General features: G+C 43.0%; 54 protein-coding genes, 1 pseudogene and 2 riboswitches (1 of these 57 cut by a window edge). Of the genes and pseudogenes, 51 read left to right on the top strand and 4 right to left on the bottom strand.

Annotated elements, in window-relative coordinates; all coding sequences use genetic code 11:
* From B9A22_RS04485 to B9A22_RS04390, 24 genes and pseudogenes are all read left to right on the top strand, one after another.
* On the top strand, positions 1 to 1009 hold the 3' portion of the coding sequence (locus B9A22_RS04485; RefSeq protein WP_084574514.1) for an NAD(P)/FAD-dependent oxidoreductase. The gene continues 62 nt to the left of window position 1, outside the view; 1009 of the gene's 1071 nt are visible here — the last part of the coding sequence; its start codon lies beyond the left edge, outside the window; the stop codon is at positions 1007 to 1009.
* Positions 1010 to 1023: 14 nt separating this feature from the next.
* The gene (locus tag B9A22_RS04480) at positions 1024 to 1506 is read left to right on the top strand and encodes a hypothetical protein (RefSeq protein WP_084574513.1); all 483 of its coding nucleotides are present in this window, start codon (positions 1024 to 1026) and stop codon (positions 1504 to 1506) included.
* An 11-nt stretch (positions 1507 to 1517) separates the two neighbouring features.
* Positions 1518 to 1793, top strand: a complete 276-nt coding sequence (locus B9A22_RS04475) for a (2Fe-2S)-binding protein (RefSeq protein ID WP_084574512.1) — start codon at positions 1518 to 1520, stop codon at positions 1791 to 1793.
* Positions 1790 to 2950, top strand: a complete 1161-nt coding sequence (locus tag B9A22_RS04470; RefSeq protein WP_084574511.1) for an NAD(P)/FAD-dependent oxidoreductase — start codon at positions 1790 to 1792, stop codon at positions 2948 to 2950. The genes B9A22_RS04475 and B9A22_RS04470 overlap by 4 nt, the downstream gene beginning before the upstream one ends.
* A 173-nt stretch (positions 2951 to 3123) precedes the next feature.
* Complete coding sequence (locus B9A22_RS04465) at positions 3124 to 4755, top strand: BCCT family transporter (protein ID WP_084574510.1); 1632 nt, start codon at positions 3124 to 3126, stop codon at positions 4753 to 4755.
* A gap of 109 nt (positions 4756 to 4864) precedes the next feature.
* Positions 4865 to 5659, top strand: a complete 795-nt coding sequence (locus B9A22_RS04460; protein ID WP_084574509.1) for a methyltetrahydrofolate cobalamin methyltransferase — start codon at positions 4865 to 4867, stop codon at positions 5657 to 5659.
* Positions 5652 to 5837, top strand: coding sequence for a hypothetical protein (locus B9A22_RS24940; RefSeq protein WP_176215396.1), 186 nt, complete (start codon positions 5652 to 5654; stop codon positions 5835 to 5837). Before B9A22_RS04460 ends, B9A22_RS24940 begins: the two co-directional genes overlap by 8 nt.
* Positions 5838 to 6173: 336 nt before the next feature.
* Positions 6174 to 6809: a corrinoid protein gene (locus B9A22_RS04455; protein ID WP_084574508.1), complete on the top strand. Its 636-nt coding sequence runs from the start codon at positions 6174 to 6176 to the stop codon at positions 6807 to 6809.
* A gap of 44 nt (positions 6810 to 6853) precedes the next feature.
* Positions 6854 to 8305, top strand: a complete 1452-nt coding sequence (locus tag B9A22_RS04450) for a trimethylamine methyltransferase family protein (protein WP_084574507.1) — start codon at positions 6854 to 6856, stop codon at positions 8303 to 8305.
* A gap of 102 nt (positions 8306 to 8407) precedes the next feature.
* Complete coding sequence (locus B9A22_RS04445) at positions 8408 to 10375, top strand: hydantoinase/oxoprolinase family protein (protein ID WP_084574506.1); 1968 nt, start codon at positions 8408 to 8410, stop codon at positions 10373 to 10375.
* Positions 10376 to 10630: 255 nt separating this feature from the next.
* A riboswitch (guanidine-I (ykkC/yxkD leader) is annotated at positions 10631 to 10726 on the top strand.
* 147 nt (positions 10727 to 10873) lie between these two features.
* Positions 10874 to 11359: a pyridoxamine 5'-phosphate oxidase family protein gene (locus tag B9A22_RS04440; protein ID WP_084574505.1), complete on the top strand. Its 486-nt coding sequence runs from the start codon at positions 10874 to 10876 to the stop codon at positions 11357 to 11359.
* Between the two features lie 332 nt (positions 11360 to 11691).
* Positions 11692 to 11895, top strand: a pseudogene (locus B9A22_RS04435) (DDE-type integrase/transposase/recombinase); the annotation flags it as partial.
* Positions 11896 to 12107: 212 nt separating this feature from the next.
* Positions 12108 to 14750 (top strand): glycine cleavage system aminomethyltransferase GcvT, encoded by a 2643-nt coding sequence (gene gcvT, locus B9A22_RS04430; protein WP_084574503.1) that lies wholly within the window; start codon positions 12108 to 12110, stop codon positions 14748 to 14750.
* Between the two features lie 57 nt (positions 14751 to 14807).
* Positions 14808 to 15059 carry a hypothetical protein gene (locus B9A22_RS24930; RefSeq protein WP_139796165.1) on the top strand — a complete coding sequence of 84 codons (252 nt, stop codon included), beginning with the start codon at positions 14808 to 14810 and terminating at the stop codon, positions 15057 to 15059.
* A gap of 24 nt (positions 15060 to 15083) precedes the next feature.
* Positions 15084 to 16061 carry a B12-binding domain-containing radical SAM protein gene (locus B9A22_RS04425; protein ID WP_217805878.1) on the top strand — a complete coding sequence of 326 codons (978 nt, stop codon included), beginning with the start codon at positions 15084 to 15086 and terminating at the stop codon, positions 16059 to 16061.
* Complete coding sequence (locus tag B9A22_RS25805) at positions 16037 to 16402, top strand: DUF4070 domain-containing protein (protein WP_217805877.1); 366 nt, start codon at positions 16037 to 16039, stop codon at positions 16400 to 16402. Before B9A22_RS04425 ends, B9A22_RS25805 begins: the two co-directional genes overlap by 25 nt.
* A gap of 50 nt (positions 16403 to 16452) precedes the next feature.
* A complete protein-coding gene (locus B9A22_RS04420) occupies positions 16453 to 16887 on the top strand; it encodes a VOC family protein (RefSeq protein WP_084574502.1) in 435 nt (144 codons plus the stop codon).
* A gap of 736 nt (positions 16888 to 17623) precedes the next feature.
* Positions 17624 to 18049: a twin-arginine translocation signal domain-containing protein gene (locus B9A22_RS25800; RefSeq protein ID WP_217805876.1), complete on the top strand. Its 426-nt coding sequence runs from the start codon at positions 17624 to 17626 to the stop codon at positions 18047 to 18049.
* A complete protein-coding gene (locus B9A22_RS25795) occupies positions 18018 to 18263 on the top strand; it encodes a hypothetical protein (protein WP_217805875.1) in 246 nt (81 codons plus the stop codon). The genes B9A22_RS25800 and B9A22_RS25795 overlap by 32 nt, the downstream gene beginning before the upstream one ends.
* Before the next feature lie 249 nt (positions 18264 to 18512).
* Positions 18513 to 19469, top strand: a complete 957-nt coding sequence (locus tag B9A22_RS04410; RefSeq protein ID WP_084574501.1) for a DUF362 domain-containing protein — start codon at positions 18513 to 18515, stop codon at positions 19467 to 19469.
* A gap of 4 nt (positions 19470 to 19473) precedes the next feature.
* Complete coding sequence (locus tag B9A22_RS04405) at positions 19474 to 20832, top strand: 4Fe-4S binding protein (RefSeq protein WP_084574500.1); 1359 nt, start codon at positions 19474 to 19476, stop codon at positions 20830 to 20832.
* 49 nt (positions 20833 to 20881) lie between these two features.
* Complete coding sequence (gene larC, locus B9A22_RS04400; RefSeq protein ID WP_084574499.1) at positions 20882 to 21736, top strand: nickel pincer cofactor biosynthesis protein LarC; 855 nt, start codon at positions 20882 to 20884, stop codon at positions 21734 to 21736.
* A gap of 58 nt (positions 21737 to 21794) precedes the next feature.
* The gene (gene larE / locus B9A22_RS04395) at positions 21795 to 22628 is read left to right on the top strand and encodes an ATP-dependent sacrificial sulfur transferase LarE (protein WP_084574498.1); all 834 of its coding nucleotides are present in this window, start codon (positions 21795 to 21797) and stop codon (positions 22626 to 22628) included.
* Positions 22629 to 22736: 108 nt separating this feature from the next.
* Positions 22737 to 23870: an MBL fold metallo-hydrolase gene (locus B9A22_RS04390; RefSeq protein WP_084574497.1), complete on the top strand. Its 1134-nt coding sequence runs from the start codon at positions 22737 to 22739 to the stop codon at positions 23868 to 23870.
* Positions 23871 to 23891: 21 nt separating this feature from the next.
* On the opposite strand, the gene B9A22_RS26235 is transcribed toward B9A22_RS04390, so the two are convergent.
* Together B9A22_RS26235 and B9A22_RS04385 are read right to left on the bottom strand one after the other, a co-directional pair.
* Positions 23892 to 24017 (bottom strand): hypothetical protein, encoded by a 126-nt coding sequence (locus B9A22_RS26235; RefSeq protein ID WP_281252348.1) that lies wholly within the window; start codon positions 24015 to 24017, stop codon positions 23892 to 23894.
* 24 nt (positions 24018 to 24041) lie between these two features.
* On the bottom strand, positions 24042 to 25280 hold the full coding sequence (locus B9A22_RS04385) for an aldo/keto reductase (RefSeq protein ID WP_139796164.1): 1239 nt from the start codon (positions 25278 to 25280) through the stop codon (positions 24042 to 24044).
* A 290-nt stretch (positions 25281 to 25570) separates the two neighbouring features.
* On the opposite strand from B9A22_RS04385, the gene B9A22_RS04380 reads away from it, so the two are divergent.
* From B9A22_RS04380 to B9A22_RS26535, 5 genes are all read left to right on the top strand, one after another.
* Positions 25571 to 26119: a cyclophilin-like fold protein gene (locus B9A22_RS04380; protein ID WP_217805874.1), complete on the top strand. Its 549-nt coding sequence runs from the start codon at positions 25571 to 25573 to the stop codon at positions 26117 to 26119.
* Between the two features lie 97 nt (positions 26120 to 26216).
* A complete protein-coding gene (locus B9A22_RS04375) occupies positions 26217 to 26861 on the top strand; it encodes a flavodoxin (RefSeq protein ID WP_084574496.1) in 645 nt (214 codons plus the stop codon).
* A 315-nt stretch (positions 26862 to 27176) separates the two neighbouring features.
* Positions 27177 to 27821: a DUF4405 domain-containing protein gene (locus tag B9A22_RS04370; protein ID WP_139796163.1), complete on the top strand. Its 645-nt coding sequence runs from the start codon at positions 27177 to 27179 to the stop codon at positions 27819 to 27821.
* Positions 27822 to 27944: 123 nt separating this feature from the next.
* Positions 27945 to 28325 carry a MerR family transcriptional regulator gene (locus B9A22_RS04365; protein WP_084574494.1) on the top strand — a complete coding sequence of 127 codons (381 nt, stop codon included), beginning with the start codon at positions 27945 to 27947 and terminating at the stop codon, positions 28323 to 28325.
* A gap of 439 nt (positions 28326 to 28764) precedes the next feature.
* Complete coding sequence (locus B9A22_RS26535) at positions 28765 to 28986, top strand: 4Fe-4S binding protein (protein ID WP_084574658.1); 222 nt, start codon at positions 28765 to 28767, stop codon at positions 28984 to 28986.
* Positions 28987 to 29043: 57 nt separating this feature from the next.
* On the opposite strand, the gene B9A22_RS04355 is transcribed toward B9A22_RS26535, so the two are convergent.
* Entirely contained in the window at positions 29044 to 30096 is a 1053-nt protein-coding gene (locus tag B9A22_RS04355; RefSeq protein ID WP_084574493.1) for an alpha/beta hydrolase, read from the bottom strand.
* A 591-nt stretch (positions 30097 to 30687) separates the two neighbouring features.
* Between B9A22_RS04355 and B9A22_RS04350 the strand changes: the two genes are divergently transcribed.
* The 22 genes from B9A22_RS04350 to B9A22_RS04250 all read left to right on the top strand — a co-directional run bounded on the left by B9A22_RS04350 (position 30688) and on the right by B9A22_RS04250 (position 56703).
* Positions 30688 to 31893, top strand: a complete 1206-nt coding sequence (locus tag B9A22_RS04350; protein ID WP_084574492.1) for an MFS transporter — start codon at positions 30688 to 30690, stop codon at positions 31891 to 31893.
* Positions 31894 to 31920: 27 nt separating this feature from the next.
* A complete protein-coding gene (locus tag B9A22_RS04345; protein ID WP_084574491.1) occupies positions 31921 to 32277 on the top strand; it encodes a MerR family transcriptional regulator in 357 nt (118 codons plus the stop codon).
* Positions 32278 to 32358: 81 nt separating this feature from the next.
* The gene (locus B9A22_RS04340; RefSeq protein WP_217805873.1) at positions 32359 to 32517 is read left to right on the top strand and encodes a hypothetical protein; all 159 of its coding nucleotides are present in this window, start codon (positions 32359 to 32361) and stop codon (positions 32515 to 32517) included.
* Positions 32518 to 32814: 297 nt separating this feature from the next.
* Entirely contained in the window at positions 32815 to 33921 is a 1107-nt protein-coding gene (locus B9A22_RS04335) for a DUF362 domain-containing protein (protein ID WP_084574490.1), read from the top strand.
* Between the two features lie 125 nt (positions 33922 to 34046).
* A complete protein-coding gene (locus tag B9A22_RS26670) occupies positions 34047 to 34115 on the top strand; it encodes a twin-arginine translocase TatA/TatE family subunit (RefSeq protein ID WP_483881479.1) in 69 nt (22 codons plus the stop codon).
* Positions 34113 to 34241: riboswitch (molybdenum cofactor riboswitch) on the top strand. It overlaps the preceding gene by 3 nt.
* Before the next feature lie 246 nt (positions 34242 to 34487).
* Positions 34488 to 35825, top strand: coding sequence for an FAD-binding oxidoreductase (locus B9A22_RS04330; RefSeq protein ID WP_342747808.1), 1338 nt, complete (start codon positions 34488 to 34490; stop codon positions 35823 to 35825).
* Between the two features lie 221 nt (positions 35826 to 36046).
* Positions 36047 to 37174 carry a metallophosphoesterase gene (locus tag B9A22_RS04325; RefSeq protein WP_139796162.1) on the top strand — a complete coding sequence of 376 codons (1128 nt, stop codon included), beginning with the start codon at positions 36047 to 36049 and terminating at the stop codon, positions 37172 to 37174.
* A gap of 364 nt (positions 37175 to 37538) precedes the next feature.
* On the top strand, positions 37539 to 37862 hold the full coding sequence (locus tag B9A22_RS04320; protein WP_084574488.1) for an ArsR/SmtB family transcription factor: 324 nt from the start codon (positions 37539 to 37541) through the stop codon (positions 37860 to 37862).
* Between the two features lie 309 nt (positions 37863 to 38171).
* On the top strand, positions 38172 to 38555 hold the full coding sequence (locus tag B9A22_RS04315) for a putative zinc-binding protein (RefSeq protein ID WP_084574487.1): 384 nt from the start codon (positions 38172 to 38174) through the stop codon (positions 38553 to 38555).
* Between the two features lie 79 nt (positions 38556 to 38634).
* Positions 38635 to 39582, top strand: a complete 948-nt coding sequence (locus B9A22_RS04310) for a permease (RefSeq protein ID WP_084574486.1) — start codon at positions 38635 to 38637, stop codon at positions 39580 to 39582.
* A gap of 35 nt (positions 39583 to 39617) precedes the next feature.
* A complete protein-coding gene (locus tag B9A22_RS04305; RefSeq protein WP_084574485.1) occupies positions 39618 to 39851 on the top strand; it encodes a thioredoxin family protein in 234 nt (77 codons plus the stop codon).
* Between the two features lie 167 nt (positions 39852 to 40018).
* On the top strand, positions 40019 to 40399 hold the full coding sequence (locus B9A22_RS04300) for a class I SAM-dependent methyltransferase (RefSeq protein WP_245823790.1): 381 nt from the start codon (positions 40019 to 40021) through the stop codon (positions 40397 to 40399).
* 27 nt (positions 40400 to 40426) lie between these two features.
* Entirely contained in the window at positions 40427 to 41515 is a 1089-nt protein-coding gene (locus B9A22_RS04295) for a tungsten cofactor oxidoreductase radical SAM maturase (protein ID WP_084574484.1), read from the top strand.
* A 244-nt stretch (positions 41516 to 41759) separates the two neighbouring features.
* Positions 41760 to 42953, top strand: a complete 1194-nt coding sequence (locus B9A22_RS04290; protein ID WP_084574483.1) for a pyridoxal phosphate-dependent aminotransferase — start codon at positions 41760 to 41762, stop codon at positions 42951 to 42953.
* 882 nt (positions 42954 to 43835) lie between these two features.
* A complete protein-coding gene (locus tag B9A22_RS04285; RefSeq protein ID WP_084574482.1) occupies positions 43836 to 44648 on the top strand; it encodes a nitroreductase family protein in 813 nt (270 codons plus the stop codon).
* Between the two features lie 207 nt (positions 44649 to 44855).
* Positions 44856 to 46706, top strand: coding sequence for a sigma 54-interacting transcriptional regulator (locus B9A22_RS04280; protein ID WP_245823811.1), 1851 nt, complete (start codon positions 44856 to 44858; stop codon positions 46704 to 46706).
* Between the two features lie 327 nt (positions 46707 to 47033).
* Entirely contained in the window at positions 47034 to 48962 is a 1929-nt protein-coding gene (locus B9A22_RS04275; protein WP_281252347.1) for an aconitate hydratase, read from the top strand.
* 44 nt (positions 48963 to 49006) lie between these two features.
* On the top strand, positions 49007 to 49969 hold the full coding sequence (locus B9A22_RS04270) for an NAD(P)-dependent oxidoreductase (RefSeq protein ID WP_084574479.1): 963 nt from the start codon (positions 49007 to 49009) through the stop codon (positions 49967 to 49969).
* Between the two features lie 96 nt (positions 49970 to 50065).
* Entirely contained in the window at positions 50066 to 50689 is a 624-nt protein-coding gene (locus B9A22_RS04265) for an RraA family protein (protein WP_217805872.1), read from the top strand.
* An 88-nt stretch (positions 50690 to 50777) separates the two neighbouring features.
* Positions 50778 to 53096, top strand: coding sequence for a hydratase (locus B9A22_RS04260; protein ID WP_084574477.1), 2319 nt, complete (start codon positions 50778 to 50780; stop codon positions 53094 to 53096).
* Between the two features lie 88 nt (positions 53097 to 53184).
* The gene (locus B9A22_RS04255) at positions 53185 to 54327 is read left to right on the top strand and encodes a PrpF domain-containing protein (RefSeq protein ID WP_084574476.1); all 1143 of its coding nucleotides are present in this window, start codon (positions 53185 to 53187) and stop codon (positions 54325 to 54327) included.
* Positions 54328 to 54360: 33 nt separating this feature from the next.
* Positions 54361 to 56703 carry a hydratase gene (locus B9A22_RS04250; protein ID WP_084574475.1) on the top strand — a complete coding sequence of 781 codons (2343 nt, stop codon included), beginning with the start codon at positions 54361 to 54363 and terminating at the stop codon, positions 56701 to 56703.
* Positions 56704 to 56786: 83 nt separating this feature from the next.
* Here B9A22_RS04250 and B9A22_RS04245 read toward each other — a convergent pair whose 3' ends face one another.
* Positions 56787 to 57434: a GntR family transcriptional regulator gene (locus B9A22_RS04245; RefSeq protein WP_084574474.1), complete on the bottom strand. Its 648-nt coding sequence runs from the start codon at positions 57432 to 57434 to the stop codon at positions 56787 to 56789.
* Positions 57435 to 57671: the final 237 nt, after the last annotated feature.

Genomic DNA, 57671 nt, shown 5'->3' with positions numbered 1-57671 from the left:
GGCGGCAAGCGAGGGTGTCCGCGTTACTCTCATGGACCGATCGGACGAACTGGGCGGCCAGCTGATTAAGCAGACTCACCGTTTTTTCGGATCGGAACGAGAACGTGCCGGTTCCAGGGGTATTGAGATCGTTAATATCCTGCGCGATGAAATAGCGAAGAATCCCTTAATTGAAGTCAAACGTAATACCGATGTTCTGGGCATTTACTCCGATCGTGTGATTGCTTATGAAGAAGACAAACTATACCGTCGGATGACGGCGGATAAGATCATTATCTGCACCGGAGCGGCCGAAAAGATGCTGCAGTTTGAAAATAACGACCTGCCCGGCGTGTATGGCGCGGGCGCCGTACAGACGCTGATGAACGTTTACGGCATCAAGCCCGGTCGGGAAGTACTGATGGTTGGCGCTGGCAATATCGGCCTGATCGTAACTTACCAACTGCTGCAGGCCGGTGTGAAGGTGGTCGCCATTGTGGAAGCAGCGCCGGTTATCGGCGGATACAAGGTCCATGCTTCCAAGGTTCGCCGTTTCGGCGTACCCATCTATACTAAGACCACAGTCAAGACCGCTCTGGGCGACAGATATGTAACCGGCGCCGTACTGGCGGATGTGGACGATAAATTCCAGATCATTCCCGGTACCGAGCGGGAAATCGCGGCAGATACCATCTGTCTGTCCGTCGGGCTTGCGCCGCTCTCCGAACTGATAATGCATACCGGCGCGGAAATACGGTATATCCCGCAGTTGGGAGGCTTTGTTCCCAAGCGCGACGAAAACATGGAAACCACGGCACCCGGCGTTTATGTGGCAGGAGACGTGTCCTGCATTGAAGAGGCCACTGCCGCCATGATTGAAGGCAGTATCGCCGGTATTTCGGCTGCGATTGCCACTGGCATGAACTGCTCCAAGGCGGTTGCCAAACGCGAAGAATATATTGATAACCTATGCGAGCTTCGTGCCGGCGACACCGGTAAGAAGATCCGCGATGGTTTGGCTATGTTGTAAAGGAGGGAATCACAGTGTTAGAAAGTACCGGAATTGCCAGTAAAGAAATGTTTGAACAGCTGCTTCCTTCCGCCGAGAGAAGGAAACACGGACCCTATGTGGTTATGGAATGCTATGAGCCAATCCCCTGTAATCCCTGTGTCACCAGTTGCACCGCGCATGCCGTTACAATGAAGGAAATCAACGAATTGCCCAAATGTAATCACGACATCTGTACCGGTTGCACTCTCTGTGTAGGCGTTTGCCCGGGCCTGGCTTGCTTCGTGATTGATGAAACCGTGGGCAACGGTAAAGTCAAGATCACGTTCCCCTATGAGATGTCTCCACTGCCTGAAAAAGGCGATGTTGTGGATGCGACCGGACGTGACGGCAGCGTTGTCGGCAAAGCGGAAGTAGTCCGCGTAAACAGCAGTAAGAAGTTGGACCGCACCAGTCTGATCACCATTTTGGTCGATAGCCTATTGATCTATGACGTACGCAGCATTGCTGTTCGTTAGGAGGTGAAGATATGGACAAAGAAAAGATTATTTTATGCCGCTGCGATAACTTCACTCTGGCCGATCTGCACCGGTTGCTGGACAGTGGGGTGACCTCAATGCAGGAAATAAAAAGGCATAAGCGGTGTACTATGGGACCGTGTCAAGGGAGAACCTGCAAAGAGATGATCGCACGCGAAATTGCTAATTATCTCCATAAGCGGATTGACGAGTTAGATGTTCCGGTTAGCCGCATACCAATTAAACCGATTACTCTTGGCCAGATCATAGGAGGTATCGAAAAATGAAGAAAACCGCAGATGTAGTGGTTATCGGCGGCGGCGCCGCCGGCACCTCCACAGCATATTATCTGGCTAAGCTGGGCGTGAAGAATGTTGTGCTGGTGGAGCAGGAGTACACGCCCTTTGGCGGCACCGGCCGCTGCGCCGCGCATTTCAGAGTGCAATTTGGCAGCGTCTCCAATTGCAAGCTGGGTCTGCTCAGCGTGCGGGAGTTCGACAAATTGGGAGAAGAGAGCGGCTATGGCGACCTGGAGATTGATAAGCACGGCTATCTGATTGCCGCCTACACAGAGGATGAACTTACCAAGCTGACGGCCCATGTCAAGCTGCAGAATTCCATGGGCATCCCTACGAAGATACTAGATCCTGCAGGCTGCAAGGAGGTGGCGCCCTATCTGGAAGTAGATGAGATCTTGGGCGGCTCCTACTGTGGGGGCCAGGGCGGTATAGCCGGGGGCGTGATCAACCCAATGAAAATGGCCTTGGCGTTCAAAAAAGGTGCTGCCGACCGGGGAGTAGAGTTTTATAACTACACAAAGGTTACCGGCATCCGGGTAGAATCCGGCAAAGTCAAAGGAGTTATAACCAATCAGGGCGAGATTGAAACTCCCTGCGTGGTCAATGCCGCCGGAGAATACGGTAAATTTATCGGACGTATGGCCGGCGTCAAGATTCCGGTGGAACCGGAAAAGCATCAGATCGCAATTACCGAGCCTTTGGATTATATGGGCGGGCCAATGGTCTATTCCTTTAAGTACCATACCTATATCGCTCAGGTTAAACATGGTGGATTCCTTTTTGGGTGGTCGGATCCGAACGTTGAAGCAGGCATTATCGATTTTAACCCGGAATGGCGCGTTCTGGAAGAATTAGCGGTACGGGTAGTTCGGCAGGTCCCGGCACTTAAAAACGTCCGCATCATTCGCCACTGGGCTGGTCAGTATGGCAACTGTCCGGATCATTCGGTTATTCTAGGACCGGTACCGGAGGTAGAAGGATTTATTTGCGCTCTTGGCTGCACCAAGGCGACGATGTTTGCGCCCGCTATGGGCATCTTGACCGCGGAAGCTGTGGCCGGCGTTGAACCCACTTTACCTATGGCTCCGTATCTGATTGAACGTTTTGCCAAGGGCGAACTGGTGATTGACCCTGCCTTATTGTAATCTGCCGACCCAAAGGACTTAACACCGGAACCTCTTGCGAGGACATAGTGGCTCCTCAAATGGCAAGTGACTATTTGCCACAATAGTAGCAATAATTAGTTTATTTTCGGTAATTAATTCCATAAACCTTGTACATATGGCCGGAATGCAGTCTGATAAAACAGGAGGTAATTATGAAAAATAAAAGAAATGATCTTGTTTTTACTGCTCGATCAATAGAGTCAGTAACCCAAAGCTGGGGGATTTTTGGACGGTTGGATTCTATGGTCTTTCTTGTTGCCGCAATTACTTGTTTTGGCTTTGTTATATGGGGCGCTATTGATGCAAAGTCGTTAGGTGCTACTATGAACTCGATTCTTGGAGTAATTTCGAAAGATTTTGGTTGGCTATATCTTCTTTCTGTTTTTGGATTTGTTGTTTTTCTATTCTGGTTGGCTTTTGGAAGATATGGAAGTACTGTTTTGGGGAAAGATGGCGACAAACCTGAATATTCCAATTTTTCATGGTTTGCAATGCTTTTTGGCGCTGGTATGGGAATCGGATTAGTTTTCTGGTCTATTGCTGAACCACTCTATCATTATACTGCAGGCCCTGCTTATGCTGGTGCACCTCTTAGTAGCTCTGCCGCTGAATGGGCTATGGCTATCTCATTCTTCCATTGGGGTATTAGTGCCTGGGCAGTTTATGTAGTTATTGGTATACCCATGGCTTTTCTGATTTGGCGAAAGGGACTACCTGCATTAATCAGCAGTATGTTCTATCCAATAATGGGTGATAAGATATATGGGCCAATTGGAAAAACTATTGACATTATTACTTTAGTGATAACTTTCTTTGGTCTATCCACTACTGTGGGTATGGGAACTATGCAGTTAGCATCTGGGATTTCCTTTAATTATGGAGTTGCTTTAGATAATTACTTGTATATGCCGATACTGGCCATCTGCTGTATCTGTTATTTGTGTTCTGCATGTCTCCCCATCGAAAAAGGAATTAAAGTTGGATCCGATATTAGTATGATTTGTACACTAGGCTTAATGTTATTTATTTTCATTGCTGGGCCTACAACATTTATTTTAGATAATACCGTAAATGCCACCGGGCTGTATTTACAAAATTTTATAAGGATGAGTCTTTGGACCGATCCGGTTGCTCATACTGGCTGGCCCGGAAGCTGGACGATCTTTTATTGGGCATGGTGGATTACATGGGCACCTTTTGTTGGAATGTTCATTGCCAAGATTTCTAAAGGGCGTACTATTCGTGAGTTTATAATTGCAGCCTTAATAGTTCCTTCAATTTTTGATGCTGTCTTTTTTAGCATTTTTGGATCAACTGCATTAAATTTCGAAATGACTCAGGCTACCAAAGGATTAATTATGAATGCAGTAAATACTGATGTATCAAGTGCTATTTATGTGATGATGGCACAGTTCCCTCTTGTCCAGCTTATTATTCCCATTTTGCTTTTTGTAGCATTTACCTTTTTTGTGGTTTCGATCGACTCAGGAACGATTGTATTAGGTATGCTTTCCAGTGGGGGAGATGAAAGTCCTAGAACCAGTTTAAAAATACTATGGGGGATCGCTCTAGCTGGAGCAGCGGCAATCGAGATTTTTTTAGGCGGAATTAAACCGGTACAAACCCTTTGTATAATAATGGTATTGCCCTTTGTATTTATCATGATTGCTCTTTGTTATTCAACTATTAAAATGCTGAGGCAAGATTGTGTTATTGATGCTAATGTTGTCCAACAGTCCCCGGCATTAGAAGAGAATACTGCCAAATTAACTAGCTCTACCTGAATCACCAAATTGACATTAACCTCTTAAGTATCGAATGATTCGCCAAAGGGCAATTGATCGTTGAGCCAGCAGTAGTATAGGCATTTTATATTATAGGGGAGTGGATGTTATGATTATTGTCGGAGAACTGATTAATGCCAGTCGCAAGCCGATCGCAGAAGCCATCAGGAATGAGGATGTCAGTTACATTCAACAAGTGGCTAAAGACGAGCATGCGGCCGGTGCCAATTATATTGATGTAAACGCGGGAGTTTTTGTCGGTAAAGAAGCTGACTATCTAAAATGGCTGGTTACCTTAGTCCAGGAGGCTGTTGACGGGCCTTGCTGTATCGATAGTCCTGACCCTAAAGCCATTGAGGCTGCCTTAGAGGTTCATAAAGGGCCGGCAATGCTCAATTCCATTTCACTGGAGAAAGAAAGATATGAGGCATTTATTCCGATGGTGGGCGGAACAGCGCATAAGGTTGTCGCCTTATGCATGAGTGATGAGGGGATGCCGGAAACGGCGGAGGCAAGGGTTAAGATTGCTGACGAGCTGATTAATCGCCTTGTTAAAAAAGGACTATCCCTGGATCAGATTTATGTCGATCCCCTGGTACAGCCGCTATCCACCAGTGACATTTATGGTCTTGAATTTTTGAAAGCTATTGAGATGATTATGCATGATTATCCTGGCATTCACACCATGTGCGGCTTATCCAACATATCCTTTGGCTTGCCTGTGCGCAAATTCCTAAATAGAACCTTCGGGATTATGGCTATAGACCGGGGCCTGGATGGTATGATTATGAATCCGCTTGATAAAGAGTTCATGGCCAGTATTATTGCCGCCGAAACTTTACGGGGGAGAGATGAATATTGTACGAATTATCTTAGGGCTTACCGCAATAAGCTGTTTGAATAAACTCCCTCGCTCCCGGCCGGATTATCTGACCGGGAGTTTTTTTATCCTGAAAATCGAGTGGACGGTATCCGGCCGGTTTCGGCATGCCGGTAATTATATTGTTGATATATTACTGAGACTTACTGCATGTCAAGGTGAGATGTTGGAGTACAAAGCGGCTATTGGGCTGAGTATATAGGGATTTTAGTGATGAGGATAAAGTCGCATTCTGCCAATCAGTATCAAAGTGAGATGTGATTGAACATAATTTTGTTGCCGCGTCGCTGTCGCTCAGTCGAACGGTTCGCCGTCCATGGCCCGTTCGACACTAGGCACGTCCTGTGCCGTCGTCGCAATGACGATAAAGACCTCGACAGCGGTTTTCATATTAGTATAGAACTTGTTAGTTGGAAAATATGTACTCCTGTCTGGGGTTGTGCGGCGCAATTAAGGGTAGCTTGGCACGCAACTTGCAGTAATAATGGGTGGAGCTAGCATAAAATCTAAAACAAAATTTTGAGAGGAGCGTACAAATGTGAGTGACTTATTTGAAAAAATTTCCGGGTGCTTACTTGAAAGAGAAGCAGGCAAAATTCAAGGGCTGGTGAAACAAGCACTTGATGCAGGCCTTGCGCCGAAGGATATCTTGAATAAAGGCCTGCTTGCAGGCATGAGTGAAGTCGGGGTATTGTTTAAAGAGGGCGAGTTATTCGTTCCGGAAGTCTTGCTTGCCGCCAAAACAATGGCCTTGGGAATGGAAACGCTGGGACCAGAATTAAAAGACGGTGAAGCGCCTAAGAAAGGGAAAGTAGTTTTGGCAACTGTTAAAGGAGACTTGCATGACATTGGCATTAAATTAGTTGGGCTTATGCTGGAAGGAGCCGGCTATGAGGTCATTAATATGGGCTTGGACGTTCCGCCTGAGACAATTGTTAAAGCTGTTGCTGGTCATCAGCCCAAGATTCTGGGGCTATGCGCACTATTGACAACCACACTTGGCGCCATGAAGGATTCCATGGAGGCATTAAGAGAAGCTGGTCTTTACAATAATGTTAAGGTTATTGTTGGCGGTGCGGTAGTAACTGATAACTATGCGAAGGATATTGGCGCTCATTATGCTGCCGATGCTGTACGGGCAGTAGATTTGGCTGATCAATTGGCCGGAGCTTAATTGTAAAGATAGCACAATAACATATTATATAAGGAGGATTACATATGTTTTCTGCACCCGACGGCGGGCTTCTGAAATTGTTAGGACCTGAAGATATTAAAAAAATTGATGAAACATCTATGAAGATACTCGAAGAAATCGGTATGATGGTAAAAAGTGAGGAAGCCCGCAAAATATTTGCGGAAAATGGGGCTATTGTCGATAATGAAACGGCAGTAGTTAAAATCCCCAGAAGCCTGGTTAAGCAGGCTATACAGTCAGCACCTTCCAAAGTAGTGCTTTACGCTCAGAATCCAGATAATGATTTGCATTTGGAAAAGGCCCGTACCCATTATGGGACAGGCGGCACGGTTTTATACGCACTTGACCGGGATACCGGAGAGAAGCGGACAACCACGACGAAAGATGTGCGGGATATAGCAAGAATGGTTGATTATTGCAATAACGTCGCTTTTTATGTGGTAAATACCTATCCGCAGGATGTTCCTGATTCTGCCTCAGATATCAACCGTTTTTATTGGGCAATCACCAACACTACCAAACACGTTCAGGGCGGCATGTATACCATGAAGGGTCTCAAAGACGTTATCGCCATGGCGGAGGAGATTGCTGGCGGTGCGGAAAAACTGCGGCAGCGCCCGATCATTTCGTTTATTGTTTTAATGATTAGCCCATTGATGATGGATGGGGAATATACTGACTATTTGATTGAAATTGCCAAGAAAGGCATTCCTGTTACTGTCGCTTCAGAGCCGTTGGCAGGTGCGACATCGCCGGTAACCATCGCTGCTACGCTGGCGATGAATAATGCCGAAGTCTTAGCAGGTATAACCTTGACTCAGCTGGTAAATCCGGGAGCGTCCATTCTTTATGGCTCTACTTCCAGTATTATGGATATGCGTGAAGGAACTTACATGGCAGGCTCCGTTGAGGGCGGCATGATTAGTGCCTGTCTTGCGCAGATGACTCAGTATTATGGATTGCCGATGTACGGAACTGCCGGCATGACAGATGCAAAGATTAACGATAGTCAAGCCGGTTACGAAAGTGCATTGTCGGCAATGACAGTCGGATTGGCCGGCTGTAATTTCATTCATGACTCTGTGGGTATTATGGAAATGTGCCAGGTATTTTCTTATGAAAAGATGGCAACAGATAATGAAATTCTGGGTAATGTCTTGAGAGTAATGAAGGGTGTCGAAGTTAATGAAGACACTTTGGCCTATGATTTGATAAAAACTGTGGGGCCGGGCGGTCATTTCTTAGATCAGGAGCATACCGGGAAGTATGTTCGAAAAGAATTTTTCTTCCCCAAGATAGCTGACAGGCAGACGCGCATTAGATGGGAGGAAGCAGGTTCGTTAACAGCCGAAGATCGCGCAAGGAAGCTTGTGGATAAAATCCTGGATAAACATATTCCGAAACCCGTAGATTCTAAAGTAAAAGCTGCAATCAGAGCAAAATTCCCTGAAATTAAAGGCGACGAGCTGTATTAATTCTTGTTGAAGGCTTAGGTTTAACCAAATAGAGATAAGGAAGAGCCTTCGCAATGTTGAAGGCTCTTCCTTATCTCTTAAGCGAGAAGGGAGATGCATTAAATGGCGTACAGACTTGGCATAGATACCGGCGGCACATATACTGACGGCGTAATATGGGATGATTCCGAACAAACAATAATTACCAAAGCCAAAGCGCTAACCACATATGGCAATTTGGTGGAAGGAATAACTAACTGCCTGCAAGCGTTGAACTTTGATGATTGGGCAAGGATTAAAGGGGTGGCACTGTCGACGACCCTGGCGACAAATGCTATCGTCGAGGGGCGGGGGTGTGAGGTTGGCCTCTTATTAATCGGTCATCCGCCGATAGATGTAATACCAACCCCCTATGTTGAGGTTGTTACAGGCGGACATGATGTTCAGGGAGATCAATTGGCTGAGCTTGATACTAATGGCATGAATTTGGCTCTGGACAGGTTTAACGGCAAAGTGGAGGCAGTGGCAATTTCCGGTTATTTCAGTGTCCGCAATCCTGAGCATGAAACAATCGCTCGCGATATCGTCATCAATAAGCTGGGAATTCCGGTGGTATGCGGCCATCAATTAACAACAGCACTGGGTTTCCACGAGCGGACAGTAACGGCGGTATTAAACGCAAAACTAATTCCGGTTATCGCGGAGTTAATCACTTCTGTAAAAACGGTTATGATCAGCATGGGTATCACAGCACCTTTAATGCTTGTAAAAGGTAATGGTACCTTGATGAACGAGGAAGCCGCCAGGAAGAAACCCATAGACACTATTCTTTCTGGACCGGCTGCCAGTGTTGTTGGCAGTACTACGCTTGCCGGATGTTCGGAAGCTATCGTCATGGATATGGGTGGAACAACCACCGATATCGCTATATTAAAGAATGGCAAGCCACGCATCAGTCCGGAAGGCGCCATGATCAGCAACTGGCTGACACGGGTTGAGGCAGCAGAAATATATACATATGGCATAGGCGGCGACAGCTATATTCATTTGAATGCCGACAAGGAGCTGGCGGTTGGCCCGCAAAAGGTATGGCCGTTATCCCTGGTAGTTAAGCAATACCCGTATCTTCAGGAAGAAATAAGCGAGCAGGCGGAAACAAAAAGCTGCCGGACTAACTTTCAGCCTACAGATGCTTTTATGTTAGTAAAAGACAATTATTCCAAATGCACGGCGGTGGAGGCAAACATCATAAAATTGCTGGCAGACGGCCCGCACACCTTTGTCTATTTGGCAAGGCAGCTGCAGGATGAAGGGCTGCAAGATTTTCAACTGTTAGCTACCCTGGGGCGCTTGGCAGGAAATGACGTTTTGGTTAAAATATCATTGACGCCAACCGATTTGCTGCATGTTATGGGACAGTATATTTCCTGGGATACTAATGCCGCAAAACTGGGTGTAGCCATTATGGCTAAAGAATTGGGCGTGGGTGCTAAACAATTCTTGAAACTGGCCTGGGATGCCATTATGGAAAATCTCTATTTTGCGGTTATTCAAAGCTTGCTCAACTATGAAGGCAGTTCGATTTTGCTTCATAAGAATAAAGACATTAAATATTTATTCCAAAAGGCGCTGCATGCAGGCGGAGACACCTTGGGATTAAGCGCTCGCGTTCATTATCCCATCATTGCCATCGGCGCACCGGCTCATGCCTATTTGTCGCAAATCGCCAAAAAGTTGGATTGTGAGTTAATTACACCCGAGGACGCTGATGTTGCCAATGCTGTTGGTGCGGTATCCGGGCAGGTGGTCGAGAAGCTGAAGATTATTGTTAAATCTATGCCTGGAAACGGAGCAACATTACATTTTCCCTGGGAAAGAAAAACGTTTTCAGACTATCAATTGGCAAAGCAATTAGGCATCGAACAAGGACGATTACATGCAAAAGAAATGGCTGAACAATCAGGAGCAACCGATATCGAGATTGTAATGGAAGTTGAAGATGTCTATGCCGACTCAAATAAAAGATTAGGAGACAAAATTCTTCTGGAAACTAGAATTACGATAATAGTGTTAGGCCGTCCAAAATGGTAATAAATAGGATTTTAATAGGGTGCTTTATCAAATAGTTAATATGAAGGTTTTTTAGCAACCCACAGACCAGATCATGCTTGGTCACTACAAAGTAGTGCCGAGAAAGATAAAGGATCTTGTACGTGGCAAATATGGGCGTACCCCCGCTCCGATTGATCCAGAGATAAAATGACATGATCACAAAAGTTAAACACACTGTTTCTGCAGGGATTCTTGACAACTCAAAGTAATTGTGTATAATATTATTCAATGTAATAAAAAGTTTTCTAGGGTTCCGCAGTTCGCTGGTCTGGTCCGAGAGAAAACGACAGTCTACGGACTGTAGCACGGAGGGATAAAAGCCCGGGAGAATAGCTGCAATATGGCAGTTTATTTCCCCGGGCTTTATTTCTTTTGTTGTTGTGCTTGGCTCTGCTGTTGATTTAAAGTTGATTGGATAAACAAAAATATAAGTAGATAAATTAGTAAGCACTAATAATGAAAGTGAGGAAATAACTAATGTTTAGAAAAATGAGAAGAGGTAAGCAATTATTATCAATGGAAGACACCGTAGCTGTAATGGACAGATGTACAAATGGTGTCCTGGCGTGCTTAGGTGATGAAGATTATCCCTACGCAGTTCCACTTAGCTATGTCTATTTCAATGACATAATCTATTTTCATTCAGCAAAAGCTGGACATAAAATCGATGCTATTACGAAGAACCCAAAGGTATCTTTTTCAGTAATAGATGAAGATACAATAGTAAGTGAAAAATATACTACTTATTTCCGTAGCGTTCTTGCTTTTGGTAAAGCAAGAATTGTAGAAGGTGATGAATGGCTAGAAGCTTTTGAGGCTTTAGTTGAAAAGTATTCAGGAGATCAACCTGAAGAAGCTAAACATAAGGAAATAACTGGATGTACGCAAGCTTATATTATTGCAATTGACGTCGAACACATAACTGGAAAGGAAGCCATTGAATACGTCAGAGCTAAAGGGTAATTCACTATTTTCCAGTATTTTCTCGACTTTTGAGCAGATTTTGATATGGTGTATTACGAGTTATAATTAACGAGGCAATAAGCGATAAAGCAAAGCGGATACCAAAAGGATACGAGGGGACGGTTCGTTTTGTTTCCTTGATATATTGAGAGTGATCGCATTGATGATAAGTGTCAGAAGTATTCTGGTTTTGGCAATGCGCTCAAAAGATCGAGGAGGAGTACCGAAAGAGGTTCCACAACAGACAAATATGCAGCAACCGAAGTTGCAATTTATGAATTAATTTATGATGGGAGCATGTCAGTAAAAACAACGCTGAGGAAAGTTAAGTTTTAAACAATATTATTGAGCAGGACCATCGGTTTATAAAACGAAAGGTTAAGCCAATGCTGGGATTTGACAGCTTTGGAACTGCTAAAAAAACAATTTGTGGTATTGAAATTATGCATATGATTAGAAAGGGACAGGTTGAAGAAATTCAATCTGTCCCTTCTGAGGCTAAATTTATAAACAAGGTTATGGGTATCACAGCTTGATATTCTAATGAAAGATGGAGGCTCTTTGTCTTTGTATAATTCTCGCACCAGAACCACAAATTTAGTTTATCTGGATAAAGGATTTTATTTATTGAAGGAGAATATTCCCATTGTAACTCCAATATTTACCAAGTTTATCGGTGTTTGAGTATCGAAAAAAACGCGGAGTGGATCGCCAGTTTTCTGCATGAAAATTATGGAGGTTTGATAACATGACAGCGTTAAAAAGAACAGTACTTTATGAGAATCACGTAAAATCAGGCGCAAAGATGGTGGATTTCGGCGGATGGGAAATGCCGATCAATTATAAATCAGGAATCATCGAGGAACATATTTATACCAGGAAAAATGCCGGCATATTTGATGTTTCGCACATGGGAAGATTCGTTATATCCGGCAGAGAAGCTGCGAAATTTCTACAATATGTTTTGACGAATAATGTTTTTGCCCTTGACCTTAAGCAGGCGCAATATACCATGATTCCGAATGAGAATGGCGGAGCGCTGGATGATGCTTATCTTTACCGCTTTTATGAAGATGAGTATTTGCTTGTTGTAAATGCTGCTAACGCCGAGAAGGATTGGGAACATTTACAACGAGAAATAGCGAATTTTGACGCAGGAATTACCAATAAGTCTAGCGAGATTGCTATGATTTCAGTACAGGGACCGGACTCGAAGAACGTGCTCAGTAAACTTACCGGCAGCGTTTATCTTACAGAACCGGTAAAGAACGCACTGGATATTCTAAAGTTTGACGGGAAAGAAGTGCTTGTTGCCAGGACGGGTTATACCGGAGAGCCGTTAGGATTTGAATTGTTTATTAAAGCTTCTGAGGCAGCCGTTATTTGGGAAAGGTTGCTTGAGTATGGGGCTATGGCTATCGGCCTTGGCGCCAGAGATACACTGAGGCTTGAAGCCGGACTGCCTCTTTATGGACATGAATTGGGCTTAGGTCCTGACGGCAGGGAAATCCCGATTTTCTCATGCCCTTTGGCTAAATTTGCCGTAAGCTTTGCTGAAGCCAAAGGCGCTTATATCGGCAAAGAATCTTTGGCAAAACAATATGAAGGGTTTAAAAAGATAACGGAAAGAGATTTTGCCGACTTGTCGGATTTGACCAGAATAATAAAACCGATCGCATTGATTGATAAAGGTGTTGCCAGGGCAGGCTGCAAGGTTTTCAAAGGTGATAAGGAAATAGGTTACATAACAAGCGCAACAATGGTGCCTTATTTAAAGACCGAAGGATATGGGCTTGAAAGCAAAATTACCGATGATAAAGCAATGAGAGCAATCGGTCTGGCCCTTCTTGATGGCGATGTAGAACTGAAAGACAATGTGGAGGTAGAAATCAGAGGAAACAAGGTAAAGGCTGTTATCCCTCCGTATCATCTGAAAAGCGATGCTCCTCCGTTCGCCAGACCGATTATTTATGGAGTTCTAATAGACTGTAAATTAGACAGTTCGGCAGATTACAAGACCAAAGCTTTGAATCTTATCGACAGAAGTTATCGGAACACCTTATGGAGACAGAAAAACACCATTAACCTTATCCCCTCTGAGCAGACCCATTCTGCCGCTGTCAGACTGTTGTCGGTGATGGATCCTTCTTTCCGGTATGCGGAGCACAAGAAAACGAAATCGTTCTATGACTACGATGTTTTTTACTATCAAGGTACCGGATTCATTGATGAGATTGAACATTTATTAATGGAAGAACTGAAAAAATACCTCAATTGTACTGAGGTAGAAACAAGAGTTGTCAGCGGTCAGATGGCAAACACTGCAGTTTTTAGTGCGATTATGGATTTCAAAAACAGGGTAAATAGAAAAAAGGACGCTTCGCGCTTGGGCTATGTATTAAACAATCACATCATCAGGGGGGGACACTTGAGTGCCCAGCCTATGGGCGCTTTGCATGACTATATAGCCATTGATCCTGTCACCGAAAAAAACGCAGTTGTCAATTTCCCGGTAGAAAAGGATAACAGTTTCAAAATCGATGTTGAGGAAACGAAAAAAGTCATAGAGAAATATAAACCAGAGCTTATCATTTTCGGTAAGAGCATGGTATTGCATAAAGAACCTGTGAGGGAAATCCGGCAGTTTATCGATGAACAGAAAATCAATGCGGTTATCATGTATGACATGGCTCACGTACTTGGACTGGTAGGGGATCACTTCCAGAATCCATTTGATGAAGGTGCTGAAATTGTCACAGGTTCAACACATAAGACCTACTTCGGCACTCAAAGAGGAATCATTGCAGGCAATTACGACAAGGATGATTATAAATTCGGATTATGGGAAAACATCGAAACAAGGGCTTTCCCGGGAAGCGTAAGCAACCACCACCTGGGTACTATGCTTGGGCTGTTGATGGCAGCATATGAAATGAACAGCTTCAAAGATGAATATCAGAAGAATATAATCCAAAATGCCAAGTATTTTGCAAAATGTCTTAAGAATGCCGGACTGGATGTTGCCGGCGATCCTTCCATATCTTACACGGAGACTCATCAAGTAATTGTGAGGGTGGGATATGGCACAGGGCCGGAAATAGCAAACAGGCTCGAAAACAACAATATCATCGTCAACTATCAGGCTACGCCCGAAGAAGAAGGCTTCACGGCTTCCGGCGCAATCAGGATTGGCGTTTCTGAAATGACGAGATTCGGCTTCGGACACAAAGAGTTTGAACAGACGGCAGAATATATAGCGGACATCGTTCTAAAGAATAAAAGCATCAAGGAAGAAGTGGAAAAATTTAGGGGTAATTTCACCGACCTGAAATACTGCTTTACTGATGAGGATATTACGGAAAGCCTTGGAAAATTGATGTCCACTTTCTGAGGGAGAATTAAAATCCGGAGATTACCCTGACAACTATTTAACAATCTTCTTCGGATAATGATGTTATCTGTCCCATCAGGTGTACCGTTCAATCCAAATATAAATGTACCGGACTTCGATGAATTTCATCAGCGCATTATTTCAGGTGAGGTCGATTTGGCGGACGCCGAGGCAAAGCGGCAGTATGCAAAGGTGCATCTGAAGCAGGTGATGCACAATATGAGGACACGGAAAGTAATTCCGGCAAAATTAGACACGTTGAATTGGGAAGCAAACGAAAACCTTTGTATTGTTTATATAGGGTTTTAAGATTGCGTAACGGATGACTAATTTATGAAAATAGAAATAATTATCGTGTATATGCAAAGATATAAAAATGGTCATGAGGCTAATTTTGTGCCACCGATTACAGGGATTTATTTAGCAGCATTGACTCCAGCCAAATATGAGGTAAAAGTATTACACCAACAGATTGAGGAAGTAGATATCGATACAACGGCTGATGTGATTGCGTTGTCGTTCTTTAGTGGTTTTGCACCTGAAGCATATTCTTTGGCTCGGAGATTTAAAGACAAAGGGAAAATAGTCATTGCTGGTGGACCGCATGTTACTTATTACTCCGATGAAGCCTTGAATTATGTGGATGCTATAATTACTGGGGAAGTAGAAAATATTTGGGAAGAATTACTACATGATGCTGACCAAGGAGTTCTAAAAAAGATCTATTCTGGTCAAACGCCGACACTGGAAACTGCCCCAACTCCTCGTTATGATTTGCTTCCGGACGCTTTCTTTGTGAAAAAGGTGGTACAAGCAACAAGAGGCTGCTTTTTCAATTGTTCCTTTTGTACAGTTCCAACGCTCAATCCCGGGTATAGGAAACGGCCTGTGGATGCTGTTCTGCAAGATATCCAATATGATAAATTTTCACGTTGGTGGCAAAATAAGGTAGTTTGGTTCTGGGATGATAATCTGACTGCGGACAGACAATATGCTAAAGAGTTATTGCGCAAAATGATTCCTCTAAAAAAATGGTGGCTTACTCAAGCGAGTATTGATATTGCAAATGATGAAGAGCTTTTGGATCTGATGAAAGCCTCAGGTTGTATTGGCGTATTTTTTGGAATAGAAAGCTTTGATGGTGACTCCTTGAACGATGCCAACAAAGGGCAAAACAAAATCGAAAAGTATAAAAATGCTGTTGATGCATTGCGCAGCCGTGGTATAAGTGTAATGGCGGGTCTAATATCTGGTTTTGATCATGATACACCGGACAGTATATTGAAATGGCAGATTATCTTCCCGAAGTAGGTATTGACGTACCTTTTATCAGTATATTGACACCGTTTAAAGGGACTGCTTTATATGAAAAATTGGATAAAGAACACCGGATAATTAGTCAACGTGGGCTGGAGTTTTATAACGGATACAATGTCGCATTTATCCCGAATAAAATGACGCCAGAGGAACTTTTAATGGCGCATCGAAGTCTTTGGAATAAGGCTTTTTCATTCAAGAACTCTGCTACCCGTATATTTCGAGGGTTATTTAAATTAAGGCTAGGCGCAATATTGTTATCACTGTTTATGAACGGATTTTATTGTCTAAAGAAATTACGTAATAACAGTCCAATAGATATGAATATTCGCTAATTTGCAGAGGAAAATGAATCAAAATGCTGACACTATAGGAGTGTGTTTAAATGGTAGGAGCAGAAATTAATATGATTGTTTCCGACAGCCTGAAAGCGTTGGAATTATACGAAAAAATATTTGATGTCGAACGTGTTGAGGTCTCGAATTTCCCCAAGGGTGAAAATGAAGTCATATTTGAGCTATATGGAGTACGCTTTCACATGTTGGATGAAAATCCGAAATTCGCATTGAAAGCACCAAACCTGGATGAACCCAAATCGATTTGGTTTAACATCCTCGTTCCTGACATCAAGGAAACCTTTGCAAAGGCGGTCAATGCGGGCTGTATTGAGGTGCAGCCTGTGACTGAATTGCCTGACTACGGAGTGTCAAACGCCATATTTAGCGATGCTTTCGGCTATATATGGATGCTGCATCAAATGCACAAAGAAGTGAGTTATGAAGAACGTACACGGCTTTGGGAGGAAAAGAGGGATAAATAACGATTGGTACATTAAGCGTATAATGTTATATATTGTGAAGCCATCTATGAGCATCTAACTTGCCATCAATCTTGGCGATTATAGATAGCATACTGAACGGCCTTGAACCCTCAGAAACAACTTTAATGACGACGAAATTCTGGACTTTGTCAAATTGGCCTATGATATGCCTTTGCATGTCCGGTTTTCAAAAAAATTAACCGCTTGGTTGCTTGAAAACATAAAGGTATTTGATGTGTAAAGACATGGTAGTAAAATTGAATTTAAACAAAATTAATTGGCCGGTTGCGGTGGTTGGAGACCACTGTAACCGGCTTGTCTTTGCGCCAATATGAAGGATACAGCTAAGCTTATCTATTTGCGCAGCACATATTTTACCAGAAGGATGCTGATTTCATATAAAAGTATCATTGGAATTGCAATCATTATTTGGATAAGTTAAGGTAATGCTCGTATTTTATAATACAACTTTGAGCTAACTCAAGGTCAATAGGGTTTATTAATTTTTTATCATAAACCTTGATATGTGAAAGGAGGGTGTTTTAACTGAGCTCCCCTAAAAAAATGCTTGACTTGGTGTTAACTCCAAATGCTAGACTGTTTTAAAGTGGACAATCTTTCAAGATGGAATCGCTCTCCGCAACGAAGACGGTATTTGCTAAAAGTTATATCCTTGGAGCTTTGACTTTCTCCAAGTTTCAAGTGATAGAATATGTCAAAAAGGAGCCGAAAAAGATTGGAAACAACGAATGATCAGCAAGAGAAAAAAACAAAGGAATTTACTAGACGTAATTTTCTAAGGTTTGCTGGCGGTACAATAGCAGCAATGGCAGCAATTCCAACGCTAAGCCAGCTAACTGCGCATGCACAGGAAAACGGCGCGACCCGAGTCACTTGGGATGGATCACATGCAGTTTCACAGTATGATCCGAGCAAGCCCATTGTGTATTTTACGCGGGATTTAAGCCCGAAAGGCGTACAAAAGATTTATGAAAAGATTAATCAGGGGATTATCGGCAGAGTCGGGATCAAACTGCAAACCGGCGAGCCATATGGCCCGAATCTACCACCAATTGAATACATTAAAAACCTGCAGCGGACGATTCCGCGTAGCGCAATTGTCGAATGCAATGTACTGTATAAAAGTCCGCGCCGGGACTAGTTCTGCAAAACCGACTTGTGATGACATTGGTATTCTCGGCTCGACAGATATTCTGGCAGTTGACCAGGCTGGTATAGACCTGATTTACCAGATGCCTGCCGATCAACGCCGTGATATCGCCGAACGCATTGAATCCCGTGGCGGCCTGCATCAGCTCGAATATATGAACACACTGGGAATGGGCAGTCGGGAATATAATTTGGTAGAAATTTGATGCATTTTTTGCATAACATGTTTGTCAACTAATTTGTATATGTATTAAAGGCAGTTAATATATGCATGGTAGTAGGATTCAATATATGAATTACCTGCGAAGGTAGCTGGGTTCTGGCTCGGCTGCCTTTTATGATAACTCTTATATATGTTGGATGATGAACAATGCTGAATATGAACTGTTTGCATAAAAAGGATAAATAGGAAATAACAAGCATGCAGGAGTACTGATAGAGAGGAATGATGAATCATGGACAGACGTCAATTTATCAGTGGGGTCGGCTATGGATTATTATCGTTAGGCTTAGCAGGATGTGGATTGAATCTTTCTGGGAAAAGCGATAATCCGCAAAACACTAATACCCAGAATACACCGAACAATCAAGCGGCACTTGCGGCAGCAAGTGTATATGATCGTGGCAAACTGATTATATCGGAAGGAAGTGATCCGAATTCACTAATCGAAAAAGGTTTTGCCGCTCTTGGGGGAATAGGCGCCTTGGTCCGGAGCGGGGCGACAGTGGTAGTAAAGCCGAATTTCAGCGTCTCCAGAAAACCGGAAGAAGCTGCAACGACCAATCCGCAGTTAGTAGCCGCTGTCGTAAAACAATGTTTAGCGGCGGGGGCCAAGGAAGTTAAAGTCATTGATTATCCTTTTCAGAGTCCGCCTGTATGCCTAACGAATAGCGGCATTAAGGAAGCAGTGGAATCGGTAGGTGGAAAAGCTTTTGCCATCAATGCGCAGAGTTTCTATACACAGGTTGATATGGGCGGTAAAATCCTGAAAACAACCTTATTTTCAAAAGATGTGTTAAATGCTGACGTATTTATTAACTTTCCCATTCTCAAGCATCACAGTATGACAAAGGTGACTCTAGGTCTGAAAAATATGATGGGGCTTGTATGGGACCGTGGCTACTTCCATAGGACAGACCTTATGCAATGTATTGCTGAACTTGCTGCATTCCGTAAACCCCATCTTACCATTGTCGACGCTATAAGAGGGATTACCGATAATGGCCCTACTGGACCGGGGACCATTCGTGAATGGAATCAGGTAATCTTTGGTGTCGACCCTGTCGCTGTTGACACTTATGCTGCGACATTGTTTGGGCTTAAGCCGACAGAAATCGGATATATAACGGCAGCTGCAGAGTTGGGCGTGGGTGAGATGGATCTGCAAAAGCTTACAGCTGTGAAGGTGTAATGTAATGAAATCCAAGAAAGCGCTATTGCTGCGATATGTGTTGCAGCTAGTCTCGTTAGTCTCGTTTGTATTGTTGCTTGCCAACTTATCATACCCGCTCGGACAAGAAAATCTATTGTTACAATGGTTTTCGCGGCTTGACCCCTGGCTTTTGCTGAGTCAGTTTCGCTGGCAGCAGGAGGTTCCTTCCTGGGTATGGCTGCCGCTATTGACGATGGCATCAACCTTGCTGTGGGGGAGAATATTTTGCGGCTGGTTGTGTCCTTTTGGCGCTTTGTTGGCGCTGACTGATAAAATTGGCCGGACAGTTTTTAAAAAGCTGTCACTGACCAGAAGCAAAGTGTTACAAGCCGTACAGCCTATGCGGGGTTATTGGCTGCTTTTCTTAGTGATTGTCTTTGTCCTGGGCTCAAACTGGGTCTTCTTTTTAACCCCTTTTGCTTTGTTTAGCCATGAGATTGTTAGGGTTTTGCAGGGACATATTCCATGGATGCTTATTGGGATAACGGTAGGCACCCTGTTTTTTTCCCGTCTCTGGTGCAGTATGCTATGTCCGACCGGAGTTCTCTTGTCATTAGCAGCAAGAGTGCGGCTTTTTCGTTACCAGATTGCGGGAAACTGTGTGCATTGTGAGAAATGCGAAGGGACCTGTTCTGTCGGTGCTGCACCGTTGAGTACCGGTGTTGTGAAGGAAGGGTGTTTAGCCTGCGGGGACTGTCAAAGGGCTTGTCCCACAAAGGCAATCGAATGGCAGCAGAGTTCTTGGCGCGGTAAGAATGGTCAGTTTGATTCCGACGGTGTTGTTGCAGCAACAAAACATCAAGAAGCGCGGAGACAGTTCTTCAAAGCCGCTTTTGCCGTAGTTGTGGCTGTTGCTTTATGGAAAAAAACTGTTTGGGCAGCGGACAAAGTTTTACGCCCTCCAGGATCTCTGCCGGAGCCCGAATTCACTGCCGTTTGCAACCGCTGCGGAAGGTGTGTTCAGGTTTGCCCTAGCAAAGCGTTGCGCCCTATGCCTATTACTGACGGAATCGCAAACTTTGAAACACCTTATATCACTCCGCGACGAAATCGCTGTGATTTATGCCTGGCCTGCCAGGAAGTATGCCCGACCGGAGCCATTAGAGGGGTGCCTCTGGAGAAAATCCGGATGGGTAAGGCAGTTATCGATAAACCTCGTTGTATAGCCTGGAATGAGGGGAAATTGTGTTTTATTTGCGGCGAACAATGTCCTGTTTTGGCAATCAAAGGGGATGAACATCATCGGCCTACCGTTCTCTCCGACAAGTGTGTGGGATGCGGTTCATGCGAGAATGCGTGCCCGATTGATGGCGAGGCCGCTATCCGCATTTTTCCCAATTAACCATCTTGTTGATATAAAATTAAGGCAATATGAATTGGAGAGTTTGACAATGAAAGTGTTATATTATGATTGTTTTTGTGGCATCAGTGGCGATATGAATCTCGGTGCATTGTTGGATTTGGGTGTAGATGAGGGGTATTTAAGACGAGAATTGTCTAAGCTTAATCTGGATGCTGAATATGAGCTGCATGTAAAGAAGGATATGAAAAAAGGAATAAGCGGTACCCGAGTCGATGTGGTCTTAAAACAAGATCACCACCATCACCATGAATCACAAAGCGGTATGGTGTATGAGCATGACCATGGGCATGCTCATCATGATCATAGAAATCTAAAAGATATTGAAAATATCATCATTAGCAGCAGCCTGAGTGATCAGGTTAAACAGGTAAGCCTAGCTATCTTTATGAAGGTAGCAGAGGCCGAGGCAAAAGTTCACGGAAAGCCCCTATATGAAGTGCATTTCCACGAAGTTGGAGCCGTAGACTCTATCATTGATATTATGGGAGCTGCAGTGTGCTTAGAGTATTTAAAGGTAGACAAAATTATGGCATCATCGGTTCAGCTTGGAGGAGGATTTGTAAAATGTGCCCATGGTATCATTCCCATTCCTGCTCCGGCAACTATTGAAATTCTAAAAAATATTCCCGTGAAATCAGGTATAGTACCTTTTGAAACGACTACACCGACTGGAGCTGCGATATTGGCGGCAAATGTTGGTACATTCACAGATCATGTGGACTTTACCGTAGAAAAGATTGGCTATGGAATAGGTCATAGAGAGCTTGAGATTCCTAACGTTTTAAGAATATATCTTGGCTGTGAAGATAGGCATGATCAGAGTGAGCAGCATACGAAAGCGGTTTGCGAAATGATGAAGGCAGACAATTACAATCAATATTAAAACTATATAAATTTGATTCGTTTTTTTAGAATATGGAAAAAGGAGCATTATTAATAATATGAATGCTGAAATTCAGTCTAAACTGGATCACTTAATGGAATTATTATCTGGTCTTGGCAGCGTCGTTGTAGGATTTTCCGCCGGGGTTGACAGCACATTTTTGACAGCTGCAGCTGGCCGCAGCCTGGGAGATAAAGCGATAGCTATAACCGCTTATTCAGCTACCCTGCCGGCCACAGAGAAGGAAGAAGCGGTGGTGATTGCCGACCAGTTGGGCATCCGCCATGTCTTGCTGCACATTGATGAATTGGAAAGCACGGAATTTGCCGCCAACACAGGCCAGCGTTGCTATTATTGTAAAAAGACCCGTTTTGGCGCTTTGCGCCGGTGGGCGAAAGAACATGGCTACGCCTGGGTGCTTGACGGTGCCAATGCTGATGACTGCCTGGATTACCGGCCGGGCATGAAAGCGGTGGATGAATTGGAGGGGGTATGCAGCCCACTCTTAGAGGCTGGATTAACGAAAGCGGAGATACGGGAAATTTCCCGGGAATGGGGTCTGCCTACCTGGAATAAACCCAGTGCCGCCTGCCTGTCATCCCGGGTGGCCTATGGTCTGGAGATTACCAAAGAGCGTCTGGGGCAAATCGAACAGGCGGAAAAAGTGGTAAAAGAATTTTGCAGCGGACAGATCCGGGTACGCCATCATGATAACTTAGCCCGTATTGAGGTTTCTCCGGCCGATATACCAGTTCTTGCCGCACCTGAAAACGCTCGGCGCATCCATAGTGCATTAAAGCAATTTGGTTTCAACTTTGTTACTCTGGACCTGGCCGGATATCGCAGCGGCAGTATGAACGAAACGCTGGGAGAGGTAAGTCCACGACATTAAAGTAGTGAGGGGGACGCTTAAGATGAATCAAAGTAGAGACTTTGCCTGCTTAAATTTTAATTTAGAATTTATACAATATATTTCAAAACCAGATTTTCGGAGATTTGTATGACAAGGTGGTTGAGAAAAATATCCTTCATTTCGTTAATAAGTTTCGGCCTGTTATTGGTTATGTTATCTCTTGGTATAGGTCTTTATCTACAGCAGCCTAAGTTTGGAACCTTGCCTGAAGGTGCCCGCCTTGATAAAATCAAAAATTCACCCCATTATATTGACGGGCAATTTGAGAATTTAGTTCCCACGCTTACACTGATAGAAGGAAAAAGTTCTGTTTCTTTGTGGTGGGAGTCTCTTTTTACCAAAAAAGAACGGCTGATGCCGGTAGACGCCATTCCTTCCATAAAAACAGATCTGATGGTCTTGGATAAGAGTCAGGATATGGTGATTTGGCTTGGTCATTCTTCGTATTTTATGCAGCTTGGAGGCAACCGAATTCTGATTGATCCTGTATTTAGCCCTTACGCGGCCCCTGTTTCGTTTGCAAACAAGGCTTTTGCGGGAACCAATTCATACACAGCGGAAGATATGCCGGAAATCGATTATTTGCTGATTACCCACGATCATTGGGATCATTTGGATTATCCCACGATTACTGCTCTGAAACCAAAAATTAAAAATGTAATTTGCGGCTTAGGGGTAGGCGCCTATTTTGAACAATGGGGCTTTGCTGAAGAGGCCGTTCATGAGGCTGACTGGTTTACCGCACTGGAGCTGGAAAATAGCTTTAGTGTCCATGTATTGCCTGCACGCCATTATTCCGGGCGTATGCTCACCAAAAACAAAACTTTGTGGACGGGCTTTGCGTTGGAAACTCCACAGCACCGGGTTTTTATCAGTGGTGACAGCGGTTATGGAACGCACTTTAAGCAAATTGGAGAAAGCTTCAAAGGGTTTGACCTGGTTATTTTGGATAACGGTCAGTATGACAAAAATTGGCCGTATATCCATATGACACCGGAAGAGGCGGTACAGGCTGCCGAAGACCTAAAGGCCAAAGCCTTGCTGCCAGCGCACGTAGGGAAATTCAGCATTGCCAACCATCCATGGAATGATCCGTTTGAACGCATCACTGCTGCCAGTCAGAATAAGAACTACAGGCTTCTTACTCCCCTGATCGGGGAGCCGGTAGAACTCGAAAATGAACAGCAAGTCTTTTCCTCCTGGTGGGAACGGGTCAAATAAATCGAAATCAACCTTTAAGCATTAGAGCGGTGTACGGCCAAACATGTGATCCTCGTGATTATCGGTAATCACGGGAAATACGAATCTGGACAAAAAGGTCCATACGGCAGGAAATAACCTGCTGTATGGACCTTTACGCATGTTCATAACGGCCCTCCTTTTCGCTTATCTTCAGCGGCCGAAGAATGCATTGGCTTTGTGCATACGTTCGAGTATATCTACGTGGAATGGACAGCGTGGTACACATACGCCGCAGTACGTACAGTCTCTGGCTGTCCGCCTCAGTTTGAAATAGTGGTCTTTCGCAAGTCCGTCGCCGGCTTGGGCCAGGTCAAAATATTTATTAACAGCGGCGATATCGATACCGTAAGGACATGGCTGACAGTGATTGCAGTAAATGCAGACGCCGTTCATGTCCTGATGCTGTGCACTGGCGATAAAGGAATAGTCGCGATCCGCCGGCGAGGTTTTATAATAGGCGAGTACACTGGTGAGATCCTCCATATTGCGTACGCCGGGCAGACAGGAGACAACGGCCGGACGATCCAATGCGTACTGGATGCACTGCGGCACTGACATAGCACGGCCGAACGGCGAGGAACTGTCGCTTAACAGGCGTCCGCCGCCATACACCTTCATGACCGTGATTCCTGCGCCGCGTTTTTCCGCCTCCTGATAGAGCAGCCGCCGCTCTTCGGACAGCTTCAGCTTGCCATCAACCGGAACAAAGTCATAGGCTGGGTTGAGGCTAAACATAAAGATATCCACGAGGCCGGTTTCGAGAAAGCGGCGGGAGATATCCACCGAATGCGAAGAAAAGCCAAGGTAACGGATGGTTCCGTCCTGCTTGAGCTTCTGAGCGTAATCCAGGAGGCCGTTGGAAATCACTCTCTCAAAATCATCAGGCTGGTCAACATAATGGATGAGTCCGATATCGCTGTAATTCGTGCCAAAGCCTTTGAGCTGTTGTTCGAAGCCCTGCTGTACCTCTTTTAAGTCGCGCGTCCGCGTGTAGGTCTGGCGCGGATACGTGACGCCGATATGCATTATCGTCATCATCTTGTCACGCCGTTGCTTTAGTGCACGGCCCATAGCATCTGCCGGCCCAAAGTGCGACATGACGGTATCCATATGATTGATGCCTTGCTCGGAAGCATAAGCGATCATTCTTTCGATTTGAGCCGGAGACGACTCATGCAGAGAACCGGCACCGAGGCCGATGGTGCTGATTTTTGCTCCGGCCCGCAGGGTACGATATTCAACCGTACTGGAGAAATTTGGTGCAGTTTTGTCGTTGGATGATGTATTGTCTGGGGCAGCAGTTGACCAAGGCGATTTAAAATTACAGCCGCCAAGCATGAGACCTACGGCTCCGGCTCCCATAGCTTTGATAAAATCACGACGTTCCATGATGTTGCCTCCATTCTTTACTAAATAAATTTAGCATATCACTTGGAGCTAACTCAAGGTCAAGTATTTTTGGGGAAAAATTTAAAATGCCGCAACCATATATTATGGCTCCGGCGTTTACTGGACAGAATCAATCTAAAACAGTTTTGTTATTAAAATAAAAAAAGACTTGACTTGAAGTTAACTCAAAGTGATACCCTGTGAACGTAAAACAAATTCCAAGCTTGTTTTTACCTAAGCAGTCCCTGCAAGAATTTGCTATTACTTTTTAGAAAGAGGGGTGTTATGTTATGATGAAAAAATTTTTAAATGTTTTCGTTGCCGTAATGGTAGGATTTGCTATCTCGCTGGCAGGCTGTGGCCCGGAGACGGCAAAAGGCGGAGAAAATAACCCCGGTACCGCACAGCCAGATTCGGCCCAAGGCGGAACAGCATCATCAGGGCAGGGAGCAACTGCTGATACTGCGAAGACGTTCCAAGGTACCAAGATCAAGCTGACTTTTGATGGCGGCGAAGCCGTTGCAGAACTCTACGACAATCCAACGAGCCGCGACCTTGTGGCCATGTTACCGCTGACGTTGAGCTTCAAGGACTTCAACAGCACGGAGAAGATCGCCTATCCGCCGCGCAGGCTTTCTACGGAAAACGCGCCGTTCGGGTTAGTTCCGTCAGAGGGGGATTTGGCATTATTCGCTCCATGGGGAAATTTGGTGATTTACTACCATGATTTTCGCTATTCCAAGGATTTGGTCTCGCTAGGACATTTTACGTCAGGACTTGAGCAACTGGCAAAAATGAACCGTGATTTTACTGTCAGGATCGAAGCTGTAAATCAATGAAGGGAGTTTTTGATATGAGTAAAAAGATTTTTAGACCAGAGTGTTGATTGGACCATAGAAGGTAATTGTTTGAAATAGGTTTTGGAGGAATGCAGAGATGAAAATAAAATATATTGTACAGGCCTTTGCGGTGCTTGCGGCAATTGCGTTTGCAACTGTGGGAATCCTGCAGAAACCGGATGCAGTGTCGGAGACTTCGAAGGCGCCACAGCAGACAGCAGCCGTGTCCTCACAAAAAGGTGAAAAGACCCCAAGTATTCAGAAGAAAAAGGCTTTGGTAGTTTATTTTTCTTATACGGGCAACACGCGTATTCTTGCTGAACAGATCCGCCAGAACGTCGGTGGTGATATCTTTGAGCTTCAGCCTGCGACGCCGTATTCTACAGACTATGCTACGGTGGAAAAGCAGGGAAAACAGGAAGTAGAGTCAGGCTATAAACCACCGCTTAAGGCAAAAGTGGAAAATCTGGCATCTTATGACGTCATTTTTGTCGGTACACCGATTTGGTGGTATACGATTGCTCCACCGGTTGCCACTTTTTTAGCTGAATCTGATCTCGCCGGTAAGACGATTATTCCGTTTTGTACGCACGGCGGCTATGGGGCAGGTCACAACCTGGAGGACATCAAAAAGCTTGCGCCTAAAGCCCAGGTATTGGATGAACTCGTACTCAGAGGAAACAGCAAATACGAGCAAAAGGATATTTTTGCATGGCTGAGCAAGGTGGGCTTTGGCGAATAACATACAAAAATTTAGATGGTGGAATCAAGGAAGCTCTACAGAGTAAGAAGGCGCGTAATGAAATATTGAAGTCGAGAGATATTTTATAAATAAAGGAGATACTCTTTGGGGGAAAAGCATCTCCTTTATTTATAGTGGCGAAACTTCTGAATCGAAGCGTATACTGCAATGTCGGATTCTTATTGCAAGTTGGCGGTGTACCATGCGCATGGCAGTCACAATTGACGGACATGTTTGAGAATTGGAGTTTCTATCTGGGCTTATTTAGAAATGAATGAGGGATAAGATTTGATTAGAAATATATTGAATATAGTAATGACGGTGCTTTTACTGTTGATCATGGATTACCGTTTTACAGGAAATGCCTTCCATGAAATCGGTGGGGTGGTTTTCGCTTTGCTGTTTGTTTTCCATAATGTGTTGAATCGACGCTGGTATGAGGTCTTCTTCAAGGGGAGGCAGAGTCTTAGACGTGTACTCACGACACTTGTTAATTTATTTTTAGTGGTTACGATGGTCACGGTATTCGTTACCGGTGCGCTGATTTCGGTGACGGTATTTGCGCCGCTAGACATGCGGAGCGAAAATCTCTTTATGCATGATATGCACCAGGGGGCGGCCTTCGTGAGCTTTATCCTCATAGCAATCCATCTGGGGATGCATTGGGAAATACTTATGTCGAAACTAAAGAATTGGCTGCATATTGATGTCTCCAGCCTAGGTTGGGTCTTTATGAGCCGCATTATATCCAGCGTCGTCATTATTTATGGCATCTATGCATCCTTTACGAATGATATCGGAGAGAAGCTTCTCATGCAGCGTGTCTTCATGGGGTGGGGTGAAGAGCCTTCCCTTTGGGGGTTCTTGCTGGACCATTTTGCCATTGTGGGCAGTTATGTCGGCATAACGCATATTCTGTTAGGTTTGCTGCGAAGAGTAAAAGATACCAACCCTAAATGACTTTACCTTAAGTGTTCGTAAATGAGTATGGATTGTGTGGTTGCGACTAGATAAAAACCCTTGACTTGAAGTTAAGGCTAAGTAGTATACTATTTCAAATTAGATATCAGGAGGTGAAGTTGCATGATGATTTCAGAAGTGAGTGAAAAATTTGGTATTCCCCAGAATACACTCCGCTATTATGAGCGCATAGAATTGATTCCTCGTGTGAACCGCAATAAAAGCGGGATCAGGGATTATAATGAAGTAGACTGTAATTGGGTCGAGTATATCAAAGCCATGCGAGATGCAGGTGTACCGATTGAAGTCTTGATTGAGTATGTTTCGCTCTATCAAAAGGGCGATGATACAATTGAGGCAAGAATTCAACTGATTACCGATCAGCGTCAACTGCTCCAAAAAAGAGTGGAAGATATGCAGAAAACGCTGGAACGTCTAGATAATAAACTTCAGTGGATGAACGAGGAATACGTGCAGCGAAAAAAAACTCCGTGTCATAGGTAGTGGTAGTGGAAAAAATAAGAGGCCGGCTGGCCTCTTATTAGTGTTAACGGTGAAATCATGAATCTTGTTAACGGTACTGCGTGTTCATCGGCGGCTGTGGCCATGCCCCGCTTGTAGCCCTGCGAAATTCCTGAATATCCTTTGAGTTGTGAGAGGAGTGCGTTTTAACTGCACTCCCCGAAAAAATGCTTGACTTGGTGTTAGCTCCAAATGCTAGACTTCTTTTAAGAAGTATAAGCGATATCCGTGCGGCAGTATCTGTGGCTGACGGGCGCGTTCAACCGTTATTTACATGTTGATTATAGCGCAGGAACATAAACGGTGAAATAGGAGACAGGTTGCTTATTGAAATGCTGTAAAAAGTACGTTGAAGGAGAGGTCATACATTGATCGTTAAGACCCCTCAGCGTGGTTTTCCAGTAATCGGTCGGTCAAGGATATCATTAGCGTCAATTTACCGGTCAGCCTTTTACAGAAATCTAAAGACCTGGCGTACATACAAGAAGAGGTTCCTGAAACATTAAAAAATCATTATGATTTATTAGAACATCGCGCAAATGAGTGTATAGAATGCGGGCTATGTATAAAAAACTGTCCGTTCGGTGTAGATGTTATTAATAAAATGAAACAGGCTATTAAAGTTTTTGGCAAATTAGTCTGAGCGTATAGTTTTATTTGAAGTACTATTGGCACGCGAGGCTCTCTATGATCACGATCTCTATTTCAGATTTTCTTTGAAGAAGGACTCGAGCTTGTCGAAGGGGATGAGATCTTTTCTGTCGTACAGGTCGATGTGTCTTGCACCTTTGACAACATACAATTCCTTTGGTTCGGCAGCCATCTTGTAGGCATCCTCAGTAAAATAACGCGAATGTGCATTTTCACCCATGATGAACAAGATTGGTCTTGGCGAAATCGATTTTATATGAGCAAGCAAAGAGAAGTTCATAAAAGACATATTGCTCGTAATCGTAAATGCACCTATCGAATTTGGGTGGTGTCCACGTGGAGTTACGTAATATTCAAAAAACTCACTTGTGATAGGATCTAGTCCCTCTGATGGAATTTCAGCAGGAAATTGTGAGGTCAACTGAGGGGATCCATTTTCAAAATCTTTCCAACGTTGCTCGCCAAGTTGATCGAGATATTTGTTGCGTTGTTCGTCGGTCATGCTGTCTTTCCAGCCATTGCGTATTACGCGGCTCATGTCGTACATGCTTGCGGTGGCAACGGCCTTTATGCGATGGTCGACTTGTGCCGCGGTAAGAGCGAATCCGCCGCTGCCACAGATGCCAATCGCACCGATTTTATTTCTATCCACATACGGGCGCGTTCCCAGATAGTCTACGCCCGCGCTGAAGTCTTCAGTGAAAATATCTGGCGATGAGATATGTCTTGGTTCGCCGCTGCTTTCGCCGTTAAAGGACTCGTCAAATGCAATTGCGACAAAACCGCGCTCTGCCATTGTTTGTGCATAGAGCCCAGCAGCTTGCTCCTTAACGCCGCCATATGGAGTCCCAATGACAAGAGCCGCGTATTTCTTTGATTCGTCGATGTCTTTTGGTAAATACAAATCGGCTGCAACGGTAATCCCATACCTGTTTTTGAATGAAACTTTCTCAACTGTTACCTTGTCACTCTGGGGAAAGATTTTGTCCCATGCTAGGGAGGAGTCGGCCGCGGATGCAACGCCGGTCGTGGATACAAGCATGCCCAGTGCCATCGCTGTGAGTAGGTGGAGGCCACGTGTGATAATAGATTTTTTTTTCATTTTAAACCCCTTCCAATATTTTTTCTGATTTTATTACTCTGTTCACCTTTATAAATTTTACAAAATATATTTTACTGGCATTCCTTATTCCCCCTCTCTAGACAAGTTAAAGTATCGATAACATGTTTAATACCTTATTTTTGTTAACGTTTTTTTCTATTAACAATTAAACTGTATCATCTGGTGTTAACACCAAGTCAATAGGCTTTGTAATTTTTTTTTGTTCCTAATTTATAAAGTGCCAATTGCTTTTACTCAAAAAACTTGACTTTGTGTTAACACCAGGTGTTAAACTCAAAGTCAAGAAGAGAAAAAGGAGTGGAGCAAATATTTAGTTTCGGGCATAGACAGCAAAATCTCCGAGCTGCAGCCAAAAGCTAAGATGTTGAAAGGCTATGCCATTTGGGATTGATCAGGCAAAGAGCAAGAGTGCAAAAATCAAGGAATGGCTGGCAGGCTTGAAGATCGATTAGAATATAGAGTAGCTGTAATAAATTTAAAAAAATACTTGACCTGGAGTTAACACAAGGTGATAGCCTTAAAGTATAAAATCTTAAGGAAAGATTTCGAAAGAAAGGGAGGGGGTATTTTGTGATTAAACAAAATAATTTACTTATTTTTATATTAACCGTAGGCGTTTTTGGCATTTTAAATACGGAACTGGGGGTGATCGGCGTATTGCCTTTTATGGCGGAGCGGTTCCAGGTTAGTATATCTCAGGCGGGACTGCTCGTGAGTCTCTTTGCGCTGGTGGTTGCCATATCCGCCCCTACGATGCCGCTCTTGTTCTCCGGGATCGATCGTAAGAAGGTCATGCTGCTGGTATTGGGGATTTTTATTACCGGCAACATTGTTTCGATCTTAGCGACAAACTTTACGATTGCTCTGATTGCCCGTGTGGTTCCGGCCTTTTTCCATCCGATTTATTGTTCTCTGGCGTTTACCGTAGCGGCTGCGTCGGTCGGACCGGAGGAAGCCCCTAAGGCTGTTGCAAAGGTGTTTGTCGGAGTATCGGCAGGGATGGTTATTGGCGTACCAGTCAGCAACTTTATTGCCGGGGCAGCTTCACTGGAAATGGCAATGGTGTTTTTCGCTGTCGTAAATGTTATAGCATTTGTTGCTACATTTTTCTTTGTACCATCTATGCCGGTAAAAGAAAGGCTTTCCTACGGAGAACAGTTAAGCGTTTTGAAAAAAACAATGACCTGGATTTCCATTATTGCTGTTATTTTAATGAATGGTGCAGTATTTGGGGTGTTTAGTTATCTGGCAAAATATCTGGAAACCATTACAAAATTATCCTTGAACACAATCAGCATCGTGCTGCTGGTGTACGGTTTGGCAAATATTCTAGGCAGCATTATCGCCGGAAGACTGCTTACGAGAAACGCGATGAAAACAGTAGTGGCTTTTCCGTTTGTATTAGGAGCAGTTTATGTTGTATTATTCATGACTGGGCAGTTTGCGGCGCCTATGGCTTTGATTACTTTGGCTTGGGGAATTTTAGGCGGCATAGGGGGCAATATTAACCAATATTGGATTGCCACTGCAGCTCCGGAAGCGCCTGATTTTGCGAATGGATTATTTTTAACAGCAGCTAACCTGGGAATGACCATGGGAACAATGGTATGCGGATTCTTTATATCCGGCATCGGTATAAAGTACGTTGTGCTTGGGGGACTGATGTTTTCGCTGTTAAGTATCGTATCCATTTTTATAAGAGTTTACATGTGCAGCCCAAGAAAAACAAGTTTTGTTATGAGTGATATGGTTGAAACGGGAACTAAATTAAGGTAAACCAATTGAAAAGAAGGAGTGAATCAAATGGTAATTTCAGAGGTCAGTGAAAAATACGGTATGACACAGGACGCATTGCGCTATTACGAACGAGTCGGTTTGATCCCGCCGGTTCCGCGTAAACCAAATGGGATTCGCGACTATGACGATTACAGCTGTGGATGGATTGAATTTATTCACTGTATGCGAAATGCCGGTATTCCAGTAGAAGTCCTTGTTGAATATGTCCAGCTTTATCAGCAGGGAAGTAAAACAAAAGAGGCAAGGAAGGAGCTTTTACAGGAAGAATTAAAGCGTTTAAATGATCGTATTGCAAATTTGCAGGCAACAAGAGAACGATTGGCTTGCAAAATTGAAAACTACGATGATCTTGAGAAATCTTGATGGAAAATGAATGATCCTGCGAAGTATTCTTTTCGTGATATCTATTTGTTAGCAACTTCAGCAGATGGGGGTACTGCCTCTATGGATGGTGCAGTGAAAGGCTTACAGGGATGGATCGATTGCTTTGAAAAAACGAAGCTGTCCGGCGTAGTGCGTGGTGCTGGTGCAGATCAATTGGGGGCTATCCGTAACCTGCCCTCAGTTTTGCAAGAAGCTTACGAAATGGAAAAATCAGTTTAATCAATTAGGTGTTTTAGTGTAAATAAAAAATAGGGCTGATGCATTCAAGAAAATTTAACTACTAGTGCACCAGCTCTCTTTTTGGATGCTTGTCTGATTTAAAATATGATCCATTATAGAAATTACAGGCCTCTTATACCAATGATCGGGGAGACGGTGGAGCTGGAAAATCAAGAACAGCACTTTTTGTCTTGGTGGGAAATTGACTATCCTTTTCAGAGCGCGGCTGTGGGGGGAGTTCTGACTCAAAGTTATATTATAAATGTAAATATTTTTATTTAAGAGGGGGAAAAAAATATGTCGAGCAAAGTATATTTTGTAAATCTCAGAACGAGAACAGACAAGAATAATAAAATTAGCAAGATAAGGAACCTATTTGACCGTGCCGGTTTCAGCGAGCTTATTCAACCAAATGACCTCACAGCTATAAAGCTGACCTTCGGAGAACGCGGCAGCGATGGTTATATTAATCCTGTTTTTGTACGCCAAGTGGTAGACAAAGTAAAAGAAAAAGGTGCTAAACCTTTTCTAACCGATACCAATACACTCTATTCGGGAAGCCGGCATAATTCGGTGGATCATCTGCTGACCGCATTGGAGCATGGCTTTGATTATACGGTTACAGGAGCGCCAATTATCATCGCCGATGGATTACGCAGTGAAAATGTTACTGAAGTACAGATTGATAAAAAACATTTTAAAAAGGTGAAACTGGCAAAAGACATGGTAAGTACTGACAGCATGATTGTATTGTCCCACTTCAAAGGACATGAGATGGCTGGCTTCGGCGGGGCAATAAAAAATCTTGCCATGGGTGGAGCACCTGCTGTTGGTAAAAAAGAGCAGCATGCTACTAAGATTGTAGTCGATCAAAATACGTGCGTTGGTTGTGCCAAGTGCAGTGCTATTTGTCCGGAAAAGGCCATTACGGTGAGTGGAAAAAAAGCCAATATCGCTTTGGATAAATGTGTCGGCTGCGGCGAGTGCTTAACTGTATGTCCCGTAAAAGCCATCGGCATGGACTGGAATACAGACCTAGCCGCCATGCTGGAACGAATGACCGAATATGGCTATGGGGTTGCCAAAGCCCACGAGAAACGTATCGGTTATATTAACTTTCTCTTGAATATTACGCCTGATTGTGATTGTGTACCGTGGAGCGATGCACCGATTGTTCCTGATATTGGTTTTTTGGCATCAACGGACCCTGTAGCTATTGATCAGGCAAGTTATGATCTAGTAAATAAGCAGCTTGGGTTCTCTGACTCTTTTCTTTCTTGCAATTGTGAAGCCGGCGCGGATAAATTTCATGGTTTGCGTTCTCATATAGACGGTACTACCCAATTGCGATATGGAGCAGAAATAGGTATGGGCAGCCGCGATTATGAGTTAATCGTCTTGTAGTATATCTGTTTACCTAATTAGTGTACTACAGACTTTTGTTACTTATTCTGAGTGTAACAAAGACAGTGTTCGATGGGATGGGCTCCTAATTAAATCATAAAATACTTAAAAAGGCGGTACTGTTTATGTTTAATTTTAGTATGCCGGAATTGGTATTAATTTTAGTTATTGCATTGGTAGTTTTTTCTAACTAAAAAATGGCACTCCGAGCTGCATGACCTAAGGGCAACTATGGTCTTGCAGCCTGAACCTAGGTTCACAGGGCAGTGAAAGAAATTTTACTGCCTCCACTACTTGGGAAGGATGCGCTTCATAAGTTTTACATGACTTCTGTGCGTCTTCGGCCAGAAGTTTTTTTATTGGTCTAGACGCAGAAAGGGGTGAAAAGAGTGCTTGACACTTATGAGTCAGATAGTGACGATTCATTGACTCATTTAAAGGAGGTTTGGAAAAAGCAGAGGATTGAAAAAACAAAATATCTGCTTCATGATGATTATGGTTTTGTTGGCTCCTGTAACCGAATTTGGGCAATTAACATAAAATAATCTAAAGAGAAAGAAGAAAGGGTGAATACTGTGAATTGCCAAGGGCTAACAGGAAAGGTGATATTACCTTGTGATGCTGAGTATAATTGTGCGAGACAAGAATACAATGAGGCGATAAACAAGTGCCCCTTAGCTATTTGTTATTGCCGTAATATACAGGACATAGTCAATGCTGTATTATGGTCAGAAAGACAGGGAATACAAGTGAGGATTCGCTCTGGAGGACATCATTACGAGGGCTACTCTGTCGGTACGGATAAACTGGTCATAGATACTTCTTGCATGAATGGTATCAAGGTCAATTCTGAGGACGATACCGTTGAAGTGCAAGCTGGAACGAGACTCATGCATTTATATAAAACCCTCTATAATTCAGGATATACTTTTCCCGGTGGAACTTGTCCGACGGTAGGTATTTCTGGGTTGGTATTAGGAGGCGGTATCGGCTTATCTACCCGATATTTGGGGCTTACGACTGATAGTCTTATTGAAGCACAAATGGTAGATGCTAGTGGGAACCTGTTAACAGCAAACAACTGCCATAATGTAAAACTATTTTGGGCGTTGCGAGGAGCAGGAGGCGGGAATTTCGGGGTCATGACCTCATACAAATTCCATCTGAAGAAGATAAACAAAGTAACACTCATTCGGTTAAAGTGGGATAATAAGTCTGCTAGGCTTGGATTTTTACAAGCCTGGCAAGAATGGTTAAGGAATTTAGACCCGAGGATCAGTGCTTTCGGTAGAATATACAAGCCAGGCCCTTTGCTTTTTGGATTCTTTTATGGATATCCTGAGGAGGCTAGACAGCTTTTAGAGCCTTTTTTAAGTATTCCTGGAATAACTTACGAGAATATTGAGTATGTAGACTTTATTGATGCTGTAAAGATAATAGGGGCACTCTATCCTTTGCGGGAGGCTTTTAAAGCTACAGGAAGATTTATCGAAAGACAGCTTTCCTATTGTGAATTGGAAAAAATTATAGACCTTATAGAGGCCGCACCTACTGAGGATAATTCTTTTATTGGACTGTACTCATTAGGCGGAGCCGTTAGAGCTATGAAAACAGATAGTACTGCTTTCTTTTACAGGCAGGCTAACTATATAATGGGAATTTCGTCTAGCTGGGAGAGTGAAGCAGCAGCGCCGGTTGTTGAAGAATGGGTAGCATCAGGATTTAAGTATATTTATACTTTATCTGTGGGTTCATATGTAAATTTCCCCTATAATAATTTGCCAAATTATGAGTGTGCCTATTATGGAGAACATATAGAAGAATTGCGGAGCATCAAGAAAGAGTATGATCCTCACAATGTGTTTGAGTTTCCGCAGAGTATTAAAACGGTGTACTGTGGATAGGTCTGCTCGCTCCCACTTGTGCTATAAATACGAATAGGGATCCGCATTATTAGAAAGTAATTAGACCTCAATCCTTGTTTAATGCAGTGATTGGGGTCTTCTTGTTTTTTGTGTCCTTGCGCTAGGGGGGCTTTTTTATTAACTTGTCCGTCCTTCTATTTGCGCTTTTAATTTTTACGTTGTATTATGAAAAAGTGATTATTTTTTTTCAGGGGGCTAATATGGGATTTCTTCTAACCTTCTCAATAGTCTATGGGCTGGCTAACGTATATATCGGCAATCGTTTTTTTTACTGGTTAAAAACATTAGTAAACGGTCCGTCAATATTTTATTGGGTTGTATTTATATTAGTAGCAGCCTCCCCTATCCTCGCACGTATCCTGGCAAGGACGGGTATAGCTAAGGCAGAAATCTTATTTATCATCGGGGATTGGTGGTTAGCCGTAACATATTGGTCAGTGCTTTTGTGGTTTATACTAGATATTATAAAAATCGTCGATAAACGATTAAACTTCTTACCGGCTATAGCGAAAGACATGACTAACCAGGGTTTTATAGTTTTATTTATCCTCCTAGGAATGTTAGCATACGGAGCTTGGAATGCGCTAAACCCAGTAATAACTCGCTATGATATGTCGATTAATAAAAAGGCCGAAGGAATCGATAATTTAAAGATTGTTTTGGTGTCAGACATTCATATGGGCCGGGTCGTTGGAATTGATCGCGTGGAACGATTAGCAGAATCCTTAAATGACCTGAACCCGGATATAGTCTTATATGCCGGCGATCAAATTGATGATGATGCTACATATGTGGCAAGCAACAAGATCGCAGAACCACTTCGAAATGTAAAAGCTCGGTTTGGATCATATGCGGTTCTAGGCAACCATGAATATATTAGCGGACAACCAGCCCTAGCAGTTTCACTATTAAAAAACAACGGTATTACTGTCCTTCAAGATCAGTGGACTACGATTGGTGATGCTGTTTATATTGTAGGTCGTGACGATCTTTCTGCTGTCCGATATGCTGCCAGAGGAACAGGGTCACTTGTCGATATAATGAAAGATATTGATAAAAAGAAAATAATAATATTAATGGATCATCAACCATCACGCATTAACGAAGCAGCTCAACAAGGTGTGGATCTTCAAGTATCGGGCCATACACACAATGGTCAATTCTTCCCCAATAATCTGATCACTAAACGAATATATGAGCAAGACTGGGGCTATCTGAAAAAAGATTCGTATCAACTAATTGTGTCGTGTGGCTATGGCACGTGGGGCCCGCCAATAAGACTTGGTAATCGACCGGAGATTGTTGAAATTAATATCAAATTTGAATAAAACTGTTTGGGGTGCGGTATTGCGCAGCATCAGGCAAATGGACAGAAATGGTGTCTTAAATACCTAGTAGACGTATCTGAGGGAAGCCCGCAAAATAAAGCCGATTGTTATTATTTTATTGAACCACAATTTGAAGATGGCGAGCCGATGACTCCACAGCAGAATCTAATGCTAAAGGAATGCGATCTTGCTTCGAGAAGGATGAGGGGACCTGTCTAAAGAAAAAGTTTGTATTTTTATCTAGCGTGCTTTACTATATGATAAAGGGCTAATATGAAGATTATAATTCCGTCTACAATTACCTACTGACTCTTTAAGGGTTTATGGTACAAGAGCTCATTCTGGCACGTTGGGGGTAAGTATTATGGCCGAAGATATAGTGATTAAGTTAACGGCTGATTTTTTCAAAACATTGTCTCATCCTATACGGGTAAAAATCCTTCGCACACTGGAACAAGAAGAACGTTGTGTGTGCGAAATTATTGAGGAATTGGACGTTGAACAGTCGAATTTGTCCCAGCATTTAAGTGTTTTAAAAAAACAGGGCATAATTGATTCACGCAAAGATGGACAGAAGGTAATTTACCGAATAGTATATAAATCTGTGTTTGACGTAATAAACGCAGCTGAAAAAACACTCAGCGAACAAATTGGGCACAGCCAAAGTATATTGAAATTTTTAAAGTAAGTATTAACCTGGCCGGATAACCGAGCGATTGAAGCTTATATTCATTAGACAGCTAAGTCGGGGAATAACCCCGCTTTTTTTTGTCCTGATAGAAAGTATTACTTTCTCCTGGATAAGGGCAACATCGGCTTGCGCTTTCGCCAAAGGCTCTGCGCAAACCGTGTTTTCTTTATGTTAGTTTAAATGACGTTAGCAGTAAAATCTGTATAAAAATGGGTATTGACCTAATAGGAAAATAGTGCTAATATATATATTAATATATTATAGATTTATAATATATTAATATGAAAAGATGCGAGGGGATTTTTTATGAGTAATTGTTGTGGTGGCGTGCAAGAGGTATCAAGAATAGTTTATGCCTGTGGAGGTTGTGCAGATGTTGGTGAGGTTTCTGACCAAGTGTGCCGCAAATTGAGACGAGAAGGGTTTGCTCAAGCCAGCATGAGCTGTATTACTGGTATTGCAGCCCATATGCAGCCGTTCATTGACACCGCTAAAAAAGCCAGCCAAGTTATCGTTATTGACGGATGCCCAGTACTTTGCGCTAAAAAGGTTCTTGAACATGTCGATATTTCTCCAGTCTCCTATGTTCTCACGCAAATGGGTCTTGAAAAAGGCAAGACAGAAGTGACCTCGCAAGTGGTTAACGATATCAGTGAGAAAATAAAAGCTGATTTGACAGGAAGTAAGTAATCCATTAACAACTTTCATATGCGAGGTAACAAAAATGTGGTGGCGTCGTGTATGAAATTTTTTAAAGGCGGTGGAGCTAATGTTACTTGAATTTGCAGAGTATGTGACGTATGGTTTATTTCAGATATCACGGGAAAGTAAGCTTGGTGATGCAGTAAGCTTTTTTATCTATGACTCAATTAAAATATTCTTCATGCTGGCAGTTATAATTTTTGCAGTATCTATGATTCGTACTTACTTTCCTCCCGAACGTACCAAGAAACTGTTGAGTCACAAAAGAGAGTTGTTTGGGAACATTATGGCCGCCTTACTAGGAATTGTAACGCCCTTTTGCTCCTGTTCGGCTGTTCCGGTATTTATCGGTTTTGTTGAATCCGGAGTACCGCTTGGAGTAACATTCTCTTTTCTAATATCGTCGCCAATGGTAAACGAGGTGGCACTCATTCTGCTGTGGGGAATGTTTGGTTGGAAGATTGCCGGAATTTATATGGCCTCCGGTCTGCTGGTGGCCATTGTGGCTGGCTATATCATAGGCAAACTCGGTCTTGAGCATTGGGTCGAAGAATATGTTTACCAAATGAAAGTGGGAGACGCTGAGATTGCAGCCATGAGTGTACAGGATCGCCTTCAATATAGCCGTGACTATACATTAGAAATTCTTCGTAAGGTTTGGCCGTATGTCGTTGTTGCTATAGGAATCGGCGGCTTTATCCATGGTTATGCTCCCGAGAACTTCCTGGTAGAGTACGCAGGAAAGGATAACCTTTTTGCAGTACCGTTGGCAGTATTAGTTGGGGTGCCGCTCTATTCTAACGCAGCGGGAATCATCCCAATCGTCTACGCGTTAATGGAAAAAGGACTTAGTATCGGTACGGTGCTGGCCTTTATGATGGCCGTTACAGCGCTAAGTCTGCCGGAAATGATTATCCTCCGTAATGTTCTCAAACCACAGCTTCTCGCAATCTTTGCGGGTATTATGGCTGTTGCCATTATAGTAACAGGATATCTATTCAACGCAATAATGTAGTTTCTAGATATTTATAGATTAGGAGGCTTTCAAAGATGAAGATTGAAGTATTAGGTATGGGGTGCGCAAAATGCAATACGCTTACGGAACGAGTGACAGAAGCGGTGGCTGAGCTGGGAATTATTGCAGAGATTGTTAAAGTGGATAATATGAAAGACATCATGGCCTACGGAGTTATGACGACACCGGCACTGGTTATTGATGGAGTTGTTAAGATCAAAGGGAAAGTTCCCAGTAAAGATGAAATAAAATCACTCATTCAGGGCTAGTTGATTACACACTTGCTCTCTGCTAAGAGGGGCGGCCCTTATGGAAAGGCATACGGCTTAGACATGGCAGACGAGATGCTGGAAGAGGCCCGAGAAAACCAGCAAAAAGCTGGGATTTTAATCTATCTGCCGATAAAGACAAAGTATTAACAGAATGCTTCCGGGTTTTGAAGCCCGGTGGGCGGTTTGCTGTATCCGATATTGTCTTAAAAAAGGCATTACCATCAAAGCTACAGCAGGATCTGACTGCATGGGCAGGTTGTATAGCAGGGGCTCTTAGCGATGCTGAATACCAGGGAAAGCTAACGGCAGCCGGATTTGAAAACATTGAAGTCCAGGTAACACGCGTCTATGACTTTGCCGATTCGGACTCTGTATTGTTTTCGCAGTTGTCTAAGGATGAGCTAGCGCAACTGGAAGGTGCGGTGGTAAGCTCGTTTATCAGAGCTCGTAAGCTTAAGGTAACCGTTCTTAAAGGCGTAGACTTTTGTATACGGGAAGCGACAGCCGACGACCTACCAAAAGTGAATCAGCTACTATATAGATAGATTTATTCAAAGGGAGCAGGAGGGTCAATGAAGCATTATCAGTTTAGTACTGGCGAAGAGTCTATCTCCATTCCTTTAAAACCAGATGTTAAGAAAATGTACATAGAAGTTACTACTGGGTGTAATTACTCGTGTATTACCTGTATACGGCATTCCTGGACCGACAAGATGGGGGATATGTCTATGGAGGTCTTTAATAAGTTATTTGAAGATATGAAGGCACTACCTGATCTAAAATGTGTTCACTTCGGGGGCTTTGGCGAGCCACTTACTCATCCTAATATCCTAGAGATGATAGGTAAATGCAAAGAGATAGGTCTTTCTGTTGAGATGATAACGAACGGTTCGATGCTTACCCCCACGGTGGCCAATTCACTAGTGGAATTGGGATTGGATTGGATATTTGTATCCTTGGATGGTCCAGATGATGACTCCTTTGAGACGATACGCCCAGGCGCAAGCTATGAGGAAGTCGTTCAAAATATAGAATATTTGCAAAAACTAAAAAAGCAAAAAAGGACAATTAAGCCGGAACTAGGTGTTGAATTTGTCGCAACCAAAACAAATATTAAGAAACTCCCAGCAATGCCGGCACTGACAGACCGGTTAGGTGCACACAAATTCATAGTAACCAATGTTTTGCCATATCACGAAAGTATGAAAGACGAGATTCTCTACGATACTGGTCTGGACTTGAATTCATTCGGACGTGAGTCTACGTTCTTATCAATGAAGGCGGCTCCTAATATGCAGCTAAGGACTGCTCGTCATTGCCGTTTTGTTGAAAACAAAGCGATGGCGGTAACTTGGCAGGGAAACATTAGCCCATGTTATGCTTTTATGCATACCTACACCTGCTATATCATGGGACGGAAAAAAGACATGATTGCACATAGCTTCGGAAATGTCAAAGAACGGAGTCTTGAGGAAATTTGGACCGATCCTGCTTATGCTCGTTTTCGCTGGATGGCACGTACATCAGATTATCCATCCTGCACAGATTGTAGATTGCTTGAAGGTTGTTCGACTGCCTTTAACAATGAAGCCGACTGTTGGGGCAATAATCCATCCTGTTCTGATTGCTTATGGGCTAGAGATATCGTCATGTGTCCCTAATTGCGAGGGGCATGCCGCTAGTAAGTAGGTTATGGTTAATAATACATAAATCATTTCAGTCTGCCTTGTCTCTAAAGCTTTAATTTGCAGGAAAAAATGAATACATAATAGAAAATAACCATAGTTTGCTCTTTGAGTAAATTATGGTTACTTTTGCATAAGTAGTGTTATCGGTCGTTGATATTCATTTTCAGTAATTCAGGATCCTGCATGATTTAAAGTGATTTTTAGGAGGTATACTTTTATGTTAAATCAAAATATTTTGGCGCTCGGAAAGAAGCGCTCGACAATTCGTGAAATCTTTGAATTTGGTAATCAGCGCGCGAAGATTGTTGGACGAGAAAACATCTTTGATTTTTCAATCGGCAATCCCAATGTGCCTGCACCGGATTCTGTGCAACAAGCAATTTGTGACATAATTAATACCCAACATCCATCATCCGTTCACGGCTATACTTCGGCGCAGGGGATTGAAGACAGTCGTACTGCAATTGCAGAGTCTTTAAACGCCCGTTTTGGAACCGATTATTCGGCAAAAAATCTTTATCTTACTGCCGGTGCAGCTGCATCGATTTCGATCTGCTTTAAGGCACTAACAGCCTCGCCGGAGGATGAGTTCATTGTTTTTGCACCATTTTTTCCGGAGTATCAGGTATTTATTGAGCATGGCGCTGGTGCTAAATGCATAGTGATTCCTGCTCAGGTTCAGGACTTTCAGATTAACTTCGAAGAATTCGAGAAAAATTTAAACCCTCATACAAAAGGGGTTGTGATTAATTCTCCTAACAATCCTTCAGGTGTAGTTTATTCGGATGAAACCATTAGCCGGCTGTCTGCACTGCTTAACGCTAAGTCAGAGGAATATGGTCATCCTATTTATCTAATTTCTGATGAACCTTATCGTGAAATTATTTATGATGGAATAAAGGTTCCATTTATTGCACCGAACTATAAGAATACGTTGGTTTGTTATTCGTATTCTAAATCGTTATCTCTACCTGGAGAACGTATTGGCTATGTTTTGGTGCCTAACACAGTAGATAATTTTGGAGACGTTTATGCTGCTGTCTGCGGCGCTGGCCGTGTACTGGGGTATGTTTGCGCACCGGCGCTGTTTCAGCATGTTATTACTCGTTGTGCGGCAGATATAGCTGATATTTCTATTTACGAAGAAAATAGAAATATCTTGTTTGAAGGTTTAACTTCTATGGGTTACAACTGTGTAAAACCGGAAGGTGCATTCTATCTGTTTCCCAAAACGCCAGAAGAGAATGATTATGCATTCTGCGAACGCGCCAAAAAATATGATCTATTGCTCGTACCCGGTACAGATTTCGGTGTTTCGGGCCATATGCGCATTTCCTATTGTGTACAAACCCAAACGGTTCGGCGTGCTCTGCCATTATTTGAAAAGTTAGCAAAGGAGTATGGACTTTAAAACAATTCACCGAGGTCTTTTACAATCGGCGACGCAAGCATTCAAACAACGCTTATAGAATGCCGATGGAAGTATAAAGTTGCGTAAATCTTTGGCGCGGAAGTGATTAAGGTCGAAGACACCGGGCGTGTAGGGACTTTCCACAGTAAAAAATAAAATCTTTTTAGAATTAGGATTGAATAAAAAGAAATGATATGGAAAAAAGGCAGAACAAAGCTAAGGGATAGTTTCCCTAGCAATTGTTCTGCCTTTTTGGTGCTCCATTGCCAAGACACTTTTTTTAGCACTGGCAAGGTAGATGTCACATTTCAAAGCCAAAGCGCTTGTAGTTTTCCCAAAATAGATGTCGATTTTCGGGAACTTGTGAAGCTTGACTAAGTCGTTGTTGCTCTTTAAGAGATTCTTCTATTGGACGCTCTTCCTCGAAAAGATCTTGTCTGCATTGATTATAAAGGTCTGATCTATTGTCTGGGTGCGCAACCGTAAGCTATCTGCTAGCAGTAAGCACTTCTTGGATTTGTTAAGAAATGTAAGTTTAGTAATGGTCTATTGTTGAATTGTTGCAATTATAGCACAATCTAAACTATGATAAAATTATCAAATATATATGGATTGTATAACAATTTTTTCCAGTTGATTCAGTATTAATTCAGTGGCAAGTATCTAATAGGGTACTATCCCACTAATAAGTGCGTACTTGTTCTATGAAAGACTAGTATCTATAATTATAAAATAGAAGAAATTAACAACAATGAACAAAAACTTGCTGCTATCCTAAGCCCGAGCTAACAATTATGGACGCGACAGCGGAATTACCGTTTCATGGCCCCGCGGGAACGGGAAATAAAAAAAATTCAAAAGAATAAAACGAGGTGCATAAGAATGGATTTGATAACTGTAAACCAGGAAGAATGTACTAAGTGTGGGATTTGCGCTAGAGAATGTCCGACAATTGTTTTAAGTATGGGGGAAAATGGTCCAGAAGCAGTAGCTCCCCTGGCTTGCATTGCCTGTGGTCATTGTGTTGCTGTATGCCCTAATGAAGCCATTGATAATATTAAAACACCACTGGCTCGCCAGCTGGACTTAACCGCGTTTCCCAAACTATCTGCAGAGGAGGCTGAGCGTTTTCTTCGATCACGCCGTTCAATCCGTTGTTACAAAAAGACTACTGTGCCACGAGAAGATTTGCTGAAGCTTGTGGAAGTAGCGCGTTTTGCTCCTACTGCCAGTAACATGCAAGGTGTATCATATGTGATTGTGGATGACCAAAAGACACTGCAAGAGTCTATTGAGCTTGCGATTAAATGGCTGGAAAATGATGCCTTACTATGCGACAGATTTGCAAATTACATAAAGGCTTATCGCGAGGACGGTATTGATATTGTCTTGCGTGGCGCGCCTAACCTTATTTTGGCAACTGCAGCCACGGATTTTTCGAGAGGTCGAGAGAATTCGGTGTTTTCCTTAGCTTATTTAGAATTGTATGCACCAAATCTCGGGTTAGGATCATGCTGGGCTGGAATACTTGAAGTATGCGCGCTTAGTGCTAATTCTCCCATGCTAAAATTATTCAATATTCCTGAAGGTAAGAAAATAACTGGTGCGGTTATGGTGGGCTATCCACAATATAGTTATAAAAGGATTGTGGATCGAGATCCGTTAAATGTTACCTTTTATAAACGGGAAATCTAAACCCTGCTTGATTGTAAACAGTTTTAGAATGCTATTAGTCCATGTGATGGAAATAAAACAACAATGGGACTAGTGTTTCGACACAGCCCCATTGTTGTTTTATTTTCTAGTAGGACTTAGGTTTAGGAGAATTTTCGAAGGAGGCAGGAAAAAAATTGTTTTCACATAATATAGCCTTAAAGAAACTAGAGGGTCAGGGTGAATATTATGAAGAGAATTGCGCTTTTTGCGCCTGATCAGCAAAGACTATCTGAGTTACAACAATTGCTGTCTGAATACCAGGATGAAATTATTTTTGAAGTCGGTTTTTTAGCTAATGCCGTTACAAAAGCGAAAAAATTACTGGCTCAGAATGTAGAAATAATACTTGCCCGCGGGCAGACTGCTATTGAAATTCGTGATAGTTTCCCGGCATTAACTGTTGTTGATATCCCTATCACTGGTTTCGATCTGGTTATCGCGCTGGAAAAAGCTCGATCCATAGGTAGCCATGTAGCTGTTATTGCCTTTCCGATTATGGCCAGCCAGATTGAGTGCCTTGAATCTGCTGTGGGTGTAACGATAAAAAAGTATAATATCCAATCTCGGGATCACATTAATGCGGCAATAGATGATGCAATTAAAAATGGTGCTGATGTTTTGTTGGGGGGATATGCAACAGGGCAAGTTGCTAGCCAAAGGGGAATACCATACGTGCAGGTGGTATGTGGTAACCAGGCTTATATTGAAGCTTTTCACAATGCTAAACGTATATTAGCTTCTATCCATGAAGAAAAACGAAAAGCTGGGCTAATTCGAACTGTACTAAACCATGCGTATGAAGGCATCGTATCAGTGGATGAGAAATGTCGTATAGTTGCCCTGAACCCTGTTGCCGAAAGAATTGTTAAGTTTCCTCCTAATTCGCTTGGACGTAATCTTAACGATATTTGGCCGGATTTAAGGTTAGATAGAATACTTACAAATGGTAAGGAAGAACTTAATGGGCTGTATCAGATAAACGGTGTGCAAATTTTGTGTAACAAAGTACCGATTAAGGACGAGCGGAAAGTAATTGGTGCTGTTGTTACTTTTCAGGATATCACTAAGATACAAATGATGGAGGCCCGAATCAGAAAAGAGGTTTATTCCAAAGGTCATGTAGCAACCTTTTCATTTAAAGATATTTATGGTTCTAGCTCAGCAATATGCTCAGCGATCAATGAAGCCAAAAGTTACTCAGTGACAGATGCCAATGTGCTAATTATCGGAGAAACTGGTGTTGGAAAAGAAGTATTTGCTCAGAGTATTCATAATAATAGTAAGCGGGCGAGAGGGCCCTTCGTAGCAGTGAATTGTGCGGCCTTACCAGCGCAACTTTTGGAAAGTGAGCTATTTGGCTACGTTGGCGGCGCTTTTACAGGGGCAAGTAAGGAAGGAAAAACTGGTTTGTTTGAAGTAGCGCACACCGGAACAATATTTCTAGATGAAATTGGGGAAATGGATTATATAAACCAAGGCAGGCTGCTAAGAGTTTTGCAGGAAAGGTCTGTTATGAGGCTGGGGAGTGATAGGGTAATCCCAGTAGATGTAAGGGTAATTGCCGCAACAAATAAGAACTTACAACAGCTTGTGTCTGAAAATAAATTTAGAGAAGATCTGTATTATCGCTTAAATGTGTTACATTTAAAAATTCCTGCCTTGTGCGAGCGGAAGAAAGATATTTCACTGTACGCCATTCAGTTTTTAAATAGTATCTCACAAAATAAGCTGAAACTGAGTAAGGCTGCATCGAAAGTCTTAGAAGAGTATACGTGGCCAGGAAATATCCGCGAATTGCGGAATGTAATAGAGCGAATTGTTGCATTGTCTCAGCGAAATACGATTAGTGCAGCTTTTATCTGCAAAATACTGAACATAGATAATAGTAATGCTTCTAGTCAGGATATAAAAGAGACCAAGGAGATAGTTGCGGCACTAGAAAGTTGTAACGGGAAGATTGGCGATGTTGCCGAACTTATGAAGATAAGCCGCTCTACGCTATGGCGTAAAATGAAGCGATTAGGAATAAATGCATAGTTTAGTCAGTAAGAAGAGGCTCCTGCGAGTCTCTTTTCTTATTATGTTCATGTAGTTAAAACAATTCTGATTTATAATGAAACATTTAAAGAATTTTATGCAACATATGATGAAAAAGAGAAGTTATAAACTCGTTTAATGAAATAATTATAAAAAACATTGTAAATATGAATGATAGTTTGAACTTTAATGTTTTTTAACCAGCAAAACGCGCATTTGCAAAGGATTCGTATTATTGGCACGCTAATTGCAAAATAAGTATTTACGAGCACTAAATAATTACTACTGGAAGATGTGAATACTTATTAAACACAACATGGGAGGTAAATGATGGGACTTACTGTTGCGGAAAAACTAATTGCTGCTTCGCTGGTTGACGGGGAAATGAAGAAAGGTAACCGGATTGGAATTCATATCTCTCAAACTTTAACGCATGACGTCACGGGCGTTATGGCTTACTTAGAATTTGAAGCCATTGGATTGAAGCGGATAAAAACAGATTTGTCGGTAAGCTATATTGATCACAACATTTTGCAGGCTGATTACAAAAATCCAGATGATCACAGATTTTTAATGGATATTACAAGTAAATTCGGCATTCTGTGTACCAAACCAGCCAGTGGGATTTGTCATCAACTGCATCTGGAGCGCTTTGCTAAGCCAGGAAAGAGTCTGCTTGGCAGCGATTCACATACGGTCAACGCCGGCGGGGTTGGCATGCTTGCCATAGGTGCAGGCGGTCTAGATATTGCAATGTCAATGGCTGGAGAGCCGTTTTACTTTAAAATGCCTGAAATTATCAAAGTGGTGCTTGCTGGTGAGTTACCGCCGTTTGTATCAGCTAAAAATGTCATTTTAGAGATTCTAAGACGAATTTCAGTTAAGGGCGGTCTCAACACAATACTTGAATATACTGGCCCTGGTATAAAGTCTTTAAATGTTACGGAGCGTGCGACTATCTGTAATATGGGTGCAGAAGTCGGTGCCACAACATCCGTATTCCCAAGTGATGAAATTACCCGATACTGGTTTAAGGCACAAGGCAGAGAGCATGAGTGGAAGCCAATATCTGCCGATGATGATGCTGTTTACGACAAGGTGATAGAAATTAACTTATCTGAACTAGAGCCGTTAATTGCTCTGCCGCACCAACCTGATAACGTTGTGCCTGTTCGCGAAGCGGCTGGAATTGATATTGATCAGGTAATGTTTGGCGGATGCACTAATTCTTCCTTACAGGATGTCATGTCAATTGCCCATATCTTAAAAGGAAAGCATGTACATGGTAATGTCGACACAGCGCTGTATTGCGGCAGTCGACAAGTAATGCTAGAAGCTATTCGGCGAGGCGTTATAGACAATTTAGTCTGCTCTGGTGTACGAATTATGGAGATGTTTTGTGGTGCTTGCAATGGCATGGGCTTTGCACCTCCTACTCATGGAAAATCACTTAGAACTGGTCCGAGAAACTTTATTGGACGCTGCGGCACCGAATGTGCAAGTGTGTATTTAGTAAGTCCTGAAGTCGCTGCGGCTTCGGCAATAACAGGCAAAATAACCGACCCCCGTGATTTGGATCTGTCTATCTGGAAATATGACATGCCTACAAAATTTATTATTGATGAAAGTATGTTCTTGCGGCCTAAAGAGAGTTTTGATGATACTCCAATTCGGCGAGGTCCTAACATTAAACCGTTGCCTGAAATAGAAGCCGTACCCGATCAGCTTACAGGTAAAACACTTATTAAGGTCGGCGATGACATCACCACAGATCACATAGTACCCGCAGGGGCCCACTTCCTGCCCATCCGTTGTAACATACCCGAGATATCTAAGTTTGTGTTTAAAGTAGTAGATGAATCTTTTCCTGAAAGGGCTAAAGAAGCGGGAAGCGGCTTTATTGTAGCTGGTCATAATTATGGGCAGGGATCAAGCAGAGAGCAAGCGGCACTAGCCCCAAGATATCTAGGAGTCAGGGCTGTGATTGCAAAAAGCTTTGCACGTATTCATCTTGCTAATTTAGTAAACTTTGGGTTGATTCCGTTTATCCTGATTAACGAGGATGATATTGACCTGTTCGACCAAGGCGATTCGTTGTCAATTGATACAACAAGCTTAAAACAGGGAGCTCAATATTTTGTTCACAACCATACGAAGGACGTTAAGGTAGCGGTTGAAACTCCGCTATCCCAAGATGAACTTGATATTATTCGTGTTGGTGGGCGCCTTAACTGGATTAAATTAAGAAATAATTAGTCTGGCTTTGAACATTAAAATATTAGATGAAATATGGAGGCTATATGGGTAAAGTACTTTTTTTAAATGGAAATGACCAACGAGTAGTGGATATATTCTGCGAAATGGCCCCGGACGGTTTTGAGATATCCTATGCGTCAAGTAAGCTTAGCGATGAGGAAAAAATTAACCTTATGCAGGACGTAGAATATGTGATGCTTCACCCAGGAGTTATTTCCGGCAGAGTTCTACAGGAAGCCAAATCACTCAAGCTTATCCAGTCCTTGACTGCCGGCTATGATAAGATTGATATGAACACCGCGAAAGAACTTAATATTCCGGTAGCTACTAATGGTGGTGCAAATTCTTGGGCGGTAGCAGAACACAGCATAGCGTTATTGCTGGCTCTTTATAAGAGACTGATTAATTGTGATAAGTCTGTTCGTGAGGGAAAATGGCGTCAAGCAATCAATGGCTTCGACACTTTTGAAGTAGCCGGTAAAACGGTCGGCATTATTGGGGCAGGAAACATTGGCCGCAAAGTAGCCCGGAGACTTAAGGCATTTGAGACAGATATCATATATTATGATCCATTTCCTGCCACAGATATTGAAACAGAGTTAGGAGCGCGTAGGGCTTCTTTAGAAGAATTGGTGAGTACCGCGGATATTATTTCGATACATGCACCGCTGCTTAAGGACACTTGGGGTCTTGTAGGCAAACGTGAGTTTTCACTTATGAAACCCACCTCAGTCATCATTAATACCTGCCGGGCCGAACTCGTTGACCAAGAGGCGTTCTTTGAAGCTCTGCAGTCCAAACGGATTGCCGGTGCTGGTCTTGATGTCTTCTTTAAAGAACCTGCGCCAGCAGATGACCCGTTCTTGAAGCTAGAAAACGTTGTCGTATCTCCTCATACAGCTGGGCATACGTGTGAGGGCTGGAATCGCCGCATAAGTTTTGCCTGGCAAAACATCCAAAGAGTGGCTGCTGGTCAGGCACCATTGTCAATTGCCCGGATTGATTAATTACTAAGAAAAGGCCATTTAGTTTTCTTTTGCAAAACTAGATGGCCTAAGATTTAACACAGTGATGTCCATTTGAACAGTTATGTATGGAGGATAATGATGAAAGCACTTATTGATGAACTGCGATCAATTTCAACCACTTGTATATCCGATGCTATGCAAGGGTTCAATCATTTGAATACAGCCATCAAGCCGCTAAAAGAAGAATATAAAATTTGCGGGCAAGCAATCACCGTAAAGGTACCGTCAGGCGACAACATGATGGTACTACAAGCAATGAAATCGGGAAAGCCGGGAGATATATTGGTGGTGGATGCTGAGGGGGCCAGATATAGGTCATTTGCCGGGGACTTTGTTATTGGCTTAGCTCGAACCTTAGGGTTCGGCGGCGTAGTAGCCGATGGAACGGTACGAGATATTCTTAGTATAAAGGAAATGAACTATCCGGTATTTTGTTTGGGTGCGACGCTCGCCTGCAGTAAAAAAATCGGGATGGGGGAGATCAATGTACCTATATCCTGCGGAGGCGTAACTATTCATCCTGGCGATATTATCGTGGGGGACGCAAACGGCGTATTGGTGATCCCTAAAGAAAGAGCGGAACAGGTCTTGGAAGCGGCTGAGACAAAAATGAAGAAGGATCAAGTTCGGGCTGAAAGTGCTTTGGTAAATAGGGAAGCGGCACTTAAATATATTGAAAATCTACTTCCTGAAAAGTAATCGGTCGTTGTAAAAGCGTAGATAACGTGATGTTGTTTAACATGCAATCGTTTATAAAAGTTATCATTTTGAAGGAGCAAAAAGTGAAATGATTGAGTTATTACATGGAGGAGTCTTTCTTTTCAAAGGTCAAGTTATCTTAAAAAACGTAGACGAGATTAATTGCTGTTTAATACGTGAGGGACTTGAACCCTCATCAGATAAAGCTCTTTCAATTGATAAGGCTAGAAAAGGCACTATTGCTTATCAAATTTTGATCAGTCACAACCAATCAGATGACTGGCGTAATTTAAAACTCCGCTTTGATGCTTTGGCCTCACATGATCTGACCTACGTTGGGATAGTACAAACTGCTGCCCTTGGTGGTATAAACGAATTTCCTGTGCCGTTTATAATGACCAATTGTCATAACAGTTTATGTGCGATCGGCGGGACGATAGCTGAGGATGATCATGCCTTCGGCTTTACTGCAGCCCAAAAGTATGGCGGTACTTTTGTACCGCCGAACCAGGCAGTCATTCACCAGTATATGAGAGAAATGATGACAGGCTGTGGCAAAATGATACTTACGGTGGACAGTCATACCCGCTATGGGCCGCTCGGAACTATGGGGGTCGGCGAAGGCAGCCCGGAAATCGTTAAGCAAATGCTTAAAAAAACATACGATATATCCTACCCTGAGGTCATCGCTATTTATCTAGCTGGCGAACCGAAGCCAGGTGTTGGTTCGCAAGACGTTGCTTTAGCCATAATCAAAGCGGTTTATGATAATGGCTTCGTGACCAACAAGGTCATGGAATTTGTCGGACCTGGTGTATCAAAACTTTCGATTGACTTCAGGAATGGTATCGATGTCATGACCACTGAGACAACATGCTTATCGAGCATTTGGCGTACAGATGAGAAGGTTAAGGAGTATTTTATAATCCACGGACGCTCTGAAGCATATACCAGATTAGATCCAGCCGAAGTAAGTTATTATGATGGGCTAGTTAAGGTAAATCTGAGTGAAATAGAACCGATGATTGCTCTACCCTTTCACCCCAGTAATGTTTGGTCTATAGCTGAGTTAAACCAAAACGGCTCAGATATCTTGAGACAAGTTGAAGTTGAAGCACAAAAACAATTAGATAATCCGAACTTAGTACTACGGCTTACTGACAAACTGGTAAATGGCCGCCTGAAAGTGGAACAAGGCGTTGTTGCAGGGTGTTCTGGCGGTATGTTTGAAAATGTCATGGCAATGGCTGACATTTTAGGTAATAAGTCAATCGGCAATGGTTATTTCTCCCTTAGTGTTTATCCGGCAAGTCAGCCGATTTACCTTGATTTATTAAGACACAGGGCTATTGAGATCTTAATGACAGCCGGAGCAGCCATTAAGCCTGCATTTTGTGGACCATGCTTCGGTTTTGGGGATATTCCTTCGCATGGCAGCTTGAGTATTCGTCACGTAACAAGGAATTTTAAGCATAGAGAGGGCTCAAGCCCAACCAATGGCCAACTTGCGTCTAGCGCGTTGATGGATGCTAGATCTATTGCGGCTACGTCTTTAAATGGTGGGGTATTGACTCCTGCAACTGAGGTCGAGGTTACCTATAGCAAAGGCAATTATAAGTTTGATCAAAATGTCTATGGTAATCGGGTTTATCAGGGATTTGGTAACTCTAAGCCTGAAACAGAGTTAAAGACTGGTCCTAATATTTCTGGTTGGCCACCGATACCAACGCTTGCAGAGAATCTTCTGCTCAAAGTATCGGCTATTCTAAAAGACCCGATTACAACTACAGATGAACTTATCCCCTCCGGCGAAGCATCAACCTATCGTTCTAATCCTCAAAAGCTGGCTGAATTTACGTTATGTCGCAAAGAGCCTGCTTATGTAGGAAGGTCTAACGACGTTAAGAAGTTTGAAGCAAAGCGTTTAAGCGCGTTAGAGCAGGATAACGGCGGTCAAATTTTTGAGCAAATCGTTGACGAAATCGGCTTGCCAAAGCAGTTTCGAGATTGTTTGCCAAATACCGCGATTGGCAGTCTGATAGTTGCTGTTAAGCCAGGGGATGGGTCGGCTAGGGAACAGGCGGCATCTAGCCAAAAAATGTTGGGTGGGCAGGCTAATGTAGTGCATGAATATGCCACAAAGCGATATCGTAGCAATTTGATAAATTGGGGCCTTGTTCCGTTTACTGTTGAACGGGAAACACTTACTAAGTTTTTTGTAGATGATTTAATTCACATCCCTGGGATCAGAAAAGCTGTAGCCGACGGTGCGGAAAAAGTTCAGGCTTTTATAATAAGGGTAAATAGTATCTCGCAAATTGAACTCAAATTAGAGAACCTGTCAAAAGAAGAAAGAGAGACGATATTGGCCGGCTGCCTTATTAATTATTACAGAAGTAACACCTAATGATCGGTCTAGCAAGCTTTCTAAATTCTCGGACTAATTCCTTGGTTTGCGAAGACGGTTCTATTGTGGAACGTTAGGAGGAATTTTAATGCCACAGTTTTCAGTTCTTTGTAGTGTATATAGAGGTGGAACTAGTCGGGGATTGTTCTTTCATAAGAAGGATTTGCCGGCAGATATCCAGATGCGCAATAAGATTTTTCTGGAAGGTATCGATTGCTATAATCCTTCGCAGGTTAATGGGTTGGGTGGTACTACATCTTCAACAAGCAAGGTGGGGATAATCGCGCCATCTTCTAAGGAGGGGGCAGATGTCGATTGGACATTTGTTCAACTTGGGGTTGCCGAGGCTGTCGTCGATGAAAAAGGAACTTGTGGTAATTTGATGGTGGCTGCCGGCGCTTTTGCTGTGGATGAGGGCTTAGTAACTGTTGACTCTTCTGCTGAGATGGCAGACGTTTATGTTTATAATACCAACATCAAAAAAATACTGCACATGGAAATACCAGTTGTAAACGGCAAGGCTAAGGTCAGCGGGGATTACCAAATGCCTGGTGTAGTAAAACCAGGGGCGATGTTCCGGGTCTCAATCATGAGCCCTGGGGGTGAAATGACGGGAAAACAACTGCTTCTCGGACCTAAGTCTGAGGTGAAATCAAAGAAAGCCGCCTATGAGGTAACTTTCTCAGACCTAATAAATCCTTTTATCCTTTTAGCGGGTAAGGATGTAGGCTTAATCGGCGCCGAATCGCACAAAGAAGTTGCCACGAATCAGGCAATGCTGGATGAACTTAATTTAATCCGTGATAAAGTGGCAGTACTTGCCGGTATGGCAGCGGACGAACAGGATGCCAGGCAGAATAAGCCAAATGTCCCCAAAATAGCGGTCGTTGCTCCCGCCCAGGACTATGTAACTACTGGGGGCGAGCATATAAAAAAAGAAGACGTCGATATCCTAGTCAAGGCTGTATCAATGTGGAAATTGCATCGTACCTGCCCGGCCAGCGGTTTATATAATTTAGCAGCAGCAGCCCTCTTGCCGGGGACTGTTCCCAATCAAATTGCCGGCTTCCTGCCAGGGGTAAAAGAGCGCATGGTAAGAATCGGCCACTCGGAAGGAATTGTGGAAGTACTTGTTACTGTCGCCGCGGACGGGGAAAGCGTATCTCGAGTTGGTATGGAGCGTACGGCACGAAGAATCATGAAGGGTGAAATATTTATACCTGTTTTGTAGTTTTATAAATGTAATTTTATAGGGAGTGGAAATATGGTTGAGTTAGTTGAAAATGGCGTATATCTCCTGAGGGGAAAACTCATTATAGAGGATGCAGATCAATTAGGTGTAGACAAGGTTAATGACATGCTACGCCGGGAAGACCTTCAGCCAATAGCCGAAGCAGAGATAACGAAGGAAGTGGCAAGAAATAACACCATCACCAGCAGGATTATGGAAGCACATAATACCTCAAAGGATAAACGTAACCTGAAATTAAAATTTGATGCCCTCGCTTCTCACGATATAACTTTTGTTGGTATTATCCAGACGGCCATTGCCAGCGGGCTTAACGAATTTCCAGTACCTTATGTTTTGACTAATTGTCATAACAGTCTATGTGCTGTTGGCGGTACCATTAATGAAGATGACCATGCTTTTGGCTTGTCTGCAGCTAAAAAGTACGGCGGTATTTATGTACCGGCCCATCTGGCTGTTATACATCAGTATATGCGGGAGACTATGGCCGGATGTGGCAAGATGATTTTGGGCTCAGATAGTCATACCCGCTATGGAGCTCTGGGGACCATGGCTATTGGTGAGGGTGGTCCTGAGTTGGTCAAACAGTTATTAAATCATACCTATAATGCACCTAGGCCAGAGGTCGTAGGGATTTACCTAGAAGGTCAGCCCGTTAATGGCGTCGGACCGCAAGATGTTGCTCTCGCTATTATCAGAGCTGTCTTTAAAGATGGTTTTGTAAAAAATAAAGTAATGGAATTTGTTGGACCAGGTGTAAATAATCTTAGTGTGGATTTCCGTAACGGTATAGATGTTATGACTACTGAAACTACGTGTTTATCCTCTATATGGCAAACTGATGAGAAGGTTGCTGAATACTTTGCTATTCACAGGCGGGGCAAAGACTACAGTAAGTTGGAACCAGGCGCAGTATGCTACTATGACAGCATGGTAAAAGTCGATTTAAACCGCATTGTTCCCATGATTGCCCTTCCGTTTCACCCGAGAAATGTTTATTCAATTTCTGAACTTAATCGTAATGCTGTTGATATTTTACGTGAAGTCGAGATTGAAGGTAAGAGGCAGTTAGAAAACCCCAATGTGAACTTCAATTTGACCGATAAACTGGTCAATGGACGTCTAATGGTTGACCAAGGGATTGTAGTCGGATGCTCAGGGGGGACTTTTGAAAACCTTACGGCAGTTGCGAAAATCGTAGATGGAAAATCCATTGGCAATGGTGATTTTTCTTTGAGCGCTTATCCGGCAAGTCAGCCAGTTTTCGCTGAGTTGATGAGGAATGGCTCTATTGAAAAAATGATTAGTGCCGGTACGATCATTAAGACTTCGTTCTGCGGCCCTTGTTTTGGAGCAGGCGACACGCCAGCTAATAATGCTTTGAGTATCAGACATGCAACACGTAATTTCCCCAATAGAGAGGGCTCAAAACCGGGAAATGGCCAGATAGCTTCAGTGGCTTTGATGGATGCTCGGTCTATTGCAGCAACGGCGATACATGGCGGCTTATTGACACCTGCGACTGAGATAGATTATGAAGAAACTCCTGTATCCTATAAATTCGACAAACAGTCTTATGATAACCGTGTATACCAAGGCTTTGGCGAGGCTAAGGCGGAGGATAAACTGAAATATGGTCCCGGCATTGCCAATTGGCCTGAGATTAGACCTCTTCCGGAAAACTTACTGATTAAATTAGCTTCTGTTATTCACGATCCAGTAACAACCACTGATGAACTGATTCCATCGGGGGAAACATCATCCTATCGATCAAACCCATTCAAATTAGCGGAGTTTACGCTATCGAGAAAAGATCCGGAGTATGTTGGCAGGGCTAAAGCTGTGCAGCAACTGGAGATAGAGCGGCAAAAGCGTGTGAAGAATGGGGAGTTGCACGGATTAATAGATACCTTCCGAGCGATCTTTTCGGGGGATCAATTAAACGCAGAGGAATTGCTGGAACTAATTAAAAATACTGGGCTAGGCAGTGTAATATATGCGGCAAAGCCGGGTGACGGTTCGGCGAGGGAGCAGGCGGCTTCTTGTCAGAAGGTCCTGGGTGGTGATGCTAATATTGCCATTGAATATGCCACAAAACGCTACCGCAGCAATGTCATAAATTGGGGAATGATTCCTTTTACTATGAATCGTGAAGAGGTCAATAAGTTGAAAGTGGATGATTACATTTTTATCCCCAATATTCGTCTAAGTATTGTAAACGGGACAGATAGAATAAAAGCATATGTACTAAATGAACAAGGTAAAACTGATCTAGAACTGAAACTAGAGAATCTTTCTAAAGACGATCGCGATATAATCTTGGCTGGGTGTCTAATAAACTACTACGCTGAAAACTAAATGATACTTTAGATTGTAGAAAAATCCCGCTTTTAGACCAAAAGGCCTGAAAGCGGGATTTTATAGTAAGGATGCGATATGTATCATTTTCTGATTGGGTCAACTGGGGTAGGAGCAGTGCCCAGAAGTAGCAGGTTTTCAATATCTGCCTTTAAAATGGTCACAGCCGTTGTAATCTCGCCTTTTTCCAGATAGTCAACTAAAGCCAGGTGCAAATCCATGGTGGCGGAATGTTTTTTTTGTACGAAAAAGATAGTCTGAATGTTCAAAGCATCTTCCAAGAGTTTATAAGCGTAATGGTTGCCATAAATGGAGAACAATTTCAGATGAAACTGGCAGTTGTAGTGCCAGTGAGACATGAAATCATTAGTCGGACAGTTGATGTAGTCCACACAGGTGTTTCTCAGTTCTTTGATCCGGGATTCATCGATATAGGTACAATAGCTTTCCAAAAAAGAACACTCCAAAGCAGAACGGAATTTAATGACTTCTAACAACTGTTGTTCACTTGGCTGAAAAATTTTATATCCCTGTCTGGGAATGCTGGACAGGATATGGGTTCCAGTCAACTGGGTAAGTGCTTCGCGTATTGGTGCACGGCTAACCCCATATTTTTCCATTAAAAATTTCTCAGTCAGGATTGTATCGGCAGGATATACTCCATTGATAATATCAGAAAACAAAGCATCATAAACTTGATCCTTTAATGTATCCAAATTTTCTTTGCCCATAAAATATCTCCTTAATAGCATTGTCAAATAATTATATATTGAAAAAAAAGGTAAGTCAATATGAGATGAACATGAAGTGCATAAATACTAAAATAAAACTACTATTACTGATCATATCACGAAATACTAAATGTAAATGATTTAGATTAAAACTACAATATTTATACAGTATTTATATAATAATACGTATAAAAAATGTCGATTATTATAATTATTAAAAAAATATTGACCGGTATC

Source organism: Sporomusa malonica, from assembly GCF_900176355.1.
GTDB lineage: Bacteria > Bacillota > Negativicutes > Sporomusales > Sporomusaceae > Sporomusa > Sporomusa malonica.
This window is presented reverse-complemented; position numbering and strand designations above follow the sequence as displayed.

Bases quoted from the DNA above. Each gene is read 5' to 3' on its own strand.
- B9A22_RS04420 (WP_084574502.1), top strand. From the start codon at position 16,453: ATGGTAGGAGCAGAAATTAATATGATTGTTTCCGACAGCCTGAAAGCG.
- B9A22_RS04260 (WP_084574477.1), top strand. From the start codon at position 50,778: ATGATTGAGTTATTACATGGAGGAGTCTTTCTTTTCAAAGGTCAAGTT.
- B9A22_RS04390 (WP_084574497.1), top strand. From the start codon at position 22,737: ATGACAAGGTGGTTGAGAAAAATATCCTTCATTTCGTTAATAAGTTTC.
- B9A22_RS24930 (WP_139796165.1), top strand. From the start codon at position 14,808: ATGATGTTATCTGTCCCATCAGGTGTACCGTTCAATCCAAATATAAAT.
- B9A22_RS04460 (WP_084574509.1), top strand. From the start codon at position 4,865: ATGATTATTGTCGGAGAACTGATTAATGCCAGTCGCAAGCCGATCGCA.
- B9A22_RS04465 (WP_084574510.1), top strand. From the start codon at position 3,124: ATGAAAAATAAAAGAAATGATCTTGTTTTTACTGCTCGATCAATAGAG.
- gcvT (WP_084574503.1), top strand. From the start codon at position 12,108: ATGACAGCGTTAAAAAGAACAGTACTTTATGAGAATCACGTAAAATCA.
- B9A22_RS04335 (WP_084574490.1), top strand. From the start codon at position 32,815: ATGTCGAGCAAAGTATATTTTGTAAATCTCAGAACGAGAACAGACAAG.
- B9A22_RS04255 (WP_084574476.1), top strand. From the start codon at position 53,185: ATGCCACAGTTTTCAGTTCTTTGTAGTGTATATAGAGGTGGAACTAGT.
- B9A22_RS04475 (WP_084574512.1), top strand. From the start codon at position 1,518: ATGGACAAAGAAAAGATTATTTTATGCCGCTGCGATAACTTCACTCTG.
- B9A22_RS25805 (WP_217805877.1), top strand. From the start codon at position 16,037: ATGGCAGATTATCTTCCCGAAGTAGGTATTGACGTACCTTTTATCAGT.
- B9A22_RS04305 (WP_084574485.1), top strand. From the start codon at position 39,618: ATGAAGATTGAAGTATTAGGTATGGGGTGCGCAAAATGCAATACGCTT.
- B9A22_RS04370 (WP_139796163.1), top strand. From the start codon at position 27,177: ATGACGGTGCTTTTACTGTTGATCATGGATTACCGTTTTACAGGAAAT.
- B9A22_RS04245 (WP_084574474.1), bottom strand. From the start codon at position 57,434: ATGGGCAAAGAAAATTTGGATACATTAAAGGATCAAGTTTATGATGCT.
- B9A22_RS04405 (WP_084574500.1), top strand. From the start codon at position 19,474: ATGAAATCCAAGAAAGCGCTATTGCTGCGATATGTGTTGCAGCTAGTC.
- B9A22_RS04345 (WP_084574491.1), top strand. From the start codon at position 31,921: ATGGTAATTTCAGAGGTCAGTGAAAAATACGGTATGACACAGGACGCA.
- B9A22_RS04440 (WP_084574505.1), top strand. From the start codon at position 10,874: ATGTTTAGAAAAATGAGAAGAGGTAAGCAATTATTATCAATGGAAGAC.
- B9A22_RS04315 (WP_084574487.1), top strand. From the start codon at position 38,172: ATGAGTAATTGTTGTGGTGGCGTGCAAGAGGTATCAAGAATAGTTTAT.
- B9A22_RS04285 (WP_084574482.1), top strand. From the start codon at position 43,836: ATGGATTTGATAACTGTAAACCAGGAAGAATGTACTAAGTGTGGGATT.
- B9A22_RS04290 (WP_084574483.1), top strand. From the start codon at position 41,760: ATGTTAAATCAAAATATTTTGGCGCTCGGAAAGAAGCGCTCGACAATT.
- B9A22_RS04280 (WP_245823811.1), top strand. From the start codon at position 44,856: ATGAAGAGAATTGCGCTTTTTGCGCCTGATCAGCAAAGACTATCTGAG.
- B9A22_RS04375 (WP_084574496.1), top strand. From the start codon at position 26,217: ATGAAAATAAAATATATTGTACAGGCCTTTGCGGTGCTTGCGGCAATT.
- B9A22_RS04470 (WP_084574511.1), top strand. From the start codon at position 1,790: ATGAAGAAAACCGCAGATGTAGTGGTTATCGGCGGCGGCGCCGCCGGC.
- B9A22_RS04410 (WP_084574501.1), top strand. From the start codon at position 18,513: ATGGACAGACGTCAATTTATCAGTGGGGTCGGCTATGGATTATTATCG.
- B9A22_RS04310 (WP_084574486.1), top strand. From the start codon at position 38,635: ATGTTACTTGAATTTGCAGAGTATGTGACGTATGGTTTATTTCAGATA.
- B9A22_RS04325 (WP_139796162.1), top strand. From the start codon at position 36,047: ATGGGATTTCTTCTAACCTTCTCAATAGTCTATGGGCTGGCTAACGTA.
- B9A22_RS04445 (WP_084574506.1), top strand. From the start codon at position 8,408: ATGGCGTACAGACTTGGCATAGATACCGGCGGCACATATACTGACGGC.
- B9A22_RS04380 (WP_217805874.1), top strand. From the start codon at position 25,571: ATGATGAAAAAATTTTTAAATGTTTTCGTTGCCGTAATGGTAGGATTT.
- B9A22_RS04340 (WP_217805873.1), top strand. From the start codon at position 32,359: ATGGATGGTGCAGTGAAAGGCTTACAGGGATGGATCGATTGCTTTGAA.
- B9A22_RS04265 (WP_217805872.1), top strand. From the start codon at position 50,066: ATGATGAAAGCACTTATTGATGAACTGCGATCAATTTCAACCACTTGT.
- B9A22_RS04320 (WP_084574488.1), top strand. From the start codon at position 37,539: ATGGCCGAAGATATAGTGATTAAGTTAACGGCTGATTTTTTCAAAACA.
- B9A22_RS04250 (WP_084574475.1), top strand. From the start codon at position 54,361: ATGGTTGAGTTAGTTGAAAATGGCGTATATCTCCTGAGGGGAAAACTC.
- B9A22_RS04450 (WP_084574507.1), top strand. From the start codon at position 6,854: ATGTTTTCTGCACCCGACGGCGGGCTTCTGAAATTGTTAGGACCTGAA.
- B9A22_RS25795 (WP_217805875.1), top strand. From the start codon at position 18,018: ATGTACTGTATAAAAGTCCGCGCCGGGACTAGTTCTGCAAAACCGACT.
- B9A22_RS04270 (WP_084574479.1), top strand. From the start codon at position 49,007: ATGGGTAAAGTACTTTTTTTAAATGGAAATGACCAACGAGTAGTGGAT.
- B9A22_RS04295 (WP_084574484.1), top strand. From the start codon at position 40,427: ATGAAGCATTATCAGTTTAGTACTGGCGAAGAGTCTATCTCCATTCCT.
- B9A22_RS26235 (WP_281252348.1), bottom strand. From the start codon at position 24,017: ATGAACATGCGTAAAGGTCCATACAGCAGGTTATTTCCTGCCGTATGG.
- B9A22_RS04365 (WP_084574494.1), top strand. From the start codon at position 27,945: ATGATGATTTCAGAAGTGAGTGAAAAATTTGGTATTCCCCAGAATACA.
- larE (WP_084574498.1), top strand. From the start codon at position 21,795: ATGAATGCTGAAATTCAGTCTAAACTGGATCACTTAATGGAATTATTA.
- B9A22_RS04275 (WP_281252347.1), top strand. From the start codon at position 47,034: ATGATGGGACTTACTGTTGCGGAAAAACTAATTGCTGCTTCGCTGGTT.
- larC (WP_084574499.1), top strand. From the start codon at position 20,882: ATGAAAGTGTTATATTATGATTGTTTTTGTGGCATCAGTGGCGATATG.
- B9A22_RS04385 (WP_139796164.1), bottom strand. From the start codon at position 25,280: ATGGAACGTCGTGATTTTATCAAAGCTATGGGAGCCGGAGCCGTAGGT.
- B9A22_RS04355 (WP_084574493.1), bottom strand. From the start codon at position 30,096: ATGAAAAAAAAATCTATTATCACACGTGGCCTCCACCTACTCACAGCG.
- B9A22_RS04425 (WP_217805878.1), top strand. From the start codon at position 15,084: ATGAAAATAGAAATAATTATCGTGTATATGCAAAGATATAAAAATGGT.